This is a genomic window from Candidatus Edwardsbacteria bacterium RifOxyA12_full_54_48, assembly GCA_001777915.1.
GTDB lineage: Bacteria > Edwardsbacteria > AC1 > AC1 > EtOH8 > UBA2226.
Map to the genome: position 1 here is coordinate 173,014 of MFFN01000002.1, position 57,671 is coordinate 230,684.

Annotated in this window: 46 protein-coding genes and 1 tRNA gene (2 of these 47 only partly in view); 1 reads left to right on the forward strand and 46 read right to left on the reverse strand. The window is 54.6% G+C overall.

Annotated elements, in window-relative coordinates; all coding sequences use genetic code 11:
- The 16 genes from A2273_06670 to A2273_06745 all read right to left on the reverse strand — a co-directional run.
- A protein-coding gene (locus tag A2273_06670; GenBank protein OGF08617.1) for a hypothetical protein crosses the window boundary here: on the reverse strand, window positions 1-446 show its 5' portion. 337 nt of this gene lie to the left of the window's left edge; the window shows 446 of its 783 coding nt (coding positions 1-446); its start codon is at window positions 444-446; its stop codon lies off the left edge, out of view.
- A 591-nt stretch (window positions 447-1,037) separates the two neighbouring features.
- Window positions 1,038-1,508, reverse strand: coding sequence for a peptide-methionine (S)-S-oxide reductase (locus A2273_06675; protein ID OGF08747.1), 471 nt, complete (start codon window positions 1,506-1,508; stop codon window positions 1,038-1,040).
- 222 nt (window positions 1,509-1,730) lie between these two features.
- Complete coding sequence (locus A2273_06680; protein ID OGF08618.1) at window positions 1,731-2,546, reverse strand: hypothetical protein; 816 nt, start codon at window positions 2,544-2,546, stop codon at window positions 1,731-1,733.
- A 103-nt stretch (window positions 2,547-2,649) separates the two neighbouring features.
- Window positions 2,650-3,144, reverse strand: a complete 495-nt coding sequence (locus A2273_06685; GenBank protein OGF08619.1) for a hypothetical protein — start codon at window positions 3,142-3,144, stop codon at window positions 2,650-2,652.
- Window positions 3,145-3,305: 161 nt separating this feature from the next.
- Complete coding sequence (locus A2273_06690; protein ID OGF08620.1) at window positions 3,306-5,552, reverse strand: phosphoribosylformylglycinamidine synthase II; 2,247 nt, start codon at window positions 5,550-5,552, stop codon at window positions 3,306-3,308.
- Between the two features lies 1 nt (window position 5,553).
- Window positions 5,554-6,351, reverse strand: a complete 798-nt coding sequence (locus A2273_06695; protein ID OGF08621.1) for a hypothetical protein — start codon at window positions 6,349-6,351, stop codon at window positions 5,554-5,556.
- Window position 6,352: 1 nt separating this feature from the next.
- The gene (locus A2273_06700) at window positions 6,353-7,048 is read right to left on the reverse strand and encodes a phosphoribosylformylglycinamidine synthase I (GenBank protein ID OGF08622.1); all 696 of its coding nucleotides are present in this window, start codon (window positions 7,046-7,048) and stop codon (window positions 6,353-6,355) included.
- Window positions 7,045-7,296 carry a phosphoribosylformylglycinamidine synthase subunit PurS gene (locus A2273_06705; protein ID OGF08623.1) on the reverse strand — a complete coding sequence of 84 codons (252 nt, stop codon included), beginning with the start codon at window positions 7,294-7,296 and terminating at the stop codon, window positions 7,045-7,047. Before A2273_06705 ends, A2273_06700 begins: the two co-directional genes overlap by 4 nt.
- Window positions 7,283-8,032 (reverse strand): CDP-diacylglycerol--serine O-phosphatidyltransferase, encoded by a 750-nt coding sequence (locus A2273_06710; GenBank protein OGF08624.1) that lies wholly within the window; start codon window positions 8,030-8,032, stop codon window positions 7,283-7,285. Before A2273_06710 ends, A2273_06705 begins: the two co-directional genes overlap by 14 nt.
- A 263-nt stretch (window positions 8,033-8,295) precedes the next feature.
- Entirely contained in the window at window positions 8,296-8,952 is a 657-nt protein-coding gene (locus A2273_06715) for a phosphatidylserine decarboxylase (protein ID OGF08625.1), read from the reverse strand.
- Window positions 8,949-10,175, reverse strand: coding sequence for a hypothetical protein (locus A2273_06720; GenBank protein OGF08626.1), 1,227 nt, complete (start codon window positions 10,173-10,175; stop codon window positions 8,949-8,951). The genes A2273_06715 and A2273_06720 overlap by 4 nt, the downstream gene beginning before the upstream one ends.
- Window positions 10,176-10,187: 12 nt before the next feature.
- Entirely contained in the window at window positions 10,188-11,492 is a 1,305-nt protein-coding gene (locus A2273_06725; protein ID OGF08627.1) for an adenylosuccinate lyase, read from the reverse strand.
- Window positions 11,493-11,501: 9 nt separating this feature from the next.
- Window positions 11,502-11,945: a hypothetical protein gene (locus tag A2273_06730; GenBank protein OGF08748.1), complete on the reverse strand. Its 444-nt coding sequence runs from the start codon at window positions 11,943-11,945 to the stop codon at window positions 11,502-11,504.
- A gap of 29 nt (window positions 11,946-11,974) precedes the next feature.
- Window positions 11,975-12,838: a thymidylate synthase gene (locus tag A2273_06735; GenBank protein OGF08628.1), complete on the reverse strand. Its 864-nt coding sequence runs from the start codon at window positions 12,836-12,838 to the stop codon at window positions 11,975-11,977.
- Window positions 12,839-12,892: 54 nt separating this feature from the next.
- The gene (locus A2273_06740; GenBank protein OGF08629.1) at window positions 12,893-13,528 is read right to left on the reverse strand and encodes a hypothetical protein; all 636 of its coding nucleotides are present in this window, start codon (window positions 13,526-13,528) and stop codon (window positions 12,893-12,895) included.
- Between the two features lie 146 nt (window positions 13,529-13,674).
- Complete coding sequence (locus A2273_06745) at window positions 13,675-16,131, reverse strand: hypothetical protein (protein ID OGF08630.1); 2,457 nt, start codon at window positions 16,129-16,131, stop codon at window positions 13,675-13,677.
- A 128-nt stretch (window positions 16,132-16,259) separates the two neighbouring features.
- Between A2273_06745 and A2273_06750 the strand changes: the two genes are divergently transcribed.
- Window positions 16,260-16,580: a hypothetical protein gene (locus A2273_06750; GenBank protein ID OGF08631.1), complete on the forward strand. Its 321-nt coding sequence runs from the start codon at window positions 16,260-16,262 to the stop codon at window positions 16,578-16,580.
- Window positions 16,581-16,614: 34 nt separating this feature from the next.
- On the opposite strand, the gene A2273_06755 is transcribed toward A2273_06750, so the two are convergent.
- The 30 genes from A2273_06755 to A2273_06900 all read right to left on the reverse strand — a co-directional run.
- Window positions 16,615-17,223 (reverse strand): nitroreductase, encoded by a 609-nt coding sequence (locus tag A2273_06755; protein OGF08632.1) that lies wholly within the window; start codon window positions 17,221-17,223, stop codon window positions 16,615-16,617.
- Between the two features lie 135 nt (window positions 17,224-17,358).
- Window positions 17,359-17,433, reverse strand: a tRNA-Gly gene (locus tag A2273_06760).
- 50 nt (window positions 17,434-17,483) lie between these two features.
- Window positions 17,484-18,467, reverse strand: a complete 984-nt coding sequence (locus tag A2273_06765; GenBank protein ID OGF08633.1) for a lipopolysaccharide heptosyltransferase II — start codon at window positions 18,465-18,467, stop codon at window positions 17,484-17,486.
- Between the two features lie 119 nt (window positions 18,468-18,586).
- Window positions 18,587-19,564 carry a hypothetical protein gene (locus A2273_06770; GenBank protein OGF08634.1) on the reverse strand — a complete coding sequence of 326 codons (978 nt, stop codon included), beginning with the start codon at window positions 19,562-19,564 and terminating at the stop codon, window positions 18,587-18,589.
- Window positions 19,561-20,640, reverse strand: a complete 1,080-nt coding sequence (locus A2273_06775; protein ID OGF08635.1) for a hypothetical protein — start codon at window positions 20,638-20,640, stop codon at window positions 19,561-19,563. The genes A2273_06770 and A2273_06775 overlap by 4 nt, the downstream gene beginning before the upstream one ends.
- Window positions 20,633-21,538 carry a hypothetical protein gene (locus A2273_06780; protein OGF08636.1) on the reverse strand — a complete coding sequence of 302 codons (906 nt, stop codon included), beginning with the start codon at window positions 21,536-21,538 and terminating at the stop codon, window positions 20,633-20,635. The genes A2273_06775 and A2273_06780 overlap by 8 nt, the downstream gene beginning before the upstream one ends.
- 14 nt (window positions 21,539-21,552) lie before the next feature.
- Window positions 21,553-22,896 (reverse strand): methylenetetrahydrofolate--tRNA-(uracil(54)-C(5))-methyltransferase (FADH(2)-oxidizing) TrmFO, encoded by a 1,344-nt coding sequence (locus tag A2273_06785; GenBank protein OGF08637.1) that lies wholly within the window; start codon window positions 22,894-22,896, stop codon window positions 21,553-21,555.
- Between the two features lie 428 nt (window positions 22,897-23,324).
- Complete coding sequence (locus tag A2273_06790) at window positions 23,325-23,954, reverse strand: hypothetical protein (protein OGF08638.1); 630 nt, start codon at window positions 23,952-23,954, stop codon at window positions 23,325-23,327.
- 18 nt (window positions 23,955-23,972) lie between these two features.
- Window positions 23,973-24,371, reverse strand: coding sequence for a hypothetical protein (locus A2273_06795; GenBank protein OGF08639.1), 399 nt, complete (start codon window positions 24,369-24,371; stop codon window positions 23,973-23,975).
- A complete protein-coding gene (locus A2273_06800; GenBank protein ID OGF08640.1) occupies window positions 24,359-24,805 on the reverse strand; it encodes a hypothetical protein in 447 nt (148 codons plus the stop codon). The genes A2273_06795 and A2273_06800 overlap by 13 nt, the downstream gene beginning before the upstream one ends.
- Window positions 24,806-24,873: 68 nt before the next feature.
- Window positions 24,874-27,321 carry a hypothetical protein gene (locus A2273_06805; GenBank protein OGF08641.1) on the reverse strand — a complete coding sequence of 816 codons (2,448 nt, stop codon included), beginning with the start codon at window positions 27,319-27,321 and terminating at the stop codon, window positions 24,874-24,876.
- Between the two features lie 157 nt (window positions 27,322-27,478).
- Window positions 27,479-29,200, reverse strand: a complete 1,722-nt coding sequence (locus tag A2273_06810) for a hypothetical protein (protein OGF08642.1) — start codon at window positions 29,198-29,200, stop codon at window positions 27,479-27,481.
- Between the two features lie 441 nt (window positions 29,201-29,641).
- Window positions 29,642-31,888: a DNA topoisomerase I gene (locus A2273_06815; GenBank protein ID OGF08643.1), complete on the reverse strand. Its 2,247-nt coding sequence runs from the start codon at window positions 31,886-31,888 to the stop codon at window positions 29,642-29,644.
- A 350-nt stretch (window positions 31,889-32,238) separates the two neighbouring features.
- The gene (locus A2273_06820) at window positions 32,239-33,126 is read right to left on the reverse strand and encodes a hypothetical protein (protein OGF08644.1); all 888 of its coding nucleotides are present in this window, start codon (window positions 33,124-33,126) and stop codon (window positions 32,239-32,241) included.
- Window positions 33,127-33,128: 2 nt separating this feature from the next.
- Entirely contained in the window at window positions 33,129-34,079 is a 951-nt protein-coding gene (locus tag A2273_06825; protein OGF08645.1) for a transketolase, read from the reverse strand.
- Window positions 34,080-34,124: 45 nt separating this feature from the next.
- Window positions 34,125-34,628, reverse strand: coding sequence for a hypothetical protein (locus A2273_06830; GenBank protein OGF08646.1), 504 nt, complete (start codon window positions 34,626-34,628; stop codon window positions 34,125-34,127).
- Between the two features lie 105 nt (window positions 34,629-34,733).
- Complete coding sequence (locus A2273_06835; protein ID OGF08647.1) at window positions 34,734-35,870, reverse strand: aldo/keto reductase; 1,137 nt, start codon at window positions 35,868-35,870, stop codon at window positions 34,734-34,736.
- A 135-nt stretch (window positions 35,871-36,005) separates the two neighbouring features.
- Window positions 36,006-36,506 (reverse strand): NADH dehydrogenase, encoded by a 501-nt coding sequence (locus A2273_06840; protein OGF08749.1) that lies wholly within the window; start codon window positions 36,504-36,506, stop codon window positions 36,006-36,008.
- Window positions 36,507-36,573: 67 nt separating this feature from the next.
- Window positions 36,574-37,386, reverse strand: coding sequence for a transketolase (locus A2273_06845; GenBank protein OGF08648.1), 813 nt, complete (start codon window positions 37,384-37,386; stop codon window positions 36,574-36,576).
- Between the two features lie 3 nt (window positions 37,387-37,389).
- Window positions 37,390-38,034, reverse strand: a complete 645-nt coding sequence (locus A2273_06850; protein ID OGF08649.1) for a fructose-6-phosphate aldolase — start codon at window positions 38,032-38,034, stop codon at window positions 37,390-37,392.
- A gap of 112 nt (window positions 38,035-38,146) precedes the next feature.
- Window positions 38,147-39,826 (reverse strand): hypothetical protein, encoded by a 1,680-nt coding sequence (locus tag A2273_06855; GenBank protein OGF08650.1) that lies wholly within the window; start codon window positions 39,824-39,826, stop codon window positions 38,147-38,149.
- A gap of 1 nt (window position 39,827) precedes the next feature.
- The gene (locus A2273_06860; protein OGF08651.1) at window positions 39,828-43,208 is read right to left on the reverse strand and encodes a hypothetical protein; all 3,381 of its coding nucleotides are present in this window, start codon (window positions 43,206-43,208) and stop codon (window positions 39,828-39,830) included.
- A gap of 4 nt (window positions 43,209-43,212) precedes the next feature.
- Window positions 43,213-44,070: a hypothetical protein gene (locus tag A2273_06865; GenBank protein ID OGF08652.1), complete on the reverse strand. Its 858-nt coding sequence runs from the start codon at window positions 44,068-44,070 to the stop codon at window positions 43,213-43,215.
- Window positions 44,071-44,150: 80 nt separating this feature from the next.
- The gene (locus tag A2273_06870; GenBank protein OGF08653.1) at window positions 44,151-44,963 is read right to left on the reverse strand and encodes a hypothetical protein; all 813 of its coding nucleotides are present in this window, start codon (window positions 44,961-44,963) and stop codon (window positions 44,151-44,153) included.
- Window positions 44,960-48,211, reverse strand: a complete 3,252-nt coding sequence (locus A2273_06875) for a hypothetical protein (protein OGF08654.1) — start codon at window positions 48,209-48,211, stop codon at window positions 44,960-44,962. The genes A2273_06870 and A2273_06875 overlap by 4 nt, the downstream gene beginning before the upstream one ends.
- A 33-nt stretch (window positions 48,212-48,244) precedes the next feature.
- Entirely contained in the window at window positions 48,245-50,719 is a 2,475-nt protein-coding gene (locus tag A2273_06880; protein OGF08655.1) for a hypothetical protein, read from the reverse strand.
- A 33-nt stretch (window positions 50,720-50,752) separates the two neighbouring features.
- A complete protein-coding gene (locus A2273_06885; GenBank protein ID OGF08656.1) occupies window positions 50,753-54,661 on the reverse strand; it encodes a hypothetical protein in 3,909 nt (1,302 codons plus the stop codon).
- Window positions 54,662-54,918: 257 nt separating this feature from the next.
- Window positions 54,919-55,776: a hypothetical protein gene (locus A2273_06890; protein OGF08657.1), complete on the reverse strand. Its 858-nt coding sequence runs from the start codon at window positions 55,774-55,776 to the stop codon at window positions 54,919-54,921.
- Window positions 55,777-55,780: 4 nt separating this feature from the next.
- On the reverse strand, window positions 55,781-57,130 hold the full coding sequence (locus A2273_06895; GenBank protein ID OGF08750.1) for a ribosomal protein S12 methylthiotransferase RimO: 1,350 nt from the start codon (window positions 57,128-57,130) through the stop codon (window positions 55,781-55,783).
- Between the two features lie 22 nt (window positions 57,131-57,152).
- On the reverse strand, window positions 57,153-57,671 hold the 3' portion of the coding sequence (locus A2273_06900; GenBank protein ID OGF08658.1) for a hypothetical protein. Its footprint extends 12 nt past the window's final position; only the last 519 of its 531 coding nucleotides appear in the window; the start codon falls outside the window, past its right edge; it ends in the stop codon at window positions 57,153-57,155.

Below are 57,671 nucleotides of genomic sequence, written 5' to 3' on the forward strand. Positions count from 1 at the left end.
TGGCTGATGCCGTCCCGGTCGGCCTTTTGGTAGCCGTGCCTTTTGAACCAGGAGGCCTTCATCCAGAAAGGCAGGATCACTCCCCAGGCGGCCAGCCCCTTGGCGCCCAATGAGCGGACATCCTCCTCGGCCGCTTCCAGCAGGGCCTTCCCCATCCCGGCCTTCTGGAAATTGCCGCGGCCCTTTTTGTATCCGTGGACCCAGATGCAGTTGATGAAATACAGGTCCTGTCCTTCGGCGGTGGAATGTTCGATGGGCAGGTATTGGATCATGCCGCCGGCCACCCCGTGGTCGTCCACCGCCAGCTTGACCCCCAGGCCCCGGTCCTTCATTTTGCCGTACCATTTTTCCTTGTGGTCACCGGCCTCCTTGATCTCATCGGACCAGTCCTCCAGGCACAGGAAATACGAACTTAGATCTTTCTGACCAAGGTCTATTATCTGCATATTTTTCCTCCGGTGAATTAGAAATGGAAATTAAATAGTGTCATCCTGAGGCTTGCCATGAAACAGTCATTCTTTTGACCTTTGAAGGAAGACTTCGAGGCAGCACAGGTTGAAGGATGAATAACCGTCACCCATTCGGCTTGCCAGAGCGTAGGCAATTCTCAGGGTGACAATTTCGTTGTCATCCTGAGAGCTTGCCCTGAAACTGTCATTCGTTTAACCTTTGAAGAGGGACTTCGAGGCGGCACAGGCTGAAGGATGAGTTACCGTCACCCATTCCGCTTACGCTACTCTAATGTCTTCTTTAAGTGCAGTAGCTTTTGCGGAGGCACTCGGCTTGCCAGAGCGTAGGCGATTCTCAGGGTGACAGTGGTTAGATATTAGTTTATAATTTGGCCAGAATAAAGTCAAGAAAAAACCGCCCCTCCGTCCCCCTTGAGCTGGCACTGAGCAAGTCGAAGTGCAAGGAGGGGACCAAAGGGGTGGTCAAAAAAGTTCATATAGCTGCCGGCTGACCCCGCCCTACTATCCACTGATTGTCACCCTGAGACCTCTCCCCGCCCAGCAGGTTGAACGGGTGGCGAGGGTTTTCTAAAATTTACAACTGCCGCCGCCCTTCTTTTGGTAATACTGCTGGTGGTATTCCTCGGCCCGGTAGAATTCCCCGGCCGGAGTGATCTCGGTGACTATCGGCCGGGAGTATTTGTGCGACCCATCCAGTTTTTCTTTTGATGCCTGGGCAGTTTTCTGCTGTTCCGGGGTGGTGTAGAATACGGCCGAGCGGTATTGCGAGCCCACGTCCGGGCCCTGGCGGCCGGGCGTGGTGGGGTTGTGATTCTCCCAGAAGACCTTCAGCAGATCATCATAGCTGATGACCGCCGGGTCGTAGGTCAGGCGGATGGCCTCGGCGTGGCCGGTGGTGTCGGTGCAGACCTGTTGGTAGGTGGGATCCTGGGTGTGGCCGCCGGTGTAGCCCACCTCGGTGGAAATGACCCCTTTGAGCTTCTGGAAGTCAGCCTCCACCCCCCAGAAACACCCGGCCGCGAATATGGCGGTTTCCATCTTTTTATCCTTTGCCCTGGTGTTATCGGGGCGGGTTTGAAACCCGCCCTTACTTTTATTGTCTTGGCCCTGGGCATTAAGTGTTAGGACAAAGCCCAGCAGAAAAGCCAGCAGGCTGAGATAGATTCGTTTATTCAAAAGAAAAACCCTCCTTTAGCCAATATAAGGCCGAATAGAGGGTTTGTCAAGAGATAATGCTTGATTATAAGCACATATTATTAATTAAATATCAGTCCTATCTTCGTCATAAAACCCATGTATCTTAATTGAATTTAATGCTGGCTCTATTTGTTTGAAATGATTATAATACTGCGCTTTTGTGCCGTCACTGATATAGAAAATCATATATGCGATCTCCTTCCCAGGTGTTATAAAAAATGACAAAGAACCGTATTGGGGTTGGTAGGGTTCAAATATTATTGGTATATTTTTAATAAGCCAAGAATCGTCTTTTACGCAAAAGCCAATCTCTGTGAAATTGCCGACATAACGATATTCTTGTGTATATTTGTGCTTAATCGTAAGGCTACTATCAATGTGTAAACCATTTATTATCAATTTTCCGGAATGTGGAACTACACGGCTATTAAAGACGAACAGTGGGTAACTAAATTGCCATCCCCAATCTTCACCGATGTTATGAGCCTTTAAATCCCAGCGATTACCAGAGTATGTGTTTACAGTGTCAAAAACTACCGTTTCGGGTGTAAAATAATTCGTATGATCAAGATAACCGATAATTATATTCTCTTTAACATCGTTGTCAAGGTGTCTAAACAGATAGTTGTATGAATTTCTAGCCTTGGATTTATCTACTGAACCACCTAAAGAACTGAGCGTGCTTTTCTCAATATGTAAACTAAACTGATCTTCATAAAGAGTAACCATTAAATTTTCAGGCACTGCAATACCCATGAAATGGGAATGCCATTGCAGGCCTCTGTAAATGACAGATGCAATTTCATAAGAAACTATTATCAGAATTATAACAATTATTGATATTCGGGTTATTTTCATGAATATTGCGTCTAAAAACAATGTATACTAAATGATAAGCGTGGATTGCTTCATTTGCCAGAGAACAGCAACCCTGCAATGACATGAAAACGTTCCTCAACCAAATCGGTAAAATCTGCGAAAATCAGCGTCCCATTTCACGTTTATAACTTTCAATTAACTTTTTCACATCTTCGTCTATAATATCCGAAGTTACATGTTTCTCGATGAATAATAGAGCCTCTTTAAAATTGTAGAACAAATTACTTACAGCAATGTTGTACTCTTTACCATCTACAACTCCCTGAATGAAGACTGCCTTCGGTATAGATCCGAAATAGTAGATATTATTCGGATAAATATTAATAATATTCTGCCATTTAAAATACGTTACTTTTTTAAACTTAAGTTTAAATATACTAATATCAATAAATTCCAAGCCTTCGCTTTTTATGGTAATAGTGATATACGGTAAAACGATAAAACTAAAATAAACGCCAGCAAAAGAAAGGATTAAACCATATATTATATTAAAACTACTGGGTTCTTTATGGATTTTATCCAGGAATATTAGTATTATTAATAATATTACAATCTGGGAAAGTATTATAGCCGTTTTCTTGATTTTTAAAATTAGCATATAACATTTCACAATTAATGTTATGCCTATATCCCTTGGTGGTTACAGATCCTTCGGCTTGCCAGGCAAGTTTGTCGGACTCAGGATGACCCTACACAAAACCAAATCAGTAAAATCTGCGTTTATCAGCGTCCCATTAAGCCCCGTTCACCAGGGTGGGGTCACTTCATCATATTCGGGATGGCCTCTTCCCAGGTTTTTCGGGCCTCGGCCACCGGAATGTCTATCAGATCCTTTATGACTAGCTTCTCTCCCCCGACCGTGCCCAGCTTTAGAATGTCAACGCCCTGCTTCTTTGCCAATGCTTCCAGTTTCTCAACATCCGCCGCCCTGCTTGACAGGATGATACGGGTCTGGGTCTCGGCGAACAGCTTGAAGTCTCCCCTGCCGGGCAGGCCGGACAGATCAGCAACCAATCCTGTCCCCTCCTTGTTAAGGAGGGGATCAAGGGGTGGTGTAAAACAACATTCGGCCAGGGCCACGGCCAGACCGCCCTCGGAGCAGTCGTGGGCCGAGCGGACCAGTCCGGCCCTGATGGCATCCCGGACAAAATCGTGCAGTTTCTTTTCGGCCTCCAGGTCGATGGCCGGGGCGTCTCCGTTCACCTGGCCGTGCACCGCTTTAAGATACTCCGAGCCCCCGATATCCGGCTGGGATTTTATATCTCCGGCCAGAAACACGACATCTCCGGCCTGCTTGAACCACTGGGTGGTGATGTGGGACAGGTCCTCGATCAGCCCCACCATCCCTATCAAGGGCGTGGGATAGACGCTGTGGGTAAGGCTTTCGTTGTATAAACTGACGTTGCCGGAGATCACCGGCACCTCCAGCACTTTGCAGGCCTGGGCCAGCCCCTCCACCGCCTGCTTCATCTGGTAAAAGACCTCCGGCTTATAGGGATTGCCGAAATTCAGGCAGTCGGTCAGGCCCAAGGGCCTGGCCCCGGAACAGGCCAGATTACGGGCGGCCTCGGCCACTGCTATGGCCCCGCCGTTGAAAGGATTTAAATAGCAATACCGCCCGTTGCAGTCGGTGGTGATGCCGATGGCCTTGTTGGTGCCGCGGATCCGCAGGACGGCGGCATCCGACCCCGGCAGGACCGCGGTGTTGGTTCGCACCTGGTGGTCATACTGCTGATACACCCAGCGTTTGCTGGCAATGGTAGGGGCCGATAGTACACTATTTAGCGACTTATTGTGATCTTTTGGTTCCTTGATGTCGTTTTGTATGAATTGCTTTAACTTATCCAGATAACCCGGTCTGTTGCTTTCTCTTTGGTATACCGGGGCCTCATCAACCAGGGTCTTTACCGGGATGTCGGCAAAGACCTCGTCCTTCCATTTGATCCTGACTTTCCCGTCATTGGTGACCACCCCTATCGAGGAACAATGAAGCTCCCATTTGTCAAATATCGCTTTGATCTGGTCGTAATTCTCCTTGGGAGCCACCACCACCATCCTTTCCTGGGATTCGGACAGCATGATCTCGTATGGGGTCATCCCCTTCTCCCGCAGGGGAACCTGGGACATATCCATCTCCAGGCCGGTCCCGGCCCGGGAGGCCATCTCGATGGACGAGCTGGTCAGCCCGGCCGCCCCCATGTCCTGGATGCCCACCGCCAGGCCGGACTCGATCAGCTCCAGGGTGGCCTCCAGCAGGAGTTTCTTGGTGAAGGGGTCCCCTATCTGGACAGAGGGACGCTTGGCCGATGATGCCTCGGACAGCTCCTCGGAGGCGAAGGTGGCCCCGTGGATGCCGTCCCGGCCGGTGGTGGCCCCCACCGCTATCACCAGGTTGCCGGGCCCGGAGGCAAAGCCCCGCATGATCTTCTTGTTCTCCACCAGCCCCAGGCACATCACGTTGACTAACGGGTTGGTGGTGTAGGACTCGTCGAACACCACCGAGCCGCCCACGGTGGGAATGCCCACGCAGTTGCCGTAATCGGCGATGCCGGAGACCACCCCGGAGAACAGGTGCCTCACATGGGCGTCGTCCAGCGAGCCGAAGTACAGCGGGTCCATCAGGGCGATGGGTCTGGCCCCCATGGTGAAGATGTCGCGCAGGATGCCGCCGATGCCGGTGGCCGCCCCCTGATAGGGCTCGATGGCCGAGGGGTGGTTGTGGCTCTCCACCTTCATGGCGATCCCCAGACCGTCCCCGATGTCCACTATCCCGGCGTTCTCCCCCGGGCCCTGCAGCACCTGGGGCGCCCGGGTGGGGAACAGCTTCAGCAGCGGCTTGGAATTCTTGTAGGAGCAGTGTTCGGACCACAGCACCGAGAAGATGCCCAGCTCGGTATAGCTGGGGGTCCGCCCCATTATCCGCTGGATGCTGTCGAACTCCTCCTGGCTGAGCCCGAAGCTTTGGGCCAGTTTTATATCTACGGCAGGTTCCTGATGTTTGGTCATGTTATTTCTTCAGGTTTGAAGGTTGCGGTTTATTGGCGCCTCCCGGGGAGGCGGTCTTTCGGGAATTGGCCTTCGGCCCGTTCTGGGAATTGGCCCGGGGCTTGCGGCGCTGTATCTTGAAGGTCTTGCGGAGCAGCGATATTTTTATGTCCGGCTTCTTGTCCTGGACATGGTTGACGAAGAAGTCCACCACCTCGGGATCGAACTGGGTGCCGGAATGGATCAGCAGTTCGGCCTCGGCCGTCTTCTGCGGCAGGCCCTTGCGGTAGGGGCGGTCGGCGGTCATGGCATCATAGGCGTCGGCCACCGCGATTATCCTGGCCAGCCGGCTGATGTCGTGGCCCTTCTTCTTGTTGGGATAACCGCTGCCGTCGAATTTTTCGTGATGGTCCCGGATGATGTCGGCCACCGTGCAGAGCTTGGAAAAGCCGGAGATGATGTGGTAGCCCCGTTCGGCATGATGATGGATCTCGGTCAGGTCGTCGCTGCTCAATTCCTCTTCTTTATCCAAAGTGGCCTCGTCCACCCCCAGCTTGCCGAAATCGTGCAGCAGGGCCGCCACCTCCAGGGTCAGCAGGTCCTCCTGGGGCAGGCCCATCCGCATTCCGATGGCCAGGGAATAAAAGGTCACCCGGATGATGTGTCCGTCATGGTAGGGCACCAGCCGGTCCACCACCTTGGCCAGCTGGCGCAGCTGGCGGATCATCTTGTCGGGGTCGCCGGCCAGGATCTGGTCCAGCTTGGTCAGCAGTTGGGCAATGGCGTTGACGTCCGGCTGTTTGTACGGCTTGTTCAGCATGTCATCTTGCTCCCAGGAAGTTCTTGATGGAGTCGAATACCAGGCTTCCGTCGGACGATCCCAGCAGCTGCTCCATGGCCCGCTCCGGGTGGGGCATCATTCCCAGGACGTTGCCCTGCTGGTTGGTGATGCCGGCGATGTTGTTCACCGAGCCGTTGGGATTGGCGCTGTCGTCAACCCGGCCCGAGCCGTCGCTGTAGCGGAATACCACCCGGCCGCTGTCCTCCAGTTCCTTTATGGTCCTCTGGTCGGCAAAATAATTGCCCTCCTTGTGGGCGATGGGGACTCTCAGCAGCTGTCCCGCCGTCAGCCGATTGGTGAACGGCAGGGTATTGTTCTCCACCTTCAGGTGAACCGTTTTGCAGATGAACTGCAGGCTGCGGTTGACCAGCATGGCCCCCGGCAGCAGCCCGCTCTCCAGCAGGATCTGGAATCCGTTGCAGATGCCGATCACCGGGCCGCCCTGCCCGGCGAAATCCATCACCTGCTTCATGATGGGCGAGAATCGGGCGATGGCCCCGGTCCGAAGATAGTCGCCGTAGGAGAAGCCGCCGGGCAGGATCACGCAGTCGCAGTTGTTCAGCGAATTCTCCCGGTGCCAGACATACTCCACCTGGCATTTAAGATGGTCCTTCACCGCCCGGTAGCAGTCGTAATCGCAGTTGGAGCCGGGAAAGGTTATCACCGCAAATTTCATTCGCCCTCCCTCAGGGAATAGCTGTACTGCTCGATCACCGGGTTGGACAGGATCTGCCGGCACATCTGGTCGACCTTTTTCTCCACCGCCTTCCGGTCGTGGCTGTCGAACCGCACCTGGATGAACTTGCCCATCCGGACCTCCTCGATGTCCCGGTATCCCATGGTCTCCATGGAGCGTTTGAGGGTGGTGCCCTGGGGGTCCAGCACCAACTCCTTCAGGGTGACATGGATCTCAGCTGTCAGCAATTTTTCTTCTCCTTTTGTTCTTCAATTTTTCCATGTGGCTTGATCGGTAGATCCTCCAAATCAGACCGAACAGGATGTATCCGGTCAGGATGGGGAAAAGCGTCAGGTTGGGATTTTTAATGATGCCCAGGATGGCCAGCATGAACCCGCCGTAGATCAGATAGGATTTGAAGCTGCGGTCGGCCATCTTGGGGATGGGCGGATATTCGATGTCGCTGACCATCAGGAAGGAAAGCAGGATGATCACCAGCGGGATGAAGCGCACCAGGGACAGGTCGTAGCCGACGGCGTTGCTGAACAGCAGGAAGCTGGCCACCACCCCCCCGGCCGCCGGGGTGGGCAGGCCGTGGAAGATCTCCTTCTCGTTCAGGCTCTTGATGTTGGCGTTGAAGCGGGCCAGCCGGATGGCCCCGGCCACCACGAAAGCGAAGGCGGTCAGGCTGCCCCACAGCCCCAGGTTCTTCAAGGCCAGCGGGTAGATCAGGATCATGGGGGCCAGCACGAAGGACACCACGTCGGACAGCGAGTCCAGCTCGGCCCCGAAGCGGCTGTAGTGGTGGGTCAGCCGGGCCACCATCCCGTCTATGGAATCGAAGAAGCCGGCCAGGATGATCAGCCAGGCCCCCCGGTAATAGTTGCCGTTGAAGGCCTCGATGATGGCCAGCACCCCGCAGAACAGGTTTCCGCTGGTGAAGACGCTGGGCAGGAACGCCGGGGTTTTGATCTTGGGTTTCATTTCATAAAACCTATTTATTGAATATGGCGATCGGGGTGACGCCCCCTTTGACCCTGTCGCGATACCGTGATTTATCCGACGAAGTATTTGTTTTACCGTTACGAAGTCGGAACGATATCGCTATAAATCATCAAGGCTCTGCCGAGCCTTACTCTCAGGCCGCCCCAGCGGCCTCTATGAACGACCAGCGATAGGCTTCAGGCTATCGCTGAAAGATTAAATTTCGCCTCATCTAACCTGAAATCACAATCTGTGATTTCAAGTTAGATATCACCGTCCATACTCCCTATCACCGTCACCCCGCCTTTTACCCTGTCCCCCACCTTCACATTGATCTTGGTGCCCAGCGGCAGCAGCAGGTCTATCCGGGAGCCGAACTTCATCAGTCCCATCCGCTGCCCGGCGCTTACCTCATCTCCCAGTTTGGGATAGCACACCACCCGGCGGGCCAGGATCCCGGCGATCTGTTTCATCAGGATCTTCCCGTAGGGGGTTTCGATCCCCAGTTGCATCTGCTCGTTGGCCAGCGAGGCCTTTTCCTCGAAGGCCGGAAAGAATTTGCCGGGATGGTACTGCTGGTATACCACCCGGCCGGAGATGGGGATCCAATTGATGTGGACATCCAGGGGAGATAAAAAGACGCTGACCTGCATGACCTTTTTCCTGAACAGAAATGCATCCTCGGTCTCCCGGACGATCACCACTTTGCCGTCGGCCGGGGATATCAGCCGGCCCGGAAGATATTCCCCCTGCCGGGCCGGATCGCGAAAGAAGAACATCATGAACAGGGCCACCACCGCAAAGGCCAGGGTCAGATAGGCCGTTATCTGGTTTTTGGTGATCAGCCAGGCCGCCAGGGCGATGACGAAGAACAGCCCGGCGATGGCGATGGTCGGCATTCCCTCCGGGGCCAGCTTCATGCGCCTCCTCCCCCGATGTCGCTGATGATCACGTTGCCGCCCTTGGCCTGCATCTCGTGCAGCCTTTGGGAAGCGTCGTTGAATATCTGCTCGTAGGAGATCCCGTCGTCGGGGAAGGTGAACACCGCCAGGCTGATGGTCAGGCGCTGGGAGCTGAAGGCCTGGTCGTTGATGGTGGCATCGTAATCGATGATCTTCTTGATCTTTTCGGCGAACTGCAGGGCCTGGCCCTTTTCGGTCTCCAGCAGGGCCGCGGCGAATTTGTCCTCGTCCAGCCGGCAGGAGATGTCTATCCTCCGGACATGTTCGTTGAGCAGCATGCCGATCCGGGCCAGCACCTTGTCCCCGGCCTGGGTGCCGTTGCTTTCGACAAAGGCCTTGAAATTGTCCAGGTCCATCAGGGTGAATGACAGCTTGTGCCCGAAACGCTTGGCCCGGTTGAGTTCTGCCAGGGCCCGCTCGTCAAAATACCTCCGGTTCAGCAGGCCGGTCAGCTTGTCCTTGGTGTAGAGCTTTTCGAACAGCCCGGCGTTGTCCAGGGCCATGGAGCCCAGGCTCTGGAAGATCATCATCAGGTTCCGCTCCTCCTTGGAGCGCCGCTGGATCCTGCCCAGGGAGACCACCCCCATCACATTATTTCTCTGCACCAGGGGGATGCACAGGACGGGATTGATCCTTTTATCCCGGGTGTTCTCCAGCTTCTGTTTTATCAGGTTGCTCTCGTTCTCGAAATCCTCCTTGGCCATGATCACCCGCTTGGCGGCGGTATGGCCCACGTACCCCTCCCCCACCTTGATCACCAGTTCCTGGGCGATCTTGGGGTCCAGCCCTATGGACTCGGCCACCGCCAGCTCCGCCCCCTCGTCGCCCACCTTGAAAAAGATCACCTCTTCGGAGTCGAACAGCTGCTGGGCTATCCGGCTCAGCAGCATCGGCAGCTTTTCCCTTTCCAGACTGCCCCCCAGGGTCCGGGCCAGTTCCAGCAGGACCATGAACACCCGGGAGCGCTCGGAATGGTCCTTCTCCATGGTGGTCAGAGAGCTCTTCATGCTGGCGATGATGTCCCGCTGACGGCGTTCGTCCTCCTTCAGCCGTTTGAGCTCGTTCTGGGCCATGCCGCAGGCCACGGTCTTCTGCCCGGCCTTGCCGCTGGCGATCAGGAACAGCACCAGGAAAAGGACCGCCGATCCTATTGCTCCATATGTCAACATGTCCATGATCATCCCCCTATCTTTTCAGTTGGGGCCGTTCAACCCGATACGCTTAAAAATATGTCCGATATTCCGGATAAAACTTTCGGGATCGAATACATCGGCAATGGCCTTGGCATCCAATGATCTTGCCACTTCGGCATCGGCCAGAACCAGTTGCTTGAGGTTTCCGCCCCCCTCCCATACCTTCATGGCGTTGCGCTGGATGATGCGGTAGGCGTCCTCCCGGGATATGCCCTTCTCCACCAAAGCCAGCAGCAGTTTCTGGGAAAAGATCAGCCCCCCGGATGACTCGATGTTCAGTGCCATCCTCTCCGGATAGACCCTTAGGCCCTCGATCAGCCAGATGGTCTTGTTCAAAATATAATCCAGGGCGATGGTGCTGTCGGGGATCACTATCCTCTCGGCCGAGGAATGGGAGATGTCCCGTTCATGCCACAGGGCCACATTCTCCATCCCCACCAGGGCATTGGTCCGGATCACCCGGGCCATCCCGCAGATCCGCTCGGAGATGATGGGGTTCCGCTTGTGGGGCATGGCCGAGGAGCCCTTCTGTTTTTCCGAGAACGGCTCCTCCGCCTCCCGGACCTCGGTCCTCTGCAGGTGGCGGATCTCCAGGGCGATCTTGTCCAGGGTGGAGGCGATGATGCCCAGGGTGCACAGGTATTCGGCATGGCGGTCCCGCTGGACGATCTGGGTGGACACCGGCTCCGGCTTCAATTCCAGTTTCTGGCAGACGTATTCCTCCACCGAGGGGTCGATATGGGCGAAGGTGCCCACCGCGCCGGAGATCTTTCCGCAGGAGATCGTCTCGATGGCCCGTTCCATCCGGAGAATGTCACGCTGTATCTCCTGCCACCACATGGCCAGCTTCAGCCCGAAGGTGGTGGGCTCGGCATGGATGCCGTGGCTGCGCCCCATCATCAGGGTGTCCTTGTGTTCCCAGGCCCTTTGTTTCAGGACCGCCGAAAGCTTATTCAGGTCGTCCATCAGCAGCCGGCCGGCCTCCTTCATCAGCACCGCCCAGGCGGTGTCCAGCACGTCGGACGAGGTCAGGCCCATGTGGATGAAGCGGCCCGATTCGCCCACCTGCTGGTTGACGCTGGTCAGAAAGGCGATGACATCGTGCTGGACCTCGGCCTCGATCTGGTCTATCCGGGCGATGTCGAAGCCGGCCCTGGCCTTGATGTTCTCCAGGTCTTTTTGGGGAATGCGCCCCAGCCGGGCCTGGGCCTCGCAGGCCAGGATCTCGATGTCCAGCCATTTCTGGAACTTGTTCTGTTCGCTCCAGACGGCCTTCATCTTGGGCAGGGTATAGCGTTCGATCATCTTGAAATCTTATCTTATCTTTTTATAAAGAATATTGGTAAATTCCTTGTAATCGGTCTCCGAAAGCCTCTCCCATTCTGTTTCATCGAACTCCGGAAATTTTGTGTCCCCGGCGCAATCCTGTTTGAGCCAGGATACGCAAAGGAAATCGGCCAGGGGCAATGCCTGCCGGTAAATTTCCGCCCCTCCGATGAAGAATATCTTTTTGCCGTATTCCTCCGCTTGGGCCAGGGCCTGATCCATGCTTTGGCAGGCCGTCCCCCCCGGGATGTCCATTGGGGACCGGGAGACCACGATATTGTTGCGGTTGGGCAGCGGCTTCCCGATAGACTGGTAGGTCCTCCGCCCCATGATCACGGTATTACCGGAGGTCAGTTTTTTGAACAGCTTCAGATCCTCCGGCAGGTGCCAGGGCATCTGGTTGTCCTTTCCGATGACCCGGTCCCGGGTCATGGCCACGATGATGCATTTCTCGGCATTGCTCAAACCGCCACCTCGAACTTTATTCCCGGGTGAGGCTGATAATCCTCCAGGGTCACATCTTCGTATTTCAGGTCGAACAGGGGCTTGTCGGCGATCCTGACCCTGGGAAGCGGCCGGGGTTCCCTCTCCAACTGCAGCTTCAGCCCCGGCAGGTGATTCTCATAGATATGGGCGTCGATGATGGTATGGGCGAATTCCCCCGCCTGATAGCCGGTCTCCTGGGCCAGCATCATGGTCAGCAGGGAATAACAGGCCAGGTTGAAGGGGATCCCCAGGGCGATGTCGCCGGAACGCTGGGTCAGGTGGCAGTTGAGCTGGTCCCCGGAAACGCTGAAACAGAAGGTGTAATGGCAGGGCGGCAGCCGGCTCTGGGCGGCATTGCCGGGATGCCAGGCCGAGACCACCATCCGGCGCAGGTTGGGGGTGGTGGGATTTTCTTTTATCTCCCGCAGGATGTCGACCACATACCGGATCTGGTCGAAAACCTTTCCCCCGCTGTCGGGATCCATGCTGGTCCAGCGCTGGCCCCATTTCTCGCCCTCCACTCCGCTGTCGGGCACGGGATAACGCCGCCAGAACCTGCCATAGGCCGTCTCCAGCCTGCCGTCTGCGTCGGCCCAGGCGTCCCAGATCTTGGTCTTGGTCTTCAGGTCGCGGATGTGGGCCTGGCCGCTTAAGTACCAAAGCAGTTCGTGCAGCATGGAGTTGAAATACATCTGCTTGGTGGTCAGCAGGGGATAGCCCTGCTGCAGGTCGATCTTGTAAAAAACGCCGAAACAGCTGTAGGTGGAAACGCCGGTGCGGTTCTTCTGCACCGTCCCGTTGTCCAGGACATATTTTACCAGGTCCAGATATTCACGCATAAATTTATTGACCCCTCCCTTCCCTCCCCGATGCGGAGAGGGTTGATCGGGCAGTTAGGATGAGAATTTTTCCTTGAGGGTGATGAACCTTAAGTAATCGTCGATCTCCACCAGGCTGGTGATGATCAGCTTCTTGTCCTCGATGCGGATCAGTTTGAGGGTCAGAAGTTTTTTGACTATCTCCTCGGTCTTGGAGGCGTCGATGCCGATTATTCCGCCCAGGGCGGCGTAATCATACGGGAAGTCCACCACGATCCCCTCGGCCGTCTGGGCCCCCCGTTCCTTGGCCATGGACACCAGCAGGGCCACCACCCGGCGCATCTCGTCCCGGATCAACAGGAACTCCACCTGGCGGTTGGTGTCCCTCAGGCGGCGGGTCATGGTCTCCAGAACATACTCGATCATGGGGTTGTCCTTGAGCTGGGATTTGAAGGCGTCCCGGTCCACGATCAGCAGGTTGACCTCGTCCACCGCGGTGGCGGTGGCCGACCGGGGGCTGCCGTCGATCACCGCCATCTCCCCGAAGAAATCCCCCTCCTTGATGATGGCCAGGGTCTTCTCGATGTTCCCGGCGCTGCGGCTGATCTTGATCTTTCCGGCCCGGATCAGGTACATTTCGCTTCCGGCGTCTCCCTGCCTGAAAATGACCTCGTCCGGTTTAAAATTCTTTTCGTATTCCTGACCAGCCATACGGCATTCCCCCAATATTTAAGTTGAGACGACTTTTCAGGTTTTCCCCTTTAAAGCATAAATATATCATTAACTTACGAATATTTCAAGGAAAAACTAAAAGGGCGTCTTAATTTAACATAAGACGCCCCGGATGGAAGTGATGCTTATCGGATGGAGATGATCTTTTCCAGCATTTTTCCGTAACCGGTCTCGGCCTTTATGAAGTACACCCCGGCGGCCGCCCGTTTGCCGGCTTGATCCCGGCCGTCCCAAACAAAATTGTGCCGTCCCCCGGGTTTCTCCCCCTCGAACACCGTTTTTACCATCCGGCCGCAGATGTCGTATATCCTGAGGGTCACCGGTGATTTGCCGGGAAGGCTCAGGCTGAAGGTGCTTTTTTGCCGGAACGGACTGGGATAGGCCGAAAGCCCCGGTTTCAGGCTGGCGCCGGACCGAAGGGGGTTTTCATCATTGCTGATCCCCAGCGCGGGATTTCCGAAGAATCCCGTTATCAGGGAGTCCACCGGCTGGCTGAACCCGGCCCCGGCGGTTATCCAAAGGCTCTGTCCCGAACCATAGGTGTTATAAACCGCCGCTATGGCCGAAGTGACCGTTCCCAGATGGGCCAAGGGAACCGCCGCCGGCTGCAGGCCGCTCAGCCGGCCGTTGACGGCCGCAAGTATTCCCAGGGTGTCTCCGTGATCGATCGATGCCACCCCGAAAGGATTTTGATAATCGGATATCACGTTGATCCCGGCCCCGGTATAAAAGGCATAACCGGTGGCCCCCAGCCATCGGCTTACCGGCAACAGATTGCTTCCTCCGCTTAAATTGTAGACCGATTTTCCCACCGACAAGGCCAACCCGCCCGATCCGATAAAACTGCTCACCCGGGAAGAATCGGCCATGGTCAGACCGTTTTCCAGGATCAGGGCCTGGTAATTCCCGCCGATCACGGGAGGCATCAAGCTCAGGCTGTCGACCTGGCCCCAGCGGGTTCTTGCCAGATTTAGCATTCCGGACGACGAACCGATGCACAGCGCATCCCCGGATCCCAGCACCCACAGCCCGAGGTCTGCATTTCTGGTCAGGGTATCCAGGCTGTCGATTCCGGATACCGTGACCTGGTACCTGCCCGGAGAGGCATCGGTCGAGGAGACTACTTTTACTGAACAGGAATCCAAGGGAACAAGCACATCCCGGTCGAACTCAACGGATATGGAACCGGATGAAGGCAATGGTGTCACCTGGGCGCTCATACAGACCGGCAGGGCAAAACCGTTGACCGGCTCCAGCCGCACCCGGAAGCAGGCGCTGTCCCCCTGGCTGAGGGTGGTCTCCGCCGGATCGGCGCTGATCCCGAAATCCCGGTAATGCAGGGAGACATTGGTATAATGATGATCATAATCATCGGCAATTGCATTCGGCGTCTCCAGGGAAGAATTAGCCACCCCCCAATCCAGGCTCTCTGCCCCCAGATATTCGACTGTTCCGGAGATGCCGTCGATTTGGACGTCCCGGCACTGAAGATAGATATTATTCCCTTCGGTGCTGTCCAGATACGAAACTCCCTCGGTTAGGTCCAAAACAATATTATTCCCCGGGAACGGATTATCCCCGCCGCCAAAAGTATAGCCGTCCTGGGTATTTATATAAAATTGCCGGGACCAGTCCGGCGACAGCGCGGGGCCAACCCCGGCCCTGATCTGGACGCTGCCGCGATTGCCATGATTTATCCTGGCCCTCATTTTCAGCCGGGGCTGGTATCCTATCCTGTCCGATGAATAAAAAGCCGCCTGGTATGACGTCCGGGAATCGGTGGCAGCCTGATAAGACATCCAGTAGTATCCGCCGTCTCCCCATGAGGGTCCCCAGGAATTGACCACCCGGAAGGCCCCCCGGCCGTCATTGGTCACCAGGGAATCGTCGTAGCCGGCGATGCAATTGGCATGCCCTCCACGGATGTCACCGGAAAGATCGGCCACGCAGAAGATATTGTTATATGAGGAGATATTATCGTAATTGGCGTAGACCAGCAGGCCGATCACCACGTTGTTGCCCTCAGCCAAACATTGCTTGACCCCCTCTATCCCCAGATCGTCGGACAGGTCGAACCAGAACCATTCATTACAGCGGTAGGGTATGGCCGAATCGTAGGCTGTTTCGCTGGGCCAGCTAGTGCACTCCCCATCGTTATAGGGCTTCAGCAAGATCGACGAACTTCCCATGTCGCACAATACCTGAAAAGCATCGCCGAACCACGATCCGTTATCCGCCCCGCCGTTGATCTGATTGTATACGAACGAAGGGCTGAATAAGTGGTTGGAATCCGCCAGTGACCAGTTGTGCTCAACCCACTCCTGATAGCTCTTGTGGTAGTAGGCCGTGGCCCAGGCGGTGCAGGACCCCTGCCCACCCTGGTTGCCCACCGGCGGCATATCGGCCGAGTGGTCCACCGAAGAAGGCAAGGTCCCTTTCGACCCTGCGACCTTTATTTCGTGCCCCGGAGCCGTCACCCGGGGATCCTTCCATATCAGGCCCAGGCGGTGCAATTCGTCGGCTTTGGTGACCGAGCAGCAAACCGCCGGAAGGATCAATAAGATGAGTGCGATCTTTTTCATAATATCCTTTAACTAATTGGAGTGATTATAACAGGAACTCCCCCAAAGTCAACATTAAACTTGACACCGGTCCTCCATGTCTGATAGAATGATTTTGTTATCCAAATAATTCTATAAAGGCAGATAAAATGGAACAGAACCCGCAGAACCAGCTCAATATCGAACTGGGTGAAAAAGAGGCCGAAGGCGTCTACTCCAACCTGGCATTGATCGCCCACTCCCCCTCGGAGTTCATCATAGACTTTGCCCGGGTGCTGCCCGGCATCCCCAAGGCCAAGATCTATTCCCGGATCGTCACCACCCCCCAGCATGCCAAAATGCTGTTGAACGCCCTGGAGGACAATATCAAGAAATACGAGGCCCAGTTCGGGGCCATCAAGACCTTCGGCCAGGAGAACCGGGGGATCGGTTTCAAAATCGGCGACGAAAAGAACGGCGACAAGAAGTGATCCCCGGCATTGAACCAACAAAAAAGCGAGGTGTTCACCTCGCTTTTTTGATTTCGGGCTTTCCCACCGGGATCAGATATAAAGGCACTTCCTGATTTCCCAGGTTTAAAACGGCCTTCAGGGACCGATCGTCAAAGGCGCCCACCATGACCGTACCCAGTCCCAGGGCCACTGCCTGCAGCGATATGTTCTGCCCGACATGGCCCGCCTCCATATCGGCGTAGCGGATCTTCCTGTCCTTGTAACGGGAATCGATCTTATCGTATGAAACAATTATCACAATGGTGGCCGGCGCCGATCTTATGCTCTTCTGGCCAAGCGCCGCGGCCGAAAAGCTTTCCCGGATATCCCCTTTTGAAATGATCTCCAGCTGGTGGGGTTCCGGCAGGTATCTGTATAACCCCGGCCGAAGGCTGTCGACGTTGCCGGCCGCCAGATAGATCACCAAAGGATAGCACGCTCCCGCCGAGGGAGCTGTCCGGTTCCCCTTATTGGTGGTTATTCCCTGGGCGGCCCAAAGCAGCTGCGATATCTCTGCGATGGTCACCGGCCTGTCGGCATAATCCCTCACCGAACGCCTTTTGAACAGGGACTCCTCAAGCGGCATTTTGCCGGTCAGCGACGGAGCCGGGAGGCTTATCATGGTTGAAGGTCCCCGAGAGGACGGTATCGGGGGATTTCCCGCCAGACAGGTGGAAAAAGACAGGAGAAGGATGGCTATTATCGCGGGTGATTTTCTATCTTTGGTCATCGGCACTCCTTTGAGATAGAAATAAAATGGAGCGGGTGATGGGGATCGAACCCACGATATTCAGCTTGGGAAGCTGACGTTCTACCACTGAACTACACCCGCTCGTGATGGGATATTTTACTTAATTTATCCGGTTTTGTCAAGCTATTGGATCATCCGGCGAGAACATCATCGGGGGTGATCTTCTTCAGGCAGTTATAATGTCCGTACCGGCAGATCCTTTTGTAACAGGGACTGCAGGGCTCCTGATTGTATATTATTCGGTGCCCCTCTCCCCAGGGGCCGGTCCAGACCGGGCTGGTGGAGCCGAAGATGGCCGTCACTCTGGCCCCGCAGGCCGCCGCCAGGTGCATCACCCCGGTGTCGTTGGTGACAAAGGACGGGATCAGGCTCAGCAGGGCCGCGCTTTCCCGCAGGCTCAGTTCTCCGGCCAGGTTGGCCGTCCCCCGCCCTATCCCCACCGCGATATCCCGGCAGAGCTCATTCTCCGAAGCGGAGCCGAAGATCATCACCCTCTTTCCGCCTTCCGATAATTTCCGCCCCAGCCGGATCCAGTTCTCCACCGGCCACATCTTGGCCGGTCCGTAGGTGGCGCCCGGCCCGAAGCCCACCAGGTCCTCCGGCCCGGCCTTGATGGCAAAGATCCTCTTCTCGGCCTTTCCCTTTTCGTCATCGGTCAGATATATCTTCGGAGCTTTGGGCGCGACGTCCGGTCCCAGAAGGGCGGCATAGCCCTGCAGGATATGGCGGGAGCGAAAATCATTTTGCGAATATTTCAGGCTCTCGGTCAGCAGCAGACCCCGGAGTTCCGAGCCGTATCCGATCCTTTGTTTTATCCCCGCCAGGCGGAACATCAGAGCCGAGGAGAATGACAAGGGCAGGATGTAGGCCCGGTCGAATCCCCTGCTTTTGATGCTCCGGACGATGCGCCGCAGGCCCTCTTCCTTGCTGAAAGCGATGATATCGTTCACCCGGGGATCGGCCTCGAACAGTTCGGCCACCCGCTGGTGAGCCAGGATGGTGATCGAGGCTTCGGGATGCTTCTTTTTGCAGGCCTCGATGAAACCGGTGGAGATCACCGCATCACCTATCCAGTTGGGTACCCGGATGAGTATTTTTTGGTTGTCAGATTTCATATGTTTTTCATGAAGGTAATTATTGCCACAAAAAGCACATAATTCACATAATGTTACTAGAGTTTTGTGCCCCCTTCGTCGCGGCTCAGGACATGTTTTGTGCCTTATGTGGTTAATCGTCATTGGGCCATAGAATCTTTGACCTGTTCGGCTGTGATAAGTTTCATGCAGTTGAAATGGCCTTTGGGGCATTTCTTTGAGCCATGCAGGGCGCAGGGCCGGCAGTCCAGTTCGGTTTCGATGACCCTGCTTTCCGGCCGCCAGGGCGCAAAGCCGAATTGTTTGACCGTCGGCCCGAAGATGGCCGCCACCGGCGTGCCCGCCGCCTCGGCAATGTGCATGGCCCCGGTGTCGTTGGTGACCAGCAGTTTTGCCTGGGACAGCACGTAAGTCAATTGTGCCAGGTCCAACTGCCCGCAAAGATTGGTGGCATTTGCCCCCGAAGTTTTTATTATTTCCTCAGCAATAGCCTTATCACTTTTATCTCCGACAATAACAATTTTAAAATATGCATTTTGCATTTTTGCAATCAGCGAAGCGAACCCCGTCCATCTCTTGGTCGGCCAGTGCGCGCCCGGAGCAATGGCTATGAACTCCCCCTGCGGCAGTTTTATGGTGTCATCAACCACCGGATACAGTTTGGGCTTGGCCTCGGGTTGTTTGACTCCGGCCTTCTCCACCGCCGCCAGATAGCGCTGGATCACTGTCTTATAAGTTTTGCCCCGGCCCCGTCCCCAGACCAGCATCCGGCGGCGCCAGGTGTCCTTGGGCCAGTGGATCTTTTTCCCGGCGTTAAGGCAAAGGGTGATCATCCGACTGCGCGGGTTGTTCTGCAGGTCTATGATGAAGTTATAATTGTTGGCGCTGAGTTCGTGAATGAACATTAACAGCCCCCGCAGGCCACTGTGCCGACCGGTTTCGTCAAAGCCGTAAACGTTGGCCAGTTTGGGGTGGCCCTTTAAAAGCCCGGCGAATCTGGCCTTGCAGACGAGGTCTATCTGCGAGCCGGGCTCGGCTTGGGAGATGGCCTCTATGGCGGCGGTGGCCAGCACAATGTCACCGATGGCGCCCAGGCGGATGAGAAGGTATTTATTCATTTTGCTATATTTTGCAAGATTTCTTTTAATGTTATACCCCTCAGACCACATTTGGCATGGGGCTGGCAGTCCCGGCAATATTCTTCCTCCGGAACAATTTGCACATGCCCCTCTCCCAATGGCCTCCACCGTTCCGGGCGGCTGGCCGGCGCCGGGCAAAACAGCCCCACCGTCTTTGCCCCGGCTGCCGCGGCCAGGTGCAGGGTGCCGGTGCTGCTGCCCACCACCTGCCGGCAATTTGCCAAAATTGCAGCCAGCCGCCGCAATGTCAGCTGTGGCCCGGCCATGGGCACATTGGTATCGCCCTTTGCTTTCTTCAGGATCTCTTCCTCCCCCGGCCCGCCCAGGATCAGCGCCTCCTGCTTGGCTTCCACTAATTTCCGAACCAGCTCGCGATATCGCTCCGGCGGCCAGTTGGCCGAGGAACCTCTATTAGCAGGAAGCACAGCTATGGGGTTTTGGACACCCATTGACATCAGGACACTACGGGCTTCGGACATTTCCAGGTCGCTCAAGAATATCTGCGGGGGCTCGATCTCATCCGGCAACTCAAATAAACTGCGGGCCACGGAAAGATTATACTCCGTTTCGTGAACATCCTGTCCGTCGTCCCGATATCCTCCGCCCGGCTTCGATACTGCCGGGCATTGAGTAGTGTCAACGTATCGAAATGCCGGCAACTCAGCCAACGGCGGAGCACTCAATCTCCGGACGGTGTGCGCCGGCTTGAACCCGGTCAAAACATAATAGGGCCTGAAGCCCAGCCCGGCCTTCTGCTTTATCCCGGCAAAGAATGCCGCCCAGGCCAAAAGCTTTGAAGGATGCAGCATCAGCAGGGCCTCATATCTTCCCTGCCGCAGAAGATAGATCAGACAGAAAAAATTCTTTCCCCAGGACACCACTTCGTCCAGATAGGGCTGTCCGGCAAACAATTCAACCAGCGGCTGGGCGATCATGAACGAGATGAAGACCTCCGGTTTGGCCTTCCGCAGAGCTTTCAGAATTGGTACGGCATTTACGGCGTCGCCCAGCCGGTCCTGGCGGGCCACTAATATTTTAAGCCTTTTGTCAGGCAACGGGAACTATCAATGGTTCGGGTTTGGGATCAGCGATCTTAGTAGCCGACAGCTCATGGTAGGCCAGGGTCCAGTACCCGCTGTCGAAAGTGCCGTATATTCCGCTGACCACCAGGATCAGGGGAAGCCCGATCAGTATCCCGGGGATCAGTCCGGCCCAGAGGTTGACCACTCCCAGGATGATGAACGGAATGGCCAGGATCATCAGGGCTATGATAAAGGCTATGACATACAGCAGGGCTATGCCGAATATTATCAGGCCCAGCAGCACCGACCGGCCCAGATTGTCTTTGAACAAGGCATAGCCCGCCGGGATGGAATCGAAAACTTTTTTATCCTCGATGACGGCTATCTGGCAGCTGTAAGTGCCGATGATGGCGATGCAGTACAGCAGGGCGACCACCGGCAGGATCAGCAGGACGATCAGCAGTATTCCGAAGATCTTGGCCGCGCTACCGCCCATGATGATCATCAGCACCGGCGGAAGAATGGTCAGTCCCAGCAGCAGCACATAGCCCAGGCCGAACAGGATGTCTATACCCAGCATCCGCCAGAAAAATTGCAGGCCGCAGCCCAGGGTCTTTTCAAAATTATCGGGCTGGCCTTTTGCTATCCGGCTGACCGATCCTATCAACCCGCCCCGGGAGACCAGATACAGGACCATCAGGACGACGAAAAGGCCGATGGCCGCCAGGATCAGCACGGCCACCAAGCCGGTATGGGATGTTATCCAGTCCCAAAGGCCGGAGGCCGCCCCGGAGGCATTGTCCTGGTCGATGAAATTATTGTAATTCCCCCCCCCGCCCCCGCCCATCGAAGCAAAGAAACCGAACACCCACAGGTATTTTTTTCGCCAGGCGATCTCCAGGGCCTGTTTGATGATCTTTCCGTACTCCATGCCATCCTCCTAGATCAACGGTTTACAATGCCGACAAATTCTTCCATAACCTTCAACGAACGTTCGGCATAGGCTACGTATCGTTCTTTCTTCGCCCGGGGCGGATCATCCAGCGGCGGCAGCAGCCCGAAATTGGCATTCATGGGCTGGAAATCCTTTCCCTTCTCCGCATCAGAAACGTAGCGGGCCAGCGAGCCGGTCACGGTGTGCTCCGGGGCGGACACCAATTCTTTGCCGGCGGAATATCTGCCAGCATTGATCCCGGCCAGCAGCCCCATGGCCGCCGATTCCACATATCCCTCCACCCCGGTGATCTGCCCGGCAAAGAAAATCTTGTCGTTTGATCTTGACTGCATGGTCGATTGGATCAAACCCGGGCTTCGCAGATAAGTGTTGCGGTGGATGCTGCCGTAGCGGTAGAACTCGGCCCGCTCCAGGGCGGGGATCATCCGAAAGATCCGCCGCTGCTCGGGCTGGGTCAGCTGGGTCTGAAAGCCCACCAGGTTGAGCGTGGTGCCGCCGCGGTTCTCCTGCCGCAGCTGCAGGACCGCATAGGGCCGGCGGTTCTCGGCCGGATCGATCAGCCCCACCGGCTTCATCATGCCGAACCGCAGGGAATTGACGTTCCGCTCGGCCATCACCTCCACCGGCAGACAGCCCTCATAAAAATGCCCCTTTTCGAAATCGTGCGGCAGGTGCCTTTCGGCCCTTACCAGTTGCTCCACGAATTCAAGATATTGTGTTTTGCTTAAAGGACAGTTCCAGTATTGCCCGGGCTCATCGGAATAGCGGCTGGCCCGGAACATTTTTTTATGATCCAGCGATTCAGCCGACACCACCGGAGCGATGGCATCATAAAAGAAGAGGTTCTCCCCTCCGGCGAACCGGGCCAGGCTCTGGGCAAATTCATCCGAGGTCAGCGGCCCGGAGGCCACGATCAGCGGACCATCCGGCAGTTCGGTCACCTCCCGGCCGATAACTTTGATATTCTTATCCGAAGCTATCCTGTCCGTCACCCGCCTGGCAAACTCCATCCGGTCCACCGCCAGAGCCTTGCCGGCCGGGACGGCGGTCTCCCTGGCGCACCGCAGTATCAGGGAATCCATCATCTCCAGTTCGGCCTTGAGAAGGCCGTGGGCGTTGGTCCTTTCGACCGATTTCAGGGAATTGCTGCAGACCAGCTCCGCCAGCAGGCCGGTCTCATGGGCCGGGGTGCGAAATTCGGACCGGGCGCCCGGGCCGGCAAATCGCATTTCGTAGAGGTCGACGGCCAGCCCCCTTTTGACGGCCTGATAGGCCGCCTCGCAGCCGGCCAGCCCGCCGCCGATGATGGTGATCCTGTCTGCTTGAATTTGCATAGATTTTAAGAATACACTAAATGGCCCTTAAAAATCAAGACAAAACAAAACCCGGCATTTTGCGCCGGGATTTTTTGTCACCCTGAGACCGGCAACCATCCGGCAAGCCGAGTGCCTCCGCTAAAGCTTTGGCACTCGAGGAAGTCATACATTAAAGCGTAGGTGGAAGCTACTGCACTTAAAGAAGACATTAGAGTAGCGTAAGCGGAACGGGGGCCCTTTGTCATCCTACAACTTGTGTTGCTACGAAGTTTTCTCAGGATGACATTGATCTTTATTGTTGAGACTGGACCTCTGCCGGAGTAAACACTTAATGCAATGAAGCGCGGGAGTGAGAGTCAGGATATGACAAGTAATTCGTTCTCTGCGTCTCTGCGGTAAAAAACCCTTTCGGTATTTTCGTGTATTTCGCGGGCAAGTAAACCTCTTTATGCCATCAGTATTCCCTCCGGCATGTCGGCCTTGGCGATCCGCCCCTTGATATACAAACTGCGGTAGATCCACACCCGGAAGAAAGCGTCCAGCTTCTCCTCGGCCCGGCTCCCCTCTATCACCCCCAGGGCCCGGATGACGGCCTCGAAAGTGCATAATTTAAAGGGATCCTCCTGGGCGCGGATCCGGTATTTTGCCTGGATCCCGGCCGGGAGATGCACCTTGACGGCATTTTTCATCAGCGGTTCGCGCTTGACCATGCTGGAGGCCTGGTTCCAGCTGCCGTCCGGGATCAGCAGGCGAAGGGGATGCGCTGCTGGGGACAGGAACTTCTCATTCAACTCCACCGAGCCATGGCCGGGGAAAAGCACCAGGTCGGTCTCATATTTTTTGTCGGGGGCGGCTTCCACCGGCTTGTCCTTTAAACCCCGGACATGCACTGCGCTGTTTTGGAGGGCCAGCTTGACCAGCCTTCCGCTGTTGCTCATCTTGCGGATATCGGCATAATGGATCACCACCTCCACCCTGGTTTTCAGGTCCAGCCGGGGGGAAAGGTGGCAGACGCACAATTCAAGGTGCATCCGGCAGTCCGGACAGCGCAATCTCTGATCCAGTTTCTGTCTCATCGTCCGGATATTTCCTTTTCAGCAGGGATCATGGGTGAGATGCTGATTGATCATGGCCAATTTGAAGGTTTTGTCAATGATCTTTCCCCGGTCGAATATCTCCAGCACCACTCCGCCTTCTTCCAGGATCATGGTCTGGCAGCAGCCGAAGATGGTGGGCGACCGGTAGATCCTCTGTTTTTTGAGGTCCAGCATCAGGAGGTAGAATCCGGGGATGTTGTACCCCGGATCCCAGCGGACCAGGACCAGCCGCTGTTTTGCGGGGTCGTAGGCGTAACGGTCCTGAAAATCCCCCTGTTTCAGGTAGGGATGATCGAACCCTTCCACCCGGACCTTGCCCCCGTTGTAGGGCGATCCCATCCGGATCTCTCCCATGCCGGAGAATTTCACCGGGGCTTTGTTTTTCAGGTTAGGCAATGAGATGGTGTCTCCTTCTCTGATTTGGTTTCAGTTATATTGCGCACCCATATCCAATGCATGATGAATACCAGCAGTGATATTATCATCATTAGGAGCCTTTTGATAAAATATCGCTTCGCCTGATATGTCAGTCTATCCATCTCCGAGGTTTTCTCGCTGTCGTACATTACCCTTAGCGCTTGATCATCGGGCGTTTGAACCTTCTCAGTAATTTCTTTCTCTACTGCCTCGGCTTTCTTCTGGCTGGCAAGCTGTTTATATTTAAAACTTTCAAATGATGTGTATTTGAGGGATAGCCTTGAAGAGATTGCCGAATCACTTTGATCCATTACCGATACCACAAATGCCGGAATGGAGACGATCGAGAAAATGAGAGCTATAAGACATACGGTATATCCGTATATCTGGCTGAACAAGTGCTGTTTAGACATGGACCTGCTCCTTTTTTTATTGACATATCTTGGTTTAAATATCTCTTGGGCGATAAACCCTATCTTTTCTATCTGGTCGGCGCATTCTTGACATAATGGTCGAACCAGTCCAGCATTTCATACAGCACATGCTCCACCGATTCCCGGGCAATGTAACCATGGTTCTCATACGGCAGCATCACCAGCCGGGCGGTGCCGCCGGCTCCCCGGACGGCGTCGTACAGTTTTTCCGACTGCAGGGGCACCGTTCCGGGGTTGGCGTCGATCTGGCCGTGGATGATCAGCAGCGGCTCATTGATCTTGTCGGCCTGGAGCACCGGGGAATTCTTGATGTAGGTATCCCTGGCCTGCCACAGCGTCCGCTTCTCGTTCTGATAGCCGAACGGCCGCAGGGTGTGGTTATAGGCCCCGCTGCGGGCGATCCCGGCCCGGAAGATATCGGTATAGGCCAGCAGATCGGCGGTCATCAGAGCGCCGTGGCTGTGCCCGGCCACCCCCACTCTGTTTGGATCTGTCACGCCCATCTCCACGGCCTTGTCCACCGCCGCTTTGGCATTGGCCGCTATCTGCTCGATAAAGCCATCATAGGCCGTGCCGGGCGGGCCGACCACCGGCATCGAGGCGTCATCCAGCACGGCGTAGCCGTTCAACAGGAAGAACAGCTCTGAGGTCCCCCTGATGGCGGTGAACCGCTGGGAGCTTCCCTCCAGCTGACCGGCCACCTCTTTTTGGGCCAGGTCGCTGGGATAGGCCCACAACAGGGTCGGCAGGCGGGTCCCTTTTTTGTGCCCCGGCGGCAGGTAAAGGGTGAATGACAGCTGCAGTCCGTCATCCCGCTGATAGGTGACGATCTGTTTCTTTATTTGGCGCAAGACCGGGGCCGGGTCGGGAAATCCGGTTATGGCCCGGGATGAAGATCTCCGGGAGGCCTCGCCCGGGGTATATTTACCCAGGGGCTTTTTAGCTAGGGTCCGCCGGAAATAATTGGGAGGATCGGAAGGTAACTCCCTCCGGGAGATGAAGGTTCCTTTTTCGGGATCGATCCAGGCGTAATAGGCCTCGTAGCAGTCCTTGCCGGACCGGAAAAGCCTTTCGGTTTCAAGGGTATTCAGGTCCATCCGGTCCAGGAACGGCCGGTCTCCCTCCGGAGAGCTGCCCTGCCCGCTTAAGAATACCCGATCCCCCTGGCGCCTGATCACGTTAACGCCGTTGGGCATTATCATCATTACCGGATCGCCGGGCTTTTGGTATCGTTGGTGGATGCTCATGTCCCACACCAGGAGCGGGGTCTGGGCTGCATCATCGGCATCGTGCAAATATACCTTGAACCATTTGCGATCCCGGTCATACTCCCAGACCAGGACTTTCCCGCTTTGCTGCATCCAGCGCATCTTGTAATAGCGGTTTTCGATCCGGCACAATTCCCCGGAAGGCCCGCCGATATTTTTTTGCATCAAGCGGTCGCGATGGGGTACTTTATTTGCCGGGTCTCCCCCGTCCAGGGCCTCGGCCCAGATCACGGTGGCATCGGCGGTGTGACGCCAGGCGTGTTCCCGGGGCCCGGTGATCTCGCCGTCAATGGGCACCTGCTCGGCCAGCGGCTGGCTGGCCAGGTGTTCTATCATTTTCCCCTCGGCTGACCACACCTCCACCTCGCGGGGAAAGCGCTGGTAGGAACGCTGGTAGGAATACGGCCGGTGGATCCAATTCACCAACAGGTAACGACCGTCCGGCGACGGTTCAACCTGATCATAGATCGCCGGTCTGCCGATAAATTCAACCTTGCCCGAAGGCAGTCGGACCAGGACCAATTGCGAGGTGGCGTAATGATCGAAAAGATCGGCGTCTCCCGGAGTTTTCAGCACGTCCCTGGCTTCATAGGTGCTGCTGGCTGTTGCCGAACCGGAACTTTCCAAGATCCTGGGCCCCGGAGGCACTGCCTCGACCTTAGGCGGCAAGCCTCTGTTCGCCGGAATGGTCTTGACCAACAGACTTTGCTGGTCCGGCATCCAGTTCAGATAATTGTCCAGCAGGGGGTTTATCCTTATGTCTTCGATCTTTTTAGCCTGACAGGTTGCCAGGTCAAGCATCCAGAGCTCCACCCCGCTGTCGCTTTCGTTGATAAAAGCAACCAGGTTGCCTGTGGCATTCCATTTGATGCCGTCTATCCGCTTGACCTCGGGCGGCAGAATTACGGGTGTCTCTTTCCCGGTAGCAATATCCTTTAGGGTCAGACTCACCCAATAAAATATATAACTCCGCTCCATGTTGGTGCGGGGGTTCACCCGGACCCCGGCCAGGGGAAGCATCGGTTCGGCCAGGTCGGCAATGGATGGGTAAAGCGACGGCTGAGCCAGCAGCATCTTTTGAGCCGTGGGATCTATGAATACGGTCGGTGGCAGCGGTGCATTGAGGATATCCAGCACTGCCTGGGGTGGTTTTTGGTATGCCTGCTGGCAGAAAGCCTGGGGCAGGCCGAGAAGAAGAATAAAGAGAGTGATAAATATTTTTTTCATAATGGTTTTATAAATAATATCTAATTTTATTGCTATGTTTCATAGCTTAAATTATCACAGGTGACCAACTATTGTTCTACTTTTGCAATGGGCTTTGTTTAGCAACACTAATAGCAAACTTGTCGTTTTTAACACGAAGATTAACTTGTTTACTGTATTATTCCTCAGTTAAATTCTGATCAATACAACCATGTGCCGGTTTTAATACAATTAATTTTATTAATTCAATAATACCTTGTGAGATGCTAATGGTTGGCAACTCTTTGCTTAATATGATCGACCATTCAGGTTTATGTTTTTTCATTATCTCATAACATAGTTTCAAATCATTATTACCCCCACCCCCTTTTTTCTTCTCTTTATAACGATCAGGCAGATATTTTTTTAATATAGATTTGATTATAGGCGCATTCGCTTTATTCAAAATAAGTTTTTCAATATCCGTTGGAACACTTATTATCTTAAAGTGCTCATAAAGTACTTTTCGTATGTCGTTATTTATGGGAATACTGGCCAGCTGCATCTTTGTTAAATACTTATATTTTATCGGATGTTTTTTATTTAATTTTAGTGCATCTATGGTTCTCATAAAATCTTTTGGCCATTTATCGTCATCGCCAACAATCATCCACCCAATATTAAATGCATCTAATAAAGATATTGGACCGTGGAAATTACCACCAGTAACCTCAATAACTTGAATGTCATTCTGGTCAAAGGATAAATTGATTTTATTCTTATTAACTTTGGAAATTATTTTGTTAGATAAATTGGACAATATACGCGAATCGCTGATACCTTCAACGATTATTACACGTTTCGCAAAAAGGCACTCAGCATTTTTATTATAAATATATTTGTAAAAATCATAAACATCCTTCTTCGTTATTTTTGGTTTAGATATTTTAGTATAGCCGTTTTCTTGAAATACGCGATAGATATTCATCGGTTCAATAACGTCAACAACATTGCAGCTGTGGGTTGTTAATATAATTTGTTTCTGTGTTGAAAGCGACAACAAAGACTGAATAAATGGTCTTAAGTATGAAGGATGTAAATGAGATTCAGGTTCTTCAATCACGATAATGCTAGGTGAGTGATATTTAAATAACCCCAAAAATATATATGCAGCAATATTTTTTATACCATGACCTTTTGATTGTAAATGGTGTACGGGGTCCCCTTGGTTTATATATAACTTTACAAATGATATTAGTTTTTTCGCATCAATATCTAGCTTAAAACTAATATCTTTCTTTGATAACGAAAAATTATCGAGAAAACGCTGTTTTATAGGGCCGTAAAGACCGTCTATTTTTGCATTAAGATTTTTTAAGGCTGCTTCTGTTTTATCATTTATTTGTTTTTCTTGATAATCACTAAATTTATTTTTTATCACATATCCGACTATACTTTCTAAATTATTATAATCAATATGTTCATCATTTGCTAAATCAATAAATATAAAATGCTTCCTAAACAAACCTTGCAAATAATACAATTGGTTTTGTTTCAATAATGTACGGTTCTTTCCCTGTATGTAGTAATACTTTGCTGCTTCGTTAGTTTTATGCTTGCGTTCGATAGTCATTAGATCATTATTCACGAGAAACAATAAATTATATTTTGCCATATCTCTTTTATCCAATTTGCCAGAAATTTGTATTATGGCACGTAAAAGAATAGTACTGGATTGTATTTTTGCATGTGCATCATTTAAATCGGTTTGTGCTTTCGTGGTAAAAAATAATTTTATCGCACTTAGAATATTTGTTTTTCCAGCATTATTAGGACCAACTAAAGCATTTATGTTATTACATTGTAGCGTTTGCTTTGATAAAGAGCGATAGTTGCCAATATAAAACTCGACTAATCGCATTTTATTCCCTTCTTAACGCTGTTACTGTTATTTAACTGCTACAACATTACTTGCTAAATACTAGCAAATATAAATCATTATACACCCTCATACCCGATATATGTCAAGGATAAAATAAGCAGGCGGCTATTAAGCCGCCTGCTGGGTCTCACCCTGCCCTCCCCTTTGTGGGAAGGGTTTGAATTTGTGCCTTGGTGTCACTTCGGCATTGCTCAGTGCATGCTTGGTGGTTAAAGAACATGGATTCCTGTCTTCACAGGAATGACACCATAGATTGCTTCGTTTGCCAGTTAGCAATGACTCCTCGCAATGACTAGCCCTTTTGAAAAACCTTTGTGCGCTTTGTGGTTAAATTAGATGATTCGGATAGTAAGGTAGACATTCCTTGTTCAGGATGACGTTGCTAAAAATAAATCCGTAAAATCCGCGTTAATCCGTGTTCTATTTTTCCGGTTTCTTCTCTACCTTGACCTCCGGCTCCCACTTGCATTTGGGGCAGGCCGGGAAGGCCCCCCGCTGCTTGGTGTATTTCTCCACCAGATGCCCGAACCCGCAGTTCTCGCACTTCTGCGGCAGGGGCTTGTTCCACACCGCATACTTGCAGTCGGGATATTTGCTGCAGGAGAAGAAGGCCTTCCCCCTTTTGGTCTTCCGTTCGGTCAGCTGGCCGTCGCAGCCCGGCTCGGGGCACGGCACCCCGGTGGAGATGGGCTTGATGGACTTGCACTGTGGATAGTTGGAGCAGGCCAGAAACTTCCCGAAGCGCCCCCGTTTGAGCACCATCGGCCCGCCGCATTTGTCGCATAACACGCCTTCCGCCGCCTTCTGCTGTTCCTCCTCCTCCTCCAATGGCTTGGTGGTCTTGCATTCCGGATAGTTGGAACAGGCGTAGAACCGCCCGAAACGTCCCCATTTGATGACCATCGGGCTCTGGCAGTTGGGGCATTTGATGTCGGTCTCTTCCACTAGCGATTTTTTGATCTCCTCCTTGGAGGATTCGGCCGACGTCAGGTCGCGGGAGAATGGTTCGTAAAAATCCTTCAGCACCTGGATGCGGTCCAGCTTGCCCTGCTCGATCTTGTCCAGCTCGTTCTCCATGTCGGCGGTGAACTGCACCTGGAAGATGTGGGGGAATTTTTCCACCAGGATCTTGCTGACCACCTGTCCCAGCTCGGTGGGCTTGAGCTGTTTCTGCTCCCGGTCCACGTATTTGCGGTCCAGCAGGGTGCTGATGATGGAGGCATAGGTAGAAGGACGCCCGATGCCCTGAGCCTCCAGGGTCTTGATCAGGCTGGCCTCGTTGTACCGGGCCGGGGGCTCGGTGAAATGCTGTTTGGGCAGCAGCTCCAGCAGTTTAAGGGTTTCTTCCGATGTCAATTCGGGCAGCATCTTGGAATCGGCGTATTCTCCGGAGTCGTCCTCCTGCACCCCGTAAGCAGCCAGGAATCCGGCGAACTTCAAGGTGGACCCGGTGGCCCGGAAAAGATATTTGCCGGCGGTGATGTCCACCGCCTTGGTGGAATAGACCGCCGGGGTCATCTGGCAGGCGATGAAGCGGCTCCAGATCAGGCCGTATAATTTGAACTGGTCCAGGCTCAGGAAATTCTTGACCGCCTCCGGGGTCCTTCCGGCCATGGTGGGCCGAATGGCCTCGTGGCCCTCCTGGGCCCCCTTGCGCGATTTGTAATGATTGGCCTCGGCCGGCAGGTATTCGGCCCCGTATTTTTGGGCAATGAATTCCCGGGCCGCGCTTACGGCCTCCGGCGCCAGGCGGACGGCGTCGGTGCGCATGTAGGTGATCAGACCCACCGCACCCTCGTCGCCCAGGTCGACGCCTTCGTACAGCTGCTGGGCCAGCATCATGGTCTTCTTGGCGCTGTAACCGTAGGCCCGGGCGGCGGCCTGCTGCAGGGTGCTGGTGATGAACGGCGGATAGGTGGAGCGCTTGCGGTCCTTTTCGTCAATGTTGCTGATGGCGAACTGCGATTTATTCAGCTCGCTGACGATGGCCTGGGAAGTCTTGCCGTCCTTGATGGCCGCCTTCTTGCCGTCTATCTTTAACAGCGATGCTTCGAACGGCGTTTTTGATTTTCCCTCCAGCCGGGCGGCCAGCGACCAGTATTCCTGGGGTTTGAAAGCGTTGATCTCATCCTCGCGCTCGCAGATCAGGCGCAACGCCACTGTCTGCACCCGGCCGGCCGAAAGCCCGCGGCGGACAGTGGTCCACAGGAACGGGCTGACCTGATAGCCCACCAGCCGGTCCAAAATGCGCCGGGCCTGCTGGGCCTCCACCCGGTTCATGTCGATCTTGCCGGGATGGGAAATGCCCTTGGTGATGCTGTCCTTGGTGATCTCGTAGAACATCACCCGGTGGACCTTTTTCTTGGCGTCCTTGACCTGGCCGGAGATATGCCAGGCGATGGCCTCCCCCTCGCGGTCGGGGTCGCAGGCCAGGTAGACCTTTTCGGCGGCGTTGGCGCTTTTCTTGATCTGTGACAGGGTCTTGGTCTTGCCCTTGATGGTCACATATTGGGGTTTGAAATCGTCCTTGATGTCCACCCCCAGCTTGCTGGCCGGCAGGTCTATCACATGACCCATGGACGACAGGACCTCGAAATCCTTGCCCAGGTATTTTTTGATGGTCTTGGCCTTGGCCGGGGATTCCACAACTACCAGGTTCTTTGACATTGGATCAGCCTATATTTAAGTTTAAGATTTATTTTCACACAGATTACACAAATTGGAACAGATTACCACAGACTTAATTAAACCACAGAGACACCAAGACACAAAGTTTTCTTTTAACTCTTCTTGCTTTGTTCACATCTCCCCTAGTAAGGGGAGAGAAAGAACTTGTCCTTAGGTCATTGCCAGAACACACCGTGGATATACAATCCGAAACCAAGCATTATTTCTTCCTCTGAATAGCCCTTTTCACCGCCTTGATGATATCCCCGTCCATCAGATGATATTTCTTCATCAGCTCCCAGGGCTGGCCGGACTCGCCGAAGGTGTCCTTCACCCCCAACATTATTATCCTAATCTGCAAAGGAATAATCGCTTTGTATTCTAATTATATTCGTATTCTGCACTTTGTATAATATTATCCCCGCTGCGCCTGTACCGGTGGTGTAACCTTCGCAAGTGAAATATACTTCACCAGCTAACGAAAATGTTTGATTAAATACTGAACATGGCAATATATTAATAATTTTATCAGTCAGAATAACAGTAAAATGTTCTTTTTTAGATTTCACCGATTTGAATTGCATTATAGTTAGTTTACTCTTTGTTAACCTATAATGTTCAACATCATAACTATCAGATATTTGCTTCTTGATTAAATTAGCATCATTCATTATCGTATCAATTATTGACTTTACAAACCCCTTTACCGGCAAACTATCATTATTTGCTTTTAAATACTTTGATATTTCACTCAATAAACTATCTTGTACATGGTCGGATAATTTCTCCAGTTTAATCTCGCGCATGCCGTTCTTATGCTTCATATTATCTGGAAAATTAATTATAAGATATTCACCGGGTTTATCAATTAAATTGTGATTATGAAGATTAAAATATAAAAATACATCGCCAGTGCTCTCATTTTTTTTAATATAAAAATAACTTATCTCATCAACGCTAATTTTAGAGTTCTTTAAAAGGTTTACTGTTTTGCCGGGTTTCAAATAAATATTATTTTTAATCAATGTATTCGGAATTTTATACGGTTTATATGATTTTAATGAATCATCAACGTTCGGTAGATCATATATTAAACCCCATAGTTCCTCATGTTTGATGTAATTATTACTCGTAATTGAATCATCAGCCTTTACAATATTATATAAATAAAACTCAGCACTAAATGCTTTTGTAAATAAAATGCAAATCATGAAAATAAAGTGATAAAATATTTTCATTTTTACCTCTTAATGGTTTTGTTTTTCTCAAGAACCCTGAAAATCGCTTTAATGATATCCGCATCCATCAGATGATATTTCTTCATAAGCTCCCAGGGCTGGCCGGACTCGCCGAAGGTGTCCTTTACCCCCACCATCTCCACGGGAACCGGGCATTCCTGCGCCAGCACCTCGGCCACCGCGCTTCCCATGCCTCCGGCCAGCTGGTGTTCCTCGGCGGTGACCACCGCCCCGGTCTTCTTGGCCGAAGCTATCAGCGCCTTCCGGTCTATTGGCTTGATGGTGTGCAGATTGATCACTTCACAAGAGACGCCTTCTTCAGCCAGCTTATGGGCCGCAAGTAGTGACAGATAAACCATCAATCCGCAGGCCACGATGGTGACATCCCTGCCCGGCCGTATGATCTGGGCCTTGCCGGGTTCGAACGGTGTTTTTAGAGTGGTTATCACCGGGATGGGCTCACGTCCCAATCGGATATACACCGGGCCGGCCATTTGGGCCGCCGCCAGGGTGGCCCGTCGGGCCTGATGGGTATCGCAGGGGACGATCAGCTTCATGTTTGGCAGGACCCGCATGATGGAGATCTCCTCCAAGGCCTGGTGGGTGGCTCCGTCCGGGCCGACCGACAGACCACCGTGGGCCCCGGCCAGCTTGACATTCAGATCGGCATAGCAGATGGAGGTCCGTATCTGGTCCCAGGCCCTCCCGGTCAAAAAGACACCGTAGGTGGTGACGAACGGGATCTTTCCGGTCAAAGACAGGCCTCCGGCCATCCCCAGCATGTTCTGCTCGGCGATGCCGATATCGAAGAATCTTTTGGGATATTTCTCGGCAAACCGGCTGGTCAGGGTGGATTTTGACAGGTCGGCGTCCAGCACCACCACCCTTTTATCCTTGGCTCCCAGTTCCAGCAGGGCTTCGGCATAGCCGAAGCGGGTGGGCTGCTGCTCCATTGACCCAAGTTCCGTTATCTTTGCCAAATGAAGATCGCTCATAATCTATTTCAGAGGATGTTTATCCAACAAAACCGTGAACGGCCAATTGAAGAACTCCATCACCGTTGGTTTTTGTGCCGGTTTTATATCGCCGGAATTGATGTCATAATAATATCCCGGCAGTCTGGCGTAGACCAACCTGCCTTTTACCAGGCCCCGATAACGGGCATCGATTTGATCGACCACGATCCTGGCACAGCCGCCCGGCTCCCTGGATTCGTAGGCCAGGACCAGCCCCTCCTTTGTGGTGGGGCGGTAGGGTGGCCGAAAAGAAACACTGGAATGCCCGGAACCCGTACTATCGCCGAATTCGATCTCCACTCCGACGGCAATGCTGTCAATATTCAATTCAAATTCGAGACCCGGCAAAGGAAAGGCCGAATTCTTTTTCAGGGGGAACACAATACTTATGAATTTGGGGCGCGGGCCCAGATCATCATATCCATCAATTATAAACCCGGCTACGGGATCAGGCTCCCAAATATACTTGGAACCGTCAAGTCTCATGGAATATGGTTCGGTTGGTGTTTTACTTGAAGAACAACCAAAGAGAAGCAATACGTTAAATATAATTGCTAATAGTTTATAAATCAATTTGTTAAGCATCGGGCCTTATTGTGTTCTTAAAGCCTGATGAACCTTTTCCAGCAGATCGGGTATCTCCAGTTTTTGGGGACATTTTGGCAGGCATCTTTGGCAGCCGGTGCATGCCGCCGCCCTCTCCTCTTCTTTCAGCCGATTGGCATACTGCCATTTAGGGCCATTATAGTTATTATAGCGTTCGGCCTCGTTGTACATGGCGAAATTGGCCGGGATATTGACCCCATAGGGGCACGGCATACAATAGCCGCACTGGGTGCAGTTTATGGCCTTGGAATCGAGATAGGCCTTTCTGACCTCTGCTATGACCTTCAAATCGTTCTCGGACATTTTCAACGACCCGGAGTTCTCAGCGATCAGTAGATTATCCCTGACCTGTTTCAGGTTGCTCATCCCGCTGAGCACCAGGGAAACCCCAGGCTGGCTCCAAGCCCATAGAAGACCCCACTCCGCCGGAGTACGGTCGATGCCGGACTTAGCCAATATTACTTTTACGTTTTCCGGGGGATTCGCCAAGGAACCTCCCCTAAGCGGCTCCATCACTATCACCGGAATGCTTTTTGCGTTAGCATATTCCAATCCGGCTGAACCAGCTTGGTTCTCGGTGTCCATGTAGTTATACTGTATCTGGCAGAAATCCCAGTTATGTTCGTCAATTATCTGTTTAAAGACCTCCGGACCGTCGTGAAACGAAAAGCCCAGGGAGCCGATCTGGCCTGCATCCGACTTTCTTTGAGCCCATTCCAGCACTTTAAAGCCTTTTAGCTTCTCCCAGGCGGTCTGGCTGAGGGCGTGAAGCAGATAATAATCTATCTTCCCTGTCTCCAGCCTGGCCAGCTGCTCGGCAAATATCCGGTCCATATCTTCGATTGAATTGACCGCCCAATACGGCAGTTTGGTGGCCAGCCGGACCTTTTGGCGGTAACCGTCCCTGAGGGCCTGGCCCACCACCGATTCGCTCTTTCCGTTGTGATAGCCATAGGCGGTATCGACATAGTTGACCCCGCTGTCCACCGCCAGGCGGATCATTTCTGTAGCCTGGGACAGATCAATATCTCCCGGATCGGCACTCTTAAGCGGCAGTCGCATGGCGCCAAATCCTAAAATGGACGCCTGAAAGTCATCTTTTCCGAATTTACGAAATTGCATTGTATTATTGATCAAACATTTATTATTCTTTATGTCATCCTGAGGGTACTCACAAACGTGGCTGGGCGTAGGATGACACTACTCACCCATTCGGCTTGGCGAGCAATGATGTGTCCTCAGGGTGACAAGGGTAAGTCACCATTTGTCATGATGAACTTTTTTAGCGGAATAACGATTCACTGGCTTAACTTTGGTTTTGGGATAACCAATCGAAATTATCGATAGAGGCATCACCTTTTTAGGCATGCCCAGCAATTTCTGCAGGTTTTTCAACCTCTCCATCCGGGGGTAGACCCCCAGCCACACCGCCCCCAGGCCCAGGGCATGGGCGGCCAGCAGAATGTTCTGGGTGGCCGCCGAGCAGTCCTGCACCCAGTAATCCTTGCATTGCTCGGCTTTGATATCGCCGCAGACCACTATGGAACAGGAGGCCTGTTTTAGCATCTGGGCATAGGGATGGATCTTGGTGATGGCGGTCAACACTTTTCGATCCGACACCACGATGAACTGCCAGGCCTGCTGATTGCAGGCCGAGGGGGCATTCATGGCGGCTTCCAGCAGCTTCTTGATCTGCGAGGCCGATACTTTCTTGCCGGTGTAACTGCGGATGCTGCGCCGGGTCATGATGGCTTTGATGGTTTCCATATTCCCTGCTATGGTATAAAAGTTTAACAGGTTGAACAAGTTTAAACCGTTCAACCTTTCAACGATTCAACTCTGCGATTGCTTTCATATATTCTTCCCTATTCGGCGCCCTGCCGTGCCAGCCGGCCTGGTTCTCCATGAAGGAAACGCCCTTGCCCTTGACCGTTCGGGCTATGATGACGGTGGGCCTTGTCTTTGACTGCCCGGCCTTGATAAAGGCTTTTTTTATCCGCTGTATATCATGCCCGTCAACCTCGATGACATTCCAGCGGAAGGCCCGCCATTTGTCGGCCAGCGGGGCCAGGCCCATCACCTTCTCCACCGGTCCGTCTATCTGCAGGTTGTTGTAATCCACAATGCCGATAAGATTATTCAGCTTGAAATGTCCGGCGGCCATGGCCGCCTCCCAGATCTGCCCCTCCTGCAGTTCCCCGTCTCCCATCAGGCAGAAGACCCTATGTTTACCGCCGTCCATCCTCAATCCCAGGGCCGTTCCGGCTGCAATGGACAATCCCTGTCCCAGCGAGCCGCTGGACATCTCCACCCCCGGGGTTTTTAACCGATGAGGATGCCCCTGCAAGACAGAACCCAGATGCCGGAAGGCGGCCAGATGCTTTTTTGAAAAGTAACCCGCTTCGGCTAAGGCGGCATACAGCACCGGACAGGCGTGGCCCTTGGATAAAAAGAACCGGTCCCGCTTTTGCCATTCTGGTTTTTGGGGATCGTGTTTCATAACATCGAAATACAGGACCGCCATGATATCGGCCGCCGAAAGCGAACCGCCGGGATGCCCGGAGCCCGCCTGATAGGTCATCTCGATTATATCCCGGCGTATCTGTCGGGCTATTATTTTTAACTGCGGGAGGGTCATCTTTTATTTCTTTGCCTTGGCCCAGTCGTCATTGAATTTCTTGATCCCGATATCGGTCAGGGGATGCTGGGCCAGCATCTTCAGCACACTGAAGGGCACCGTGGCGATATGTGCCCCTATCTTGGCGCAGTCCAGCACATGCAGGGGCGTTCGGATGCTGGCCGCCAGCACCTGGGTGGGCAGGTCGTAGTTTCCGTAGATCTGGACGATCTCCTCTATCAGGCCGATGCCGTACTCCGAAACATCATCCAGCCGCCCCACGAAGGGGCTGATGAAGGTGGCCCCGGCCTTGGCCGCCAACAGCGCCTGGTTGGCCGAGAACACCAGGGTGATGTGCGTCTTGACGCCCTGGGCCGACAGTTCCTTGACCGCCTTCAAGCCCTCCAGGGTCATCGGAATCTTGACGGCCACATTGGGATGGATCTTGATCAGCGGCTGGGCCTCCTTCAGCATGCCGGGGGCGTCGGGGCTTAACACCTCGGCCGAAACCGGCCCGTCCACTATGGCGCAGATCTCCTTGACCACCTGGGCGAAATCGCGCCCCTCCTTGGCGATCAGGCTGGGATTGGTGGTCACTCCGTCGATGATCCCCCAGCTGGCGGCCTCTTTGATCTCGGACACGTTGGCGGTATCTATGAACAGCTTCATTTTAGCGCTCCTGTATTAATTAAAAAACCTTCGTTCCTGATGATGAACGAAAGCAAATTCTTATCTGACATCGGGTTCCATTATACTTAAAATGCCCCGGTTTGTCAACCGCCTAGAAATCGCTGTTCAGGCTGATATGGACCTTGCCCTGTCCCCAACCGTCCCCCCGGCCCAGCCCGTAGACCAGGCTGACCCAGCCCAGGGCGGTGTCCATCCTGAAACCGGCCCCGTATCCGGAGCGGTAGCCCCGCAGCCCCCTCTCCGGATCATAGTAATAGCCCAGATCGTAGAACGGAAACAACTCCAAACGGCGGTCCGGCGAATAGCGGTACTCCAGATTGCCCCAGGCCAGCTGGTTGGCGATGAACTGCTCCTCCCAGTAGCCCCGCAAGGAAGCGGCCCCGCCCATGGAGAACTGGTCCGGCCGGGGAACGGGCTTTTCACTGGAGATAACCGCCCGAAGATGGGCGGCGGCAGAAAGGGCCTGCCGTTTGAAAATATCCCGGACCTGGCTGGCGTCCAGTTTGACCCGGGAGACCGTCAATTGAACCGAGGGGTCATAATATCTTTTACGGCCATATTCGATCTCTAATTTTGACCAGAAGCCCCGGGGGCTGACAGACCCGTCCCGGTAATCGGCCTCCAGAGACCACAGCGAGTTGTATTTGATGTTTCGCCCGATAAACTGGGCCGACCCCGGCACCACCCGCACCGCCTCGGCCCCCACTCCGGCGGTGAAATGCTCTCCGGCCGGAAGATCCGCCATCAGTCTGCCCGAGCTTTGGGTATAGGTGGAGTCCTCGATGCGGTGGCTGACCGTCGCGGTAAGGCCCAGGTTCAGGGAGAATATCCAGGGGGTGGAGAATTCGGCCGACAGCCGGCTGTTCTCCTGGCGCAGGCGCTGCCAGCTGATCTTGGCCCGGCGCCCCGCCCCGCCCAGATTGGAGAAGGCCATGTCAAGGCTGCCGGTCAGCCAGCCGTTCTGCCGGGTCTGATCACGGTTGTATCCCAGGGCTCCGAAGATATTGTTGTAACGCCCTTCCTCCAGGGCGATCAGCAGGTTCTCGGATCCCGCCCGGTCGCCGGCGGTCAGAACTGGCTCGGACACCGTCCGGAAAAGCCCGCTCTTGATGAGTCTGGCCCGTCCCTTTTCAATGTTTTTTCGGTTGAACACCACTCCCGGAGCCAGGCCCGATAATCTCAGCAAAGCATACTCTTTGGTCTGGACATTGCCGGAAAACCTGATTTTATCTATGTTTGCCCGGGGGCCTTCCACGATCTGGTAGCTGTAATCCAGCCGGCTGCCGGACAGGGAGAAATCCCCGACCGCTATTCTGGCATGGGGGAACCCATTATCGGCGTATATCAGGGACAGCGCTGCAATGTCACTTAGTATCTGGCCTTCCGAAAGAGTTCCCTTTGGCCGGACAGATAGCTGGCTTTCCAGGTAATTCTGACCCAGATAGCTGTTGCCGGTGATTATTATATTTCCGGCGGTGGGAATGATGCCGTTGGTTATTTTTACTTTGGCCTGGGTGCTGTCGGGCGAATACTCCAGCTCCAGCCCGGCCAGAAAACATCCGGCCCGGTTCAATTCCGCCAGCAGTTTATTCAGCCCCGCCGCCAAGCTTTCCGAAGACAGGCCGGTTTCCGTTTGGAAGCCGATAATGGCATTCATCTGCCTTGTGCTGAACGGAGACTGCCCGTCATAATCCATCCGCCCGATCACCGCCGGCCAGGCCGCCGAAGCCAGGGCCAGCACCATGGCCGCCGGCAGAATGTATGCTCTCATTTTAAAAATAAGCCCTGACCTCCATCCTTCCGTTGTGAGCGGTTCGGTTTCCGGCCTCTTTCCGGCCGTCGTAAGAAGAGGATATGGTGAAATAGCTGTTCATCCGGTAATCGTAAGTTGCCCGCCAGGTCTTGGTCCAGTCCAGGGGGCGGGTGTAGCGGAACTCCAGCGGAATGTTTTCCCAAGGCTGGTCGGCCTTCCGGTAGGTCGCCCCGGCCTCCAGCCTAAGTTGTCCGGACAGAGACAATTTCCGGGACAGGCCGGGGGACAACGACCAATGCTGGAAATTAGTGACCGGCACCGGCAGGTTATATCGCTGGATCCTCTCTCTTCCGGCCTCCAGCCTGGCGTTCAGATCGAGCTGCCGGCTGAGACTATGCAATATATCAGTTCCCAGAACATCAGGCCGGGCGCTGCTTTCCAGGCCTACCAGGTCGTTGTAGGCCTCCGTTATATTCGATGAAAAATAGAACGATAGCCGGGTCCTGTCATCCAGCGGATACCCTAACTCGGCTTTCCGTTCGTTGCTGCGGCGCACCGTGGCGGTGGCCAAGGTCTGGTTGTCGCGGTCCCTGCGCCAGCGATACAGCAGCCTGGCGTTCCAGCCGCCCCCGGCATAATAGCCGACATCCCCCGAAAGCTCCATCGACCCGGAAATATCCCGGGGATGGCTTTCCAGCGACGGCAGGGTCGCCAGCAGGGCGGGGTTTAATTTTCTCAGGGATTTTACTGCCGACAGAGCCGCCAGGTCCAGCCGGAAACCGGTCCACCAGGCCGGAGAAAAGTACTGCCCCGGGTTGAACTGCAGATAGCTTCTGGCCGATATCTCGCTGGCCCGGCTGGATGGCCCCTCCTCCAGTATCTGCTTAAGGTAGTTTCCGGCGGTGTCAGGATAGTAGGCTCCGGAAAGGGAGTCGTAGCTGTAATCCCCGGCCCGGTCCGGCACCTTGACATACACTTCCTTTAAGAGGCGGGCCTCGGTGGCGTTAAGGCTGTAATCCAATCCGGTTCGAAGGGACTGCTGCCAGGCAGAGTGATCCACCCTCAGCAGCCCCAGGTTGCTTTTCTGGCCCTGTCCGGGGGAGTTCGGCCGGAGGACCTTGCTGCGGTAGGTGTGATCCAGGCTCAAGGCCAGCGATCCCCCGGTGCCATACTTCAGGAAACTGCTGACCTGATCGGTATGGCTGGTTCCCTGCCAGATCTGCCCCAGACTGTCACGCGACAGGTCCTCGCGCCGGGAATAGCGGCTGCCCCAGTTAAGTTTTTTGGGGCGGCAGGCAAACCCCAGAAAACCTTCCATTATCCGGCCTCCCGAAGATGCACCGCTGTGATAATAGATATCGTCCAAAGTATTGCTGCCACCGGCCTGGTAGCTGACAATTCCCCGGGAGAGATCAGCCTCTGTCCGGTGCTCCTGCCGTCCGGCCGAAGACAGCAGGCTGTCGATCCAGGCCCGGCCCAGCAGGGTCTTCCGGTAATCATAGGATACGCTCAGGGCCGGCCAAGGCTTGAAGCTGGTGGACCCCTGATACTTGCGCAGCCACAACCCGTCCCTCAGATTGAGCCGTCCCCAACCCCCGCCGACCTTAAGATATCCGGCCGGCCAGTAGCCGGCCTTATATTCCTGGGAACGCTGCCCCTCCAGGGGGTCATTTTTTTTGAGGCCGGTCCAGCCCCCCAGCCCCCAGCGGCTCTCGAAATCGCCCTCGGCCAGGCTCAGCTCCGGTCGGAAATCGCTGCCGTATGATATGCCCCGGCCAGATACTTCAAAACCGCCCCAGCCCAGGGTGTCCCGGCGCCAGAGCAGATCGTACTTGCCGCCGTCGCCGGCATTGTCGCCGTCATCCTGCGACGACAGGGTGTTCAGATCCTTCCAGGTCCTGGCCCCGTTGACCGCCAGCCGCCCCCCCTCCCAAAGGGTCTTCAGCTGCAGTCCCAGCGATCGGAATTCTTCGGGACGGGGATATCTTTTCAGAGCCGCGTAGTCGCCTTTCCCCTGACCGGCATACACAAAAGCCCCCAGGACACTGTCATAAACGTAATCGCCTTTTCCCGAACCCATCCAGGTGAAGGACACGGCATATTGGCCCAAACCTCTTCCGGCATACAGGTAGACGGAGTCCGGTTTATCGTAGTCCCCGTTGCCGCTGTCGGCCAAAGACCCGCCGTCGCCCCAAAGCTTTGTGGTATCGTCCCCGGCCTCGGTTAAAACCGATCTCCAGACATCGTTCATCTCCCCGGCTGACGGTTGTTTGGGGTCGTCGGATTCCTGGTAATAGGCGCTGCTTATCAGCAGATTTTTTCCGGCATACAGGTCGCTGCTGACAAAATACAGGTTTCGGGAAAAGCTCTCCAGCGAGTATTCGAACTCGGCGGTGATCCTGGAATCATCGGTGATCATCCGGCGGGGGGTGAACAATATCTGTCCCCGGTCATAGTCCAGGGTATAATCGCGGTCGCTGCCCCGCTGCAACAGCGTCCCGTCCAGCCAAATTCGGTCGCTGTTGGCCAGCACCCGGAAAAAATTGGATCCTTCCGGCACCGTAAGCTGGTAAGGGCCCTGAACCCCGTCCCGGCCGGAGAAACGGACATAGCCCGGCTTCCCCTTGGCGCTGGACACCGAGAAACCCAGGGAATTGGACCGGTAGGAGAAGGCTGCGTCCAGCCCCTGCAACTGGCGCTGGACGTTAAGCAGTTGCTGGCGGTGGTACGACAGGTCGTAATCGCCCACCACGGCCGACCAGTTGGAGGAGTTGGCCTGGATGAATATCTTGTCGATCTGGCTCAGCTCCTGGGTGCTGCCGCTGACCGGCATTCCCTGGTCGGACAGCAGGGCGTTCACCTCCAAATCCTCCCCCAGACGCCCGTTGACCCTGACGTTCAGGGACTGGTCCAGGGACAGGTCCCTCCCGCTGCCCAAGCTTATTCCCACGGATTTGCTGCCGCCGAACCTCAGCTGTCCGTCCCTGGCCTGCAGCCATTGGCTCAGGCTGTCGGATCCGGCCGGCCGGACCGAAGCCGGCAAGGAAATCAGTTCAAAGGTATCGGGGAATAACTGCAGATGCTGTCTGTGCGGCGGTATCTGCAAAGGCAGGGCCGAATAAATAATATTGAGAGTGTCCCCCCAGGCCAGGGGCGATGCCAGGTATATGGTTCCCTGGTTGTAATCGATGACATAATCCAGATTGCGCAGCAGGAGCTTCCCCCCCACCAGGGCGCTGTCGCTGCCGGCAAAAACAAAGGGCGCCCCCAGCCGGTATTCATTCACGGCGGGGTCGCCGGCTATCATGATGCTTTTCCGGATCGGTGAGATGCTCTCCGCTCCGGAATAACCGAGCCATAGGCCCAGGACAGCAATGGTTATGGCCGTGCTGGTCCGCATAGATCTAAAACTTGACGAATGTCAGGCTTCCATCCTCGGCCACAACTCCGCTGCCGAACGGGCTCAGGGCTATGGCATAGGGCCTCCGGAAGGGAACCCCCAACTGTTTGACCCACTGTTCGCCCTCATAAACATACACCCCGACCATCCCCTGTTCCGGCTGGCAGACCCACAGCCGCCCCAGGTAATCAAAACCCACCGCCTGGGGATGGTTCCCCACCGTTATCTGCAGGGTGCTGTGCCTGGCCCCGTAAAGATTATAGAAAATGATGATCCCGCTGCGCGAATCGGCCAGGGCCATAATGTTCCGGGAGACATCAACCGAGATCGAGCCGGGACGGAAAACGCCCCCGCCGGACAGCTCGATGTGAAAACTCCGCAGGTCGTATCCTGACCGGTCAACCACCTTGACCTGGGCGTTGATGCCGTCCAGCAGATAGATGTCACCGGAGATGGTGGCGGCGCCGGTCGATGCCGAGATGCCGGAAAAGCCGGCTTCGGACAACTGCTGTCCATTCCGGTCGAAGCATTTGATCTTCCGGTCCAGGCTGTTCAGCAGCCAATAGCAGTCAGCCCCGCCCGCTATTAGAACATCCCGGGGCTGGGACAGATCGGAACGGAATAGTTCCGTTCCGTCCCAGCCGGCCGAGGCCAGAACCCAGCCGGCCGCCTGGGTATAACAGGCATTGCCCGATCGGTCGGCGGCCAGCGAGGAGACCTGGGAGGTGATCTGGAGCGGATAGCGCAATGCGATATCAACCGTCCGTTCATTCATCCTTGCCGAGGGCCTCGGCGGGTCGATATAGGCGGTGCAGGAAAGGGCCACCAGGCCGAAGACCAGCAGATATTTTTTTGGATTCATGATGTTCGATCCCCAATAATCAAAAAATCCTCCGAGGCTGCATCCACAGGTAGGAGGATTTTTTTGGTTTATCGCTGAATTTAAAAACTTTTTCCCAGGGCCACCCCGATATCGCAGTTGCGGGTGGTCAGGAACTTAAGCTGCCAGCTCTCCCCGAGCTCCGCCCTCTTCAGCCGGTTCTTGTTGTATCGTTTGGTCAGCCGGGCGGCATTGACCGCCGAAAGAAGGTGGTTCAAAATGGCGGCCCCGTAGGAGTAGCTTATCCGGTGCAATGCCTCCTGGCTCCTGACCCGCAGGCCCCGGTATTGATACCAATCAGCTTGGGTCTGCCAGGCCCAGTCATCGGGGGATCCGTATAGCAGGCCGGCCACATAGGTTTCCTGGGCCTGGGGGTCATCGGGGTAGATCATTCGGGCCTCGGCCCAGATGTCCTCGTTGTACCAGTAACTGCTGGGGTATTCGTAGATATTCTGGTAGTAGATATCCTCGGTCTGTTCCGGGTTGGCCCCGGCCTGCTGGGCGGCAAAGTTGCGGTAATCACGCTTCCACATCTCCCCCTGGAATTTGTTGAAGGCGGCCAAGGACCAGATCATGGCCTCGGCCCCCAAAAAAACCTTGGCCTGGGTCTTGGCACCGGCATAATACTCGCCGGATCCCGGAAGGACCAGAGACATAAAGAAAGCTTTTTTGAGGGATTTCTTCGGGACTCTTATTCTTTCAGTTTGGCTGTTGGGATCCTCGGGAAGGGGTGCAACCGAAGGCCTGATCTCAACCTCATTGATGCTCAGGCTATCGGGCCTTGGACTGTCTCCCTCCACCGCACTTTCCGCCGCCGGCAGGCTGCCGGCAAGAAATGCAGCCATCATGAATGTATGGATAAAATACTTCATCATCTTATCACCGCCGCTTTCAATATCTGATATTGGGTATCGTTAGTGGATACAGCCTCCAGCCGGATCAGATAGATCCCGAAAGCCAGGTTGCCCAGTTTCCACAATATTTCGTTCTCGGTTCCGGCAAACCCCGGCTGGCTGAAATCCTGGACCAGGTCCCCGGCCAGGTTGAAAACTTTGATATTGACATTGGCCTGGCTATTCAGCGATAACCTTATCTTGGCCGAGTTTCCCCTGGCCGGATTGGGATACACATAGGCATTGGCCAGCAGTTTATCCGAAATCTTCAACGGGTGCTGGGAAAGATCCCAATTTAAGTATCCGGAGTTGGCCTGGTCGTTATGGAACCCGGTCCAGTGGCTGGTCCGGGTGGAGAAGGCCGACGGCAGGCTCCAGGCATACAGCCTTCCGTCATCGCAGCCGATGGCCAGTTCGGTGCCGGTGGTATCGCCGTCCAGGTCAAAGGCCAAAGGCGTGGAATAGGTGCGGCCGCCAAGGGTCAATGGAAAGCCGGCCGCATCGCTGCCATCATTTTTGAAGGCCATCACCGCATTGTCCGGGGAGCCGATCACGATCTCCGGCAGGCGATCCCCGTCCACGTCAGCCATTATCGGAGAGGACTGCACCAGTTGGGATGACGACACCTCCACCGGGAAGCCCTCCACCAGGGTGCCGTTATAATTGTAGGCATGAAGTTTATTGTTGATGGCCACCGCCAGTTCCAGATATCCGTCCCCGTCGATGTCGCCCAGGGCCGGGGAAGACAGGACCATCCCGCTGTAGCTTACCGGCCAGCCCTTTAAAAGCTTGCCGCCCTTATCTACTATATAGATGCCCTTGTTGGTGCAGCAAACGATATCCGGATTCCCGTCCCGGTCGATATCTCCCACCGCCGGGGAGGAGCTGACCACATCGGCCCAGGGCTGCAACGCCGGGAACCCCGCCACCAATTCGCCGTTCCCCTTGAAGGCGAACACCCGGCTGTCGCCGGAAAGAACGATGATCTCCTTGCCGGGCGACGAGGCGTCCAGTTCAGCCAAAGCCGGGGTGGAGCGGGTCTCCATCGCCAGATCCTTCGGAAATCCCGGCAGGGTATTACCGCGATGGTCCCAGACATGCAGTTTCATATCTTCGCCAGCCGCGATCACCTCCATGGTGTCGTCCCCGGTGACATCGCCCAGGGCCACCGAGGAGTATATCGGCCCGGGCAGGATGGCCGGGAACCCCGGGAGCGGGGTGGCGTGGTAAACCACATAGGGATTCCCATTGTCCGACAGCACCGTGTCCGGCTGGGGGATCAGGCGGAATCCGGATACCTGCCCCTCGGTCATGGAATAGGACGAGGCGACGAATACCTCCTGGATCCCGTCCCGATCGATATCCGCCACCGCCGGCGAGGAATAAACATAACTGCCTTCCTTGACCCGGGCGATCTCCGCCCGGATGCTTACCGTGTCGTATCCGGCCAGCACCGTATCGCGTTCCCTATTGAACAGTCCTGAACCATCAGCCTTCCAGGCGCACAATCTGCCCAGCACCCCGGCGGCCAGCACCGCCTTGTATGACGAATCGGTGCCGGGATGCATGGTCAGGTAATTGACGCTGTTCCAGTCCACCGTGTCCCCCAGCACCGCCGGGAAGCCCGGCACCGACCATCCCACCTTCACCCGGGCCTTCATGGTATCCCCCGGAAGAGAGATATTGTAGATGGAGATATGGGTGGAAGAGCCGTCGTTGGCCAGGCTGGCCGGGTTGCTGGCGTCATCCAGCCGGTCGTTGTTGCCCCTGAAATATGCATCAAAGGGGCTGGCAATGGTGGAATAGGGCGAGCTGACCCAGTGGCGCAGATCCTGAATGTGGTCGGCCTCCAGCATATAGATGGCCTTGGGCGTGCCGGTCATCAGGCTGTTGTCATACCAGCGCTGTTGGATCAAGTCATCGTCCACATGATAGACCAGCAGGCCGCCTTTGCCCAGGTCGAAGGGCAGTGACATATCGTAATCATCCACCTTCACCAGCACTCCGTTTCGCCAAACCCTGACGGCACTGCTGTCCGATCCGTAGCCGTATATCGAATCTTGATAAATTACCTGATCATTGGGGTTGGCCCAGGCCCGGCGGTTCTCGATCAGGTAATACTCGTGTGAATTGATCGGTATCTTGACGATGGCCTTGGGATCCTTGGCCACCCAGGTAAAGACCTGCTCGAAGTCGTCCCCCGGCTTGAGCTCTATGGGTTCGGCCCATCCCAGAAACACCTTGCACCAGGCCGAAAGGTGCGGCGGCACATAGGCGTTCATGTTGAACGACCCCCAGGACATCAGCTCCCACTCCCCCAGCCCGGCCGACTCGTAGGTGTAGTCGTAGAGGTCCGGCAGACCCAGCTGGTGGCCGAACTCGTGGGCGAACTCGCCCTGCGACCCCAGCACCATGCCGTCCTGGCTCTGGGTGGCGGCGTCCAAAATGCCATCGTAGATGGTATCCAGCCCGGCATTGGCGATGATCGGCTGGTCGCCCAAAGAGATGAACACCGAGGGGATGTCGGCCCCGTAGGGATCGGTCTGCCAGCAGGAGCCGGCATGAATGATCATATATGACTGGTAATCGCGGAAGGAAATGTTGGCCGGATCCTGGTCGGCCGCCACGATGGCGTCCCGGAACAGGAAATACAGCCCGGCTCCCCAATTGTCCCAGTTGTTATAATAGTCGCTGTAGAATGCCATCTGGTGCGGCAGGGTATAGGCGGCGGTATCGCCCTGGGGAAACTGCTCGAACTCGATATGTAGCTTTCCGTAGGAGACCGCCCGGTAGTAATTTCGCATGGCCAGCATCTGGTTATGGATGTAGGTGCTGTCATGGGGCGGCTCGTAATAGAGGTTGTGCCCCTGGGCCGGATCGTTGTTGGTGTAGACCGGCTCCCCGTTGCCGGCATAGTCAAAATGCCCGTTCCCGGTGGTATTGATGTCGCTGTCCAGCTGGAACTGGGCCTTGATCACCAGCACCTTGATGGTGTCGGGGGTGGCGGCCTTGATGCCCTTTTTTGCCTTGGCAGCCCGGATCCCGCCCAGGATATTGCGGGTGGAAACGGCGTCCCGGTAGCCCCTGGGCTGCTGTTTGATCTGTTCGGCAATGGTCATGGAGCTCTTCCAGGTCTCCTTCAGGCCCCTCAACTCATCACCCTGCAGACTGCCGGCCAGCAATGCCGTTATCAAGGCTGGCCTGATTATGTAATTAAATGAAAACCTCAAGATGCCTCCCCCGATTCATAGATTTGAATGATGTTAAAACACCGCCGACAGCGAGAATTTTTTATTGAAGTTCTGCAGGTCGCCGCCCGGCTCCATGGCAAAGTCAAATTGTATCTTGCGGAATCCCACCCCGGCACCGTAGGTGGGTCCCTTGATGTGTCCCACTTCGTCCAGCACATAGCCGGCCCGCAGGGCCAGGCTGGCCGGGCCCAGATACCAGTACTCCATCCCCAGATGGTGGACCACGTCCTGGAGCTCTTCCTTCCACGGCCGGTCGGGGGAAAGGTCGACGATGGTCTTGGTGAAGTCCCAGGCCGCGGTCAGTTTGGAGTATTTGCCGTCCAGGATGTCGTAAGCCGTGCCGACCCTGACGTTGCGGGACAGGGGATCGGCCTCCTGGGCGTCGATATAGGTAAGCTTGGGCCCGATGTTCTGGACGTTCAGGCCCAGGGCCAGACCGTCGAACGGCCCGTGATAGAGCAGCCCCAGGTCCACCGCCCAGGTGGTGGCGATCCCCTTTCCCTGCTCGCCCGGAGCCCCAAAGGGCGCCAGGTGCGAATAGATCAGCTTCAGGTTGATCCCGCCGGCCAGGTTGCTGTATATTTTGTTGGCATAGGTAAGGGTGGGCGAGAATTCGTAGCTGGAGAAGGTCCCCAGCACCTGTTCATTTTCATCTATCCGCTGATTGGTCCCTTCCGAGAGAAAGACCACATTCCCGCCGAAAACCCCCCAGTCCTTTACCGGCTGGGCATAGGCGATGAACTCATAATACATATCCCCCACATCGCTCCAGATCTCGGAAAGCCAGGGGGAATGCATCATGGTGGCGTAATGCGGAGTGGGCTCGACCTTTCTTTTCAGCGAGCCGGGCAGGGCCGATTCCAGCAGTTTCCGGTTCAAGGCGGTAAGATCTTCAATGCTCAGATAATCGACTCCCTCCTGGATGTAGCCCAGGGCAGCCGGATCCAGGTCTTCATTTTTGAAATATTCGGCTCTATATAAAGCCCGGTTGGCCAGCAGCTGGTTCAGCCCTCCCAGCATCGATTCCCTGTCCTCCCGGCTGACAGCCTTGTTGGTCCGGTATCTGTCGCAGATGGCGATGAATTCAGGAGCCAGCAGGCTTCTGATATGCATCTGGGGCGAAGCCTGGATCTTTTTGCGGTATGAGGCCAGGTCGGACGGAAACAGGATTTCCAGGGCCTCCCGTTTTGCCTTTAAGGCCGGCAGGTTATCCTTCTGTCCGGCTTCTCCGGTTTCATAGCCGTTGATGACGGTATTCATGAATTCCAGAACGCCGGTCTCCTCCTCCGGGGTCATTGCCTCCTGGCCGTGATATTTCTTCAGGCTTTCCCAGCCCGGTTCCCCGATCTTACTGACGATATACAACGACAGGGAGTCTTTTCCCATCCTCTGGGCGTAAGGTTTGATGATCTCCGGCAGGTAGCTTTCCAGCAGGGTTCGGTTCAGCTTGATCGAGTTATCCGGGCCTATCTTCCGGTGATCGATCGTCAGGGATATCTGCCGGGGATAGGCGGCCTCCAATAGTTGCATATTGAATAATGCCAGGTCTTCGCCTTTGAGGCCGACCGCTGATCTTTCCTTAAGGGCATCAGATAACACCACGTTAGCCAATCTGGCGGGCTGGTAAAGTCTCCCCTTGATTATTTTGCTGAATTCCACAGCCAGGATAGTGGCCGCCGAATCAGCCGGCAAGCCGTTTTTCAGAACGGCTCTGCTGCGCGAAGCAAGCCTGCCCCAGAGGTATCTGGACAGGGGATCATTGGCCGCCACCAGTTGCTGGACCAACCCCAGGGGATCGGCAAAATCCCGGGAGGTCAACTCATTTTTATCCCGGGAATATTTACCGGTCAGTATCAGCTCCCTGATGGTTGGCGGGGTTTCCATTCCATCCAAAACCGACCGGCGATAGATATCCTGGTCGGACGATATCTGTTTGTTCAGGCTGTATAATACGGTCCATTTATCCTGCAGGGTCATCACGCTGTCGGAGTTGAAGATGGCGGCCCGGGCGGTGCTGTCCAGCCACCCGGATACCAGCCGGTAAGCCCGGCCATCCCTGGTGGAATCACGTAGAAATTCGCCCAGCTTGTTCCAATCGGCAATGTCCGATACGGTCAGCAGGGGCGACTGCCCGGCCTGCAGAATGATGGAGGCGGGATCGAGCAGGTCCTGCTGCTGGACCAGATAGAAGGCATCCTTATCCTGCAGGTTGGACACCAAGACCGCCCAATCCTTGATATCATCCTCCTGGAAATACTGGACCGCATCCGGCATCAAAAAGGCCAGCCCGGCCGGGTTGAAATAGGTGGCGGTGGCGTCGTCGGAGATGGCGGCGAAGGCGCTGCCCATACCGCTGGGCCTGGCCCCGGGACGGATCAAAAGGAAGATGGCCCCACCCTCGGATATGGCGTAAGCCGGGCCGGTTGCCAAACCAAGGAACATCACGGCCAACAGCATAACGATGCCGGTTGATCTTTTAAACAACATTGAATGAACTCCCCTAAAGTTTATCTTGTTCTATTAATGCATTATCACTAATTTGCCGAACCCGGAGTTTTCCAGGCCGTCCTCCCGGGCGGTTATTTTATAAAGATACACCCCGTTGGCCGGGATGCTTCCTCTGTCATCCCTTCCGTTCCAATGCACCTGGTTGTAACCGGCATTCAGGTTGTTGGCGGGGATCTCCCGGATCAGGTTCCCGGCCACGGTGAATATTCTGATGACCACATCCCCCGGCTGGGAAAGCATGAAGGTAAAATAGGTGTCGTCCTTTAGAGGATTGGGAAAGTTGTAGATCGAGGATACCTTCAGTTCGGTCTCCACATTCATCGCATTTTCCCACAGCCCCTTCCTCAGCCTGGTATCATAGGCTTCCACCCGGACGGTATATTTGCCGCTGGAGGTAAAATTATAGGCGTACTCCGCCGCGCCGGATGTCAGGGTGTCGTTGGAAAGGCTGTAAATAAAATCCTTGGCGATATCGGTGGAGACCAGCTGTGCCCCGTCTTTTATAACGGTAAATTTTATCTCGCCGTATTTGGAGACGCCGGGGGCGATGTTAATGCCGCTTCGGTCCGATATCTCCACCCGGAACCTGGTCTGGCTGGGCAGGTAATCACCCTGCTTTAAGGCCACCCCCCCGGCGTATACAGTTATCTTCGGAGCCGAGGTATCCTGATAAGTGGTGTCGGGATCGGGGTCTACCCCGCCTATCCAGAGGGTGTCGGCGGTAATCCCGGCGGCATCCACCGCTGAATTCCAGGCATAGGCCCGGACCTTGGCTCCCGAAACCGGACCGGTATGCAGCTGGTCTGGTATGTTGACGACTGTTTGAAAGCTGTCATTGACCACCGGGAACTCCCCCCGGAAGATGATATTCCCGGGAAGCAGATAGCCATTGCTATTGTCGGGAATATCCCTCAGCTCCAACATCACCCTGCCCGAAAAATTGCTGGCGGCGTTCACGGCTCCGCTGATATTGTATCGTCCCTGATTGTAGAGGGTGTCGGAACTTACGGTGACGATTACTGGATTCTGGGGCTGGCCGAACCTGATCCCGGGGTCGCCCAACAAAGTGTAGCACTCATTGTTGACGGGATCTATTGTTATAAACTTAGCGTACAACACAGCTGTTCCCAGGTTAAAAACCGAGTCAAATAAAGCGTAATATAAATTATAATTCAGGGTTTCATTTCGCCCGACATAACCCTCGCGGGTGCTGCCAAAGGAGGCTACGGCCCCGCCGGAGGCTTTGGTGACCACTAATGAATTGATGCATCTATAATATGGGTTATCGAAACGAGAGACACCGCAGGAAGCGGTTATCACCAATGGCAGGCGGCTGCCGTTGGACAGATAGGGTATGTCGGTATCGCGAAAGTACCACTCGTGTCCCCAGGTCCACCAGGCGCCATGGCCGATGAAATTGATTATTCCCGCTCCTTCATTCCAGAATTTGTTAAGATCGGCCCTGGCGCTGGGTTTGTAAGCACCCTCCAGGGGATAGCTGGTCCCATATACCTTCTGAACAGAATATATTTCCGGCAGGTGACCATATAATGTTTCCGTTGCGTTCTTATCATCATCATCAGCTACTAACAATGCCTGAGATCGCCAAGGAGACAGGGTTTTGGGCGAATCGTAATTGATCGTTTTATTTACCACCGCCCAGGCCTCCTCGCTGTTGGCTGCCGGCAGGCGGGCGATGGAGAACTGGGGATACAGGCCGGTGGTAAAATATGCGTACCAGTCATCGTGGGAATGCAGTTGATACTCCTTCAGCATAAAATAAAGAATATCTTCTTGATGGGTGGGCACCAGATTGGAATTGGCGATGGAACGGTCGATATGCCGGTAGTCGTAGTTGCCGTTACCGAAAAGCACACACCAGACCGGGCTGGTGCCGCCGGAATTAGTATAAATATATTTGAGAAAATTGCGGATGGCCGCCGGGTCGTTTACCCCGAACCCAAATTCATTGTAGATCCAGGAGAGCTTCACCGCCCGGGCCGGCTGCTGCTCCGGTTTGGCCTTATGATGATTCAGCAAATCCTGGGCCTGGGGCCATAGTTGGTCGGCAGCAATAATAAGATATTTGACATCGGCGCATAGTTCCCTCAAGCGGTTTGGCTGGTAGGCTTCCACCCTGTTCGGCTTGAGCCAGGCCGATGATGCCGACACAAAATACCTGTTACCTTTTTCCCAGCCGTCGTCAAACTGAATGTAGGCCGGAAATATCTTTGAGGTTTGCAGAGACATCGGGGCCTCGGGATCAGAGATATCCAGCAATTGGCAGCTGTCGGAATTGAATCCAGTCAGATGGAAACGGTTAACAGATTGGCCCGAGGAATCAGCTCGGAATTTAAGGCCACCCTTGTAGGCCTGATATTTGCGTGAGTATGCTAATTCCAACCAGTTGAAATATATGGCATCGGTAGTATCCGCATCTTCCTTTAAAAGACTTATTGTCAGAGCGTTGGTTGCATCCTGCAGATTATCGATACTCGTTGAATCGGTCAATTCCCTGCTGCTAATCGGCTCGTGACCACCATCGGCTGTCGGTCCAGGACTGCCGGTCCACGATAAATCTTTAGTGGTTAGCCCATTCAATCCCCACACAAAATGATGTTTGGAATATATGCCGGCCCTTAGTGATATGCGCAATTTCGCGTTTGTTCCTTGCACCCCGGGGGTGGCCAGGTCATACGAATATGTCCGGCTGTTTTCCGAGGAAGCCCTCTTCAGGTTCGCCCAATAGTAGAACTCTCCGGAATTGAAGGGATTGAACTTGTCCTGTTCAAAATGCAAAGTATCGGCAAAAGACTGTAACGGCTGCAGGTTTCCCGGGCCGGGTTCGCAATTTCTGGTCTGCATCCGCCGGCCGTTATCCCCGCCCCAGGTCAGCCAATAGCAGTTGGTGTCGGCATAGGGGTTGAAGAACTGCGGGGTGGTCAATTTTGAATTCTTGTGCCAGCCGGACAGGTCCTGCCCGTAGAATATTATATGATCGCCTCGGTCGAACCGGCCATCCTCCTGCCCCCGGACCAATATGGCCATCTGTTTCATGGTGTCCGGCGCGGCGATGTTCCGGTCCTTGGGCAGGGCCGCCGAGCCGCCGGAGAATATCTTGATGGTCCGGGGATCGATGACCGCCGGGTCGATCCCGTTGCGCAGCAGGTGATCATAATCCAGGCGGTAGATGCCCTCCTGCAGCACCGACAATTTGTACCAGACGGAATGCCCGTCAAACGGGTCGGCCGCTTTTGCTTTGGAGGTTTTTTCAGAAACCTTCCAATTGCGGCTTTGGGGATAATTGATCAGCAGTTTTGAGAATACCGGGGCAAAAGCCGGATCCGGCCGGGGATGGTTATCCCGCCCGGCAATATCCCAGCTGACCCTGACCAAAATTCTTTTGTTCAGCCTTAATACGCCCACCAACGGATCGTATTGGACCGGGCTCATCTTTATTCCGGCGATGTTATATTGCCGCAGCCTTTCGACCGACGCCAGGCTGGCAATTGTCCCGGGCAGCATGCCCGCCTGGCCATAGTGCGAAGGGTTCTTAACATACCGGTATGAGCCCAGGCCGGACTGCCCAGATGATACCAGTGCGGGGACCGGGGCTAGGTTGAAATCGCGGATATCCTCCGATTCCACCGAGATAACCTGCAATTTTACCCGGGCCCCTTCCGGAACGCCCAGGCTGATCGGGTGCTCCAAAGTAGCCGGCGCTCCGGGCTCCCCGGCCGTCTGGCAGCCGGGCAGAAATATGGTCTGCTCCCCATCGGTATTAAGCTTGAACTCCGGCTGTTCCATGCTGTATTCGATGAGGGCGGAGTAGGCATCGGCCGAAACCAACCGGGTCTCTGCCCTAAGCAGGCCGCAGGCCGCTATAACCAAAATCAGGGCATATGTGGTCTTTTTTGTCATATTTTTAATAATAATAAAAACCGGTATCCCGTTAAGAGACCCGGCTTTTGTAAGGTTGACATGATAGTAAAAAGCCAGTGTCGTTTAAATCTTTACATGCCAAAACAGGATATTCGTCAATTCTTAAATTAACAAACACCCCCAGCACTGAAAATTTAAACCAGGGTCACTGACTTTAATATCCTTATAAAATCTCCATTTAATCTGCCCTAACTATAATCTAAATTAGGTTATTTGTCAAGGGGTTAGATTGTATTTTACATCCCGAAAAAACTTAAATAAACCCCCAGCAATTCCCTGCCCCAGAAAAGTGACAGGATGCCGCCCAAGGCCAAAAACGGCCCGAAGGGAACCATGGCCTTGGGCTTTATTCCTTCCGGAGCTTCACTTTTTTTAGCCCGGCCCAATAGGATCAGCAGCAGACCGACAACCGATCCGGCCAGGAAGGCCAGGAAGAAACTTACCAGCACGGCCTTCCAGCCGAAAAAGGCCCCGATCATTGCCGCCAGCTTGATGTCCCCCCCGCCCATGGCCTCCTGTTTGAACACCTTTTCCCCCAGCCAGGCCGCCAGCCAAAGGAATCCACCCCCCAGCACCACGCCGATGGCGCTGTCCACCAAGGGCCACTGCGACAGGACATCCCCCCGACCGAACACGGTCAGGTCCACCGGGACCCCAAAGGTAGCCAGGGCTGCCAATAAAAGACCCATAGCCAGGCCGGAGAGGGAAAAGACATCGGGAATGATGTAGTGTTCGATGTCTATGGCCGAGATCACCAGCATGGCCCAGACGAAGGGAATGTACCCCGCCAGCCTCCAGTCGGCCCCGAATTTAAGATAAATCCCCAGGAACAATAGTGCGCTCAAGATCTCCACCAACGGGTAGCGCCATGATATCTGGGCTTTGCAGCTGCGGCATTTTCGGCCCAAGAATAGATAGCTTAATACCGGGATATTATCATACCATCTGATCCCACCGAGGCATCTGGGGCAATGCGAAGGAGTGAAGACGATCTCCTCTTTGCGGGGTATCCGCCAGATGCAGACATTGGCAAAGGAGCCGAATAACAGGCCTAAAATAAAGATCATGATTCCCTGAAACATCTTTGTATCCATTAAATCATTTTACGATTACGCCGCCCAGATCGTAGGCCCAGGCCTTCTCCAAGGCGGCTTGGTAAATCCTGCCCGGAACCAAGGGGCGGGAACTGCGGATATATATCTTGCCGTCTATCTCCGGGGCCTCGCCATAACTTCGCCCGAAGTATTGATAACCGGATTTGAATGGAATGTTCCTATCCCCCTTCATCGCCCGTCCCTCACAGATAACCAAAACAGTTCGGCCAACTCTTGCCCGGTTTTTGGCAGACGAAACCTTTTGCTGCCGTCGCATCAAAGAGTCCAACCGCTGGGATTTTATTTTTTCAGAGACCTGACCCGTCATCTTGGCGGACCTGGTCCCCGGCTCGTGGGAATACGCGAAGACCCCCACCCGGTCCAGTTTCATCTCACCGGCAAAATCATGCAATTCGGAGAAATCATCCGCCGTCTCTCCAGGGAACCCAACGATGAAGGTGGTGCGCAGGATTATCCCGGGAATTTTTATGCGAAGTTTGTGAAGCAGTTCGACCATTTTTTGTTTCGTCACCTTCCGGCCCATTTTCGCCAGAAGTCGGTCGGATACATGCTGCAGCGGAATATCCAGGTATTTTACGATCTTCTTCTCCCGGGCCACGGCATCGACCAGGTCATCGTCGATATGGGCCGGATGGGTGTAGAGGATGCGGATCCATTCCAGGCCCTCTATTCGGGCCAACGCTTTCAGCAAACGGGGAAGGCTGCGCCGGCCGTAGATATCCGAACCGTAGGCGGTGGTGTCCTGGGCGATCAGGTTTATCTCCCTCACCCCTCGCCCAACCAGTATTTTGGCCTCCCGGATGATCTCCGGGATCGGGCGGCTGCGGAATTTTCCCCTTAGTGACGGGATCAGGCAATAGCTGCAACGGTTATCACACCCATCGGCTATCCGCAAATAAGCCCAGCCCGGCCCGGTGCTGACCAGGCGGTTTTGATAGAATTTCGCAGGATAATTGCAGGCCTTTGCCGGGATGGAATTTTTCTGGCCGCCTTCCAGCGCCGCCAGGATATTGATGTAACCGTGAACGCCCACCAGGGCGTCTATCTCCGGGATCTCTTTTTTCAACGACCGGCCCATCCTCTGGACCAGACAGCCGGTGACCACCAGCCGGAACCCCAGGTTCTCTTTTTTCATTGCCAGAGCCGATATCTCGGCCAGCCCTTCCTCCACCGCCTCCTGCAGAAACCCGCAGGTGTTGACGATCACCGTCCCGGCGCTATTGATGTCATTGGTAAAGCGGTATCCCTTTTGCGCCAGCTGGCCCATCATGGCCTCGGTGTCGATGCGGTTCTTGGGACAGCCCAGGGAGACGGTATGAATATCAATTTTTATTTTACTGGCGTCGATCAAATATTCACCCCATTTCCCGGTATTCAAAGCAATATTTCTTTCGTTTGCAGGCGGAACAAGGCTGTCCCATCCATAACTCGTCAAACTGCTTCATGATAAGTTCTACCAGGGCCGGATCCTTGGTGATTATGCCGGATTCGAAATTACGTTTACCGTCGGACTTGGCGCCCATCCCCGCCCCGGTCAGATTGGCGCTGCCGGAATAGGCGAATTTGCCGTCCACTATCACCGACTTGAAATGCATCCGGGGGCACAGCAGTTTTTCCATGCCGCTGATCAGGTTGGGATACCGGTCGAAATCCTTCCTGAAGTTGGGGCCCGGCTCCTTGGCGTGGATCAACCGGATGGGCACATTGTCATCTGCCAGTTGCGAGAGAAGTTTTAGAAAGGGGACCTTCTTTTTGCCCTGGTCGATGTAAAGGTCCTTCAGGTCGGAGGTGCCTACCCACAGGAACTTTTGGGCGGACGGGATCTCCTGCAGTATCACCCGGCGGTAGATATCGGCATCGGAGATGAATTCCAG

Excerpts from the sequence above, each read along its gene's own strand:
- A2273_06755 (OGF08632.1), bottom strand. The coding sequence starts at position 17,223 with ATGATAAGCCTCCCGGCTCCGTCGCTGACCGGCAAAATGCCGCTTGAG.
- A2273_06720 (OGF08626.1), bottom strand. The coding sequence starts at position 10,175 with ATGATCATGGACATGTTGACATATGGAGCAATAGGATCGGCGGTCCTT.
- A2273_06685 (OGF08619.1), bottom strand. The coding sequence starts at position 3,144 with ATGCTAATTTTAAAAATCAAGAAAACGGCTATAATACTTTCCCAGATT.
- A2273_06880 (OGF08655.1), bottom strand. The coding sequence starts at position 50,719 with ATGTTGTTTAAAAGATCAACCGGCATCGTTATGCTGTTGGCCGTGATG.
- A2273_06865 (OGF08652.1), bottom strand. The coding sequence starts at position 44,070 with ATGAATCCAAAAAAATATCTGCTGGTCTTCGGCCTGGTGGCCCTTTCC.
- A2273_06695 (OGF08621.1), bottom strand. The coding sequence starts at position 6,351 with ATGCTGAACAAGCCGTACAAACAGCCGGACGTCAACGCCATTGCCCAA.
- A2273_06825 (OGF08645.1), bottom strand. The coding sequence starts at position 34,079 with ATGGAGCAGCAGCCCACCCGCTTCGGCTATGCCGAAGCCCTGCTGGAA.
- A2273_06765 (OGF08633.1), bottom strand. The coding sequence starts at position 18,467 with ATGAAATCTGACAACCAAAAAATACTCATCCGGGTACCCAACTGGATA.
- A2273_06885 (OGF08656.1), bottom strand. The coding sequence starts at position 54,661 with ATGACAAAAAAGACCACATATGCCCTGATTTTGGTTATAGCGGCCTGC.
- A2273_06770 (OGF08634.1), bottom strand. The coding sequence starts at position 19,564 with ATGAATAAATACCTTCTCATCCGCCTGGGCGCCATCGGTGACATTGTG.
- A2273_06710 (OGF08624.1), bottom strand. The coding sequence starts at position 8,032 with ATGAAACCCAAGATCAAAACCCCGGCGTTCCTGCCCAGCGTCTTCACC.
- A2273_06870 (OGF08653.1), bottom strand. The coding sequence starts at position 44,963 with ATGATGAAGTATTTTATCCATACATTCATGATGGCTGCATTTCTTGCC.
- A2273_06780 (OGF08636.1), bottom strand. The coding sequence starts at position 21,538 with ATGGAGTACGGAAAGATCATCAAACAGGCCCTGGAGATCGCCTGGCGA.
- A2273_06845 (OGF08648.1), bottom strand. The coding sequence starts at position 37,386 with ATGACCCTCCCGCAGTTAAAAATAATAGCCCGACAGATACGCCGGGAT.
- A2273_06810 (OGF08642.1), bottom strand. The coding sequence starts at position 29,200 with ATGCGATTAGTCGAGTTTTATATTGGCAACTATCGCTCTTTATCAAAG.
- A2273_06860 (OGF08651.1), bottom strand. The coding sequence starts at position 43,208 with ATGCGGACCAGCACGGCCATAACCATTGCTGTCCTGGGCCTATGGCTC.
- A2273_06855 (OGF08650.1), bottom strand. The coding sequence starts at position 39,826 with ATGAGAGCATACATTCTGCCGGCGGCCATGGTGCTGGCCCTGGCTTCG.
- A2273_06890 (OGF08657.1), bottom strand. The coding sequence starts at position 55,776 with ATGGATACAAAGATGTTTCAGGGAATCATGATCTTTATTTTAGGCCTG.
- A2273_06725 (OGF08627.1), bottom strand. The coding sequence starts at position 11,492 with ATGATCGAACGCTATACCCTGCCCAAGATGAAGGCCGTCTGGAGCGAA.
- A2273_06830 (OGF08646.1), bottom strand. The coding sequence starts at position 34,628 with ATGAGACTTGACGGTTCCAAGTATATTTGGGAGCCTGATCCCGTAGCC.
- A2273_06730 (OGF08748.1), bottom strand. The coding sequence starts at position 11,945 with ATGACCCGGGACCGGGTCATCGGAAAGGACAACCAGATGCCCTGGCAC.
- A2273_06735 (OGF08628.1), bottom strand. The coding sequence starts at position 12,838 with ATGCGTGAATATCTGGACCTGGTAAAATATGTCCTGGACAACGGGACG.
- A2273_06700 (OGF08622.1), bottom strand. The coding sequence starts at position 7,048 with ATGAAATTTGCGGTGATAACCTTTCCCGGCTCCAACTGCGATTACGAC.
- A2273_06820 (OGF08644.1), bottom strand. The coding sequence starts at position 33,126 with ATGAAAATATTTTATCACTTTATTTTCATGATTTGCATTTTATTTACA.
- A2273_06850 (OGF08649.1), bottom strand. The coding sequence starts at position 38,034 with ATGAAGCTGTTCATAGATACCGCCAACGTGTCCGAGATCAAAGAGGCC.
- A2273_06815 (OGF08643.1), bottom strand. The coding sequence starts at position 31,888 with ATGTCAAAGAACCTGGTAGTTGTGGAATCCCCGGCCAAGGCCAAGACC.
- A2273_06800 (OGF08640.1), bottom strand. The coding sequence starts at position 24,805 with ATGTCTAAACAGCACTTGTTCAGCCAGATATACGGATATACCGTATGT.
- A2273_06785 (OGF08637.1), bottom strand. The coding sequence starts at position 22,896 with ATGCAAATTCAAGCAGACAGGATCACCATCATCGGCGGCGGGCTGGCC.
- A2273_06835 (OGF08647.1), bottom strand. The coding sequence starts at position 35,870 with ATGCAATTTCGTAAATTCGGAAAAGATGACTTTCAGGCGTCCATTTTA.
- A2273_06715 (OGF08625.1), bottom strand. The coding sequence starts at position 8,952 with ATGAAGCTGGCCCCGGAGGGAATGCCGACCATCGCCATCGCCGGGCTG.
- A2273_06745 (OGF08630.1), bottom strand. The coding sequence starts at position 16,131 with ATGAAAAAGATCGCACTCATCTTATTGATCCTTCCGGCGGTTTGCTGC.
- A2273_06750 (OGF08631.1), top strand. The coding sequence starts at position 16,260 with ATGGAACAGAACCCGCAGAACCAGCTCAATATCGAACTGGGTGAAAAA.
- A2273_06690 (OGF08620.1), bottom strand. The coding sequence starts at position 5,552 with ATGACCAAACATCAGGAACCTGCCGTAGATATAAAACTGGCCCAAAGC.
- A2273_06675 (OGF08747.1), bottom strand. The coding sequence starts at position 1,508 with ATGGAAACCGCCATATTCGCGGCCGGGTGTTTCTGGGGGGTGGAGGCT.
- A2273_06740 (OGF08629.1), bottom strand. The coding sequence starts at position 13,528 with ATGGCTGGTCAGGAATACGAAAAGAATTTTAAACCGGACGAGGTCATT.
- A2273_06805 (OGF08641.1), bottom strand. The coding sequence starts at position 27,321 with ATGAAAAAAATATTTATCACTCTCTTTATTCTTCTTCTCGGCCTGCCC.
- A2273_06790 (OGF08638.1), bottom strand. The coding sequence starts at position 23,954 with ATGAGACAGAAACTGGATCAGAGATTGCGCTGTCCGGACTGCCGGATG.